This is a genomic window from Pseudomonas sp. LBUM1653 (genome assembly GCF_059716115.1).
In genome coordinates, this window is the sequence record NZ_CP166803.1 from 2,861,364 (window position 1) to 2,918,180 (window position 56,817).

General features: G+C 59.0%; 49 protein-coding genes, 1 tRNA gene and 1 pseudogene (2 of these 51 running past the window's edge). 20 read left to right on the forward strand and 31 right to left on the reverse strand.

What is annotated here, in order from left to right:
* The 5 genes in view from ACA054_RS13045 to ACA054_RS13065 are tightly spaced (at most 50 nt apart) and all read left to right on the forward strand, a layout consistent with a single transcriptional unit that may run on beyond the window.
* Nucleotides 1–628: the end of a nucleobase:cation symporter-2 family protein gene (locus ACA054_RS13045; protein ID WP_497689748.1), read on the forward strand. It extends 746 nt beyond the left edge of the window; only the last 628 of its 1,374 coding nucleotides appear in the window; the start codon falls outside the window, past its left edge; the stop codon is at nt 626–628.
* 41 nt (nt 629–669) lie between these two features.
* Nucleotides 670–2,043: an amidohydrolase family protein gene (locus tag ACA054_RS13050; RefSeq protein ID WP_497689749.1), complete on the forward strand. Its 1,374-nt coding sequence runs from the start codon at nt 670–672 to the stop codon at nt 2,041–2,043.
* Between the two features lie 16 nt (nt 2,044–2,059).
* Nucleotides 2,060–3,568 (forward strand): xanthine dehydrogenase small subunit, encoded by a 1,509-nt coding sequence (gene xdhA / locus ACA054_RS13055; protein WP_497689750.1) that lies wholly within the window; start codon nt 2,060–2,062, stop codon nt 3,566–3,568.
* A complete protein-coding gene (gene xdhB / locus ACA054_RS13060; RefSeq protein ID WP_497689751.1) occupies nt 3,565–5,889 on the forward strand; it encodes a xanthine dehydrogenase molybdopterin binding subunit in 2,325 nt (774 codons plus the stop codon). The genes xdhA and xdhB overlap by 4 nt, the downstream gene beginning before the upstream one ends.
* Before the next feature lie 50 nt (nt 5,890–5,939).
* On the forward strand, nt 5,940–6,449 hold the full coding sequence (locus tag ACA054_RS13065; RefSeq protein ID WP_497689752.1) for a nucleoside deaminase: 510 nt from the start codon (nt 5,940–5,942) through the stop codon (nt 6,447–6,449).
* Nucleotides 6,450–6,676: 227 nt separating this feature from the next.
* Here the strand turns inward: ACA054_RS13065 and ACA054_RS13070 are convergent, their stop codons facing one another.
* A complete protein-coding gene (locus ACA054_RS13070; RefSeq protein WP_497690291.1) occupies nt 6,677–7,687 on the reverse strand; it encodes a zinc-dependent alcohol dehydrogenase family protein in 1,011 nt (336 codons plus the stop codon).
* A 151-nt stretch (nt 7,688–7,838) separates the two neighbouring features.
* On the opposite strand from ACA054_RS13070, the gene ACA054_RS13075 reads away from it, so the two are divergent.
* The 7 genes from ACA054_RS13075 to ACA054_RS13105 all read left to right on the forward strand — a co-directional run bounded on the left by ACA054_RS13075 (nt 7,839) and on the right by ACA054_RS13105 (nt 15,324).
* Nucleotides 7,839–8,762: a LysR family transcriptional regulator gene (locus tag ACA054_RS13075; RefSeq protein ID WP_497689753.1), complete on the forward strand. Its 924-nt coding sequence runs from the start codon at nt 7,839–7,841 to the stop codon at nt 8,760–8,762.
* Nucleotides 8,763–8,891: 129 nt separating this feature from the next.
* Nucleotides 8,892–9,698 carry an alpha/beta fold hydrolase gene (locus ACA054_RS13080; RefSeq protein WP_497689754.1) on the forward strand — a complete coding sequence of 269 codons (807 nt, stop codon included), beginning with the start codon at nt 8,892–8,894 and terminating at the stop codon, nt 9,696–9,698.
* Between the two features lie 368 nt (nt 9,699–10,066).
* A complete protein-coding gene (locus ACA054_RS13085; RefSeq protein WP_497689755.1) occupies nt 10,067–11,494 on the forward strand; it encodes an APC family permease in 1,428 nt (475 codons plus the stop codon).
* Between the two features lie 42 nt (nt 11,495–11,536).
* The gene (locus ACA054_RS13090; protein ID WP_497689756.1) at nt 11,537–12,271 is read left to right on the forward strand and encodes an SDR family NAD(P)-dependent oxidoreductase; all 735 of its coding nucleotides are present in this window, start codon (nt 11,537–11,539) and stop codon (nt 12,269–12,271) included.
* 96 nt (nt 12,272–12,367) lie between these two features.
* Nucleotides 12,368–13,276 (forward strand): NAD-dependent epimerase/dehydratase family protein, encoded by a 909-nt coding sequence (locus ACA054_RS13095; RefSeq protein WP_497689757.1) that lies wholly within the window; start codon nt 12,368–12,370, stop codon nt 13,274–13,276.
* A 62-nt stretch (nt 13,277–13,338) separates the two neighbouring features.
* Nucleotides 13,339–14,232: a polysaccharide deacetylase family protein gene (locus ACA054_RS13100; protein WP_497689758.1), complete on the forward strand. Its 894-nt coding sequence runs from the start codon at nt 13,339–13,341 to the stop codon at nt 14,230–14,232.
* A gap of 189 nt (nt 14,233–14,421) precedes the next feature.
* Nucleotides 14,422–15,324, forward strand: a complete 903-nt coding sequence (locus ACA054_RS13105; RefSeq protein WP_497689759.1) for a universal stress protein — start codon at nt 14,422–14,424, stop codon at nt 15,322–15,324.
* 22 nt (nt 15,325–15,346) lie between these two features.
* Here ACA054_RS13105 and ACA054_RS13110 read toward each other — a convergent pair whose 3' ends face one another.
* Nucleotides 15,347–15,832, reverse strand: coding sequence for an adenosine-specific kinase (locus ACA054_RS13110; protein ID WP_497689760.1), 486 nt, complete (start codon nt 15,830–15,832; stop codon nt 15,347–15,349).
* A 181-nt stretch (nt 15,833–16,013) separates the two neighbouring features.
* Entirely contained in the window at nt 16,014–16,829 is an 816-nt protein-coding gene (locus ACA054_RS13115) for a DUF1206 domain-containing protein (protein ID WP_497689761.1), read from the reverse strand.
* Between the two features lie 255 nt (nt 16,830–17,084).
* Here ACA054_RS13115 and ACA054_RS13120 point away from each other — a divergent pair.
* Nucleotides 17,085–17,183: pseudogene (locus tag ACA054_RS13120) on the forward strand (outer membrane lipoprotein carrier protein LolA); the annotation flags it as partial.
* Nucleotides 17,184–17,796: 613 nt separating this feature from the next.
* On the opposite strand, the gene ACA054_RS13125 reads toward ACA054_RS13120, so the two are convergent.
* Nucleotides 17,797–17,872, reverse strand: a tRNA-Phe gene (locus tag ACA054_RS13125).
* A gap of 105 nt (nt 17,873–17,977) precedes the next feature.
* On the opposite strand from ACA054_RS13125, the gene ACA054_RS13130 reads away from it, so the two are divergent.
* Nucleotides 17,978–18,142 (forward strand): hypothetical protein, encoded by a 165-nt coding sequence (locus ACA054_RS13130; RefSeq protein ID WP_497689762.1) that lies wholly within the window; start codon nt 17,978–17,980, stop codon nt 18,140–18,142.
* 9 nt (nt 18,143–18,151) lie between these two features.
* Here the strand turns inward: ACA054_RS13130 and ACA054_RS13135 are convergent, their stop codons facing one another.
* Nucleotides 18,152–19,033 (reverse strand): alpha/beta fold hydrolase, encoded by an 882-nt coding sequence (locus ACA054_RS13135; protein WP_497689763.1) that lies wholly within the window; start codon nt 19,031–19,033, stop codon nt 18,152–18,154.
* Between the two features lie 129 nt (nt 19,034–19,162).
* Between ACA054_RS13135 and ACA054_RS13140 the strand changes: the two genes are divergently transcribed.
* Nucleotides 19,163–19,753 carry a CGNR zinc finger domain-containing protein gene (locus ACA054_RS13140; protein WP_497689764.1) on the forward strand — a complete coding sequence of 197 codons (591 nt, stop codon included), beginning with the start codon at nt 19,163–19,165 and terminating at the stop codon, nt 19,751–19,753.
* Here the strand turns inward: ACA054_RS13140 and ACA054_RS13145 are convergent.
* From ACA054_RS13145 to ACA054_RS13170, 6 genes are all read right to left on the reverse strand, one after another.
* The gene (locus ACA054_RS13145; protein ID WP_497689765.1) at nt 19,634–20,536 is read right to left on the reverse strand and encodes a L,D-transpeptidase family protein; all 903 of its coding nucleotides are present in this window, start codon (nt 20,534–20,536) and stop codon (nt 19,634–19,636) included. The genes ACA054_RS13140 and ACA054_RS13145 overlap by 120 nt on opposite strands.
* A 291-nt stretch (nt 20,537–20,827) precedes the next feature.
* The gene (locus tag ACA054_RS13150; protein ID WP_497689766.1) at nt 20,828–21,388 is read right to left on the reverse strand and encodes a lipid-binding SYLF domain-containing protein; all 561 of its coding nucleotides are present in this window, start codon (nt 21,386–21,388) and stop codon (nt 20,828–20,830) included.
* Nucleotides 21,389–21,662: 274 nt separating this feature from the next.
* Entirely contained in the window at nt 21,663–22,481 is an 819-nt protein-coding gene (locus ACA054_RS13155; RefSeq protein WP_497690292.1) for an alpha/beta fold hydrolase, read from the reverse strand.
* Between the two features lie 580 nt (nt 22,482–23,061).
* Nucleotides 23,062–23,520, reverse strand: a complete 459-nt coding sequence (locus ACA054_RS13160; RefSeq protein WP_497689767.1) for an REP-associated tyrosine transposase — start codon at nt 23,518–23,520, stop codon at nt 23,062–23,064.
* A gap of 323 nt (nt 23,521–23,843) precedes the next feature.
* Nucleotides 23,844–25,583: a dipeptidase gene (locus tag ACA054_RS13165; RefSeq protein ID WP_497689768.1), complete on the reverse strand. Its 1,740-nt coding sequence runs from the start codon at nt 25,581–25,583 to the stop codon at nt 23,844–23,846.
* Nucleotides 25,584–25,884: 301 nt separating this feature from the next.
* The gene (locus ACA054_RS13170) at nt 25,885–27,837 is read right to left on the reverse strand and encodes a DNA topoisomerase III (RefSeq protein ID WP_497689769.1); all 1,953 of its coding nucleotides are present in this window, start codon (nt 27,835–27,837) and stop codon (nt 25,885–25,887) included.
* Between the two features lie 258 nt (nt 27,838–28,095).
* On the opposite strand from ACA054_RS13170, the gene ACA054_RS13175 reads away from it, so the two are divergent.
* Nucleotides 28,096–28,464: a DUF427 domain-containing protein gene (locus ACA054_RS13175; RefSeq protein ID WP_497689770.1), complete on the forward strand. Its 369-nt coding sequence runs from the start codon at nt 28,096–28,098 to the stop codon at nt 28,462–28,464.
* Nucleotides 28,465–28,676: 212 nt separating this feature from the next.
* Here ACA054_RS13175 and ACA054_RS13180 read toward each other — a convergent pair whose 3' ends face one another.
* The 3 genes from ACA054_RS13180 to ACA054_RS13190 form a co-directional block, all read right to left on the reverse strand.
* Nucleotides 28,677–29,672: an IS110 family RNA-guided transposase gene (locus ACA054_RS13180; protein ID WP_497685826.1), complete on the reverse strand. Its 996-nt coding sequence runs from the start codon at nt 29,670–29,672 to the stop codon at nt 28,677–28,679.
* A 1,031-nt stretch (nt 29,673–30,703) separates the two neighbouring features.
* Nucleotides 30,704–32,326, reverse strand: coding sequence for an MFS transporter (locus ACA054_RS13185; protein ID WP_497689771.1), 1,623 nt, complete (start codon nt 32,324–32,326; stop codon nt 30,704–30,706).
* A 216-nt stretch (nt 32,327–32,542) separates the two neighbouring features.
* Nucleotides 32,543–34,189 carry a GMC family oxidoreductase gene (locus ACA054_RS13190; protein WP_497689772.1) on the reverse strand — a complete coding sequence of 549 codons (1,647 nt, stop codon included), beginning with the start codon at nt 34,187–34,189 and terminating at the stop codon, nt 32,543–32,545.
* Nucleotides 34,190–34,309: 120 nt separating this feature from the next.
* Between ACA054_RS13190 and ACA054_RS13195 the strand changes: the two genes are divergently transcribed.
* Nucleotides 34,310–35,215, forward strand: a complete 906-nt coding sequence (locus ACA054_RS13195) for a LysR family transcriptional regulator (protein ID WP_497689773.1) — start codon at nt 34,310–34,312, stop codon at nt 35,213–35,215.
* 94 nt (nt 35,216–35,309) lie between these two features.
* On the opposite strand, the gene ACA054_RS13200 is transcribed toward ACA054_RS13195, so the two are convergent.
* The 4 genes from ACA054_RS13200 to ACA054_RS13215 all read right to left on the reverse strand — a co-directional run bounded on the left by ACA054_RS13200 (nt 35,310) and on the right by ACA054_RS13215 (nt 39,790).
* Nucleotides 35,310–36,410, reverse strand: a complete 1,101-nt coding sequence (locus ACA054_RS13200) for a DNA alkylation repair protein (RefSeq protein ID WP_497689774.1) — start codon at nt 36,408–36,410, stop codon at nt 35,310–35,312.
* 91 nt (nt 36,411–36,501) lie between these two features.
* Nucleotides 36,502–38,310: a monovalent cation:proton antiporter-2 (CPA2) family protein gene (locus ACA054_RS13205; RefSeq protein WP_497689775.1), complete on the reverse strand. Its 1,809-nt coding sequence runs from the start codon at nt 38,308–38,310 to the stop codon at nt 36,502–36,504.
* 104 nt (nt 38,311–38,414) lie between these two features.
* The gene (locus ACA054_RS13210) at nt 38,415–38,738 is read right to left on the reverse strand and encodes a protealysin inhibitor emfourin (protein ID WP_497689776.1); all 324 of its coding nucleotides are present in this window, start codon (nt 38,736–38,738) and stop codon (nt 38,415–38,417) included.
* Nucleotides 38,735–39,790 carry a M4 family metallopeptidase gene (locus ACA054_RS13215; RefSeq protein ID WP_497689777.1) on the reverse strand — a complete coding sequence of 352 codons (1,056 nt, stop codon included), beginning with the start codon at nt 39,788–39,790 and terminating at the stop codon, nt 38,735–38,737. Before ACA054_RS13215 ends, ACA054_RS13210 begins: the two co-directional genes overlap by 4 nt.
* A gap of 144 nt (nt 39,791–39,934) precedes the next feature.
* Here ACA054_RS13215 and ACA054_RS13220 point away from each other — a divergent pair, with 144 nt between their 5' ends.
* A complete protein-coding gene (locus tag ACA054_RS13220; RefSeq protein ID WP_497689778.1) occupies nt 39,935–40,273 on the forward strand; it encodes an FKBP-type peptidyl-prolyl cis-trans isomerase in 339 nt (112 codons plus the stop codon).
* A 251-nt stretch (nt 40,274–40,524) separates the two neighbouring features.
* Here ACA054_RS13220 and ACA054_RS13225 read toward each other — a convergent pair whose 3' ends face one another.
* From ACA054_RS13225 to ACA054_RS13245, 5 genes are all read right to left on the reverse strand, one after another.
* Nucleotides 40,525–41,544: a branched-chain amino acid aminotransferase gene (locus ACA054_RS13225; protein ID WP_497689779.1), complete on the reverse strand. Its 1,020-nt coding sequence runs from the start codon at nt 41,542–41,544 to the stop codon at nt 40,525–40,527.
* A gap of 234 nt (nt 41,545–41,778) precedes the next feature.
* Nucleotides 41,779–43,161, reverse strand: a complete 1,383-nt coding sequence (gene lpdA, locus ACA054_RS13230; protein WP_497689780.1) for a dihydrolipoyl dehydrogenase — start codon at nt 43,159–43,161, stop codon at nt 41,779–41,781.
* 3 nt (nt 43,162–43,164) lie between these two features.
* Nucleotides 43,165–44,436, reverse strand: coding sequence for a dihydrolipoamide acetyltransferase family protein (locus ACA054_RS13235; protein ID WP_497689781.1), 1,272 nt, complete (start codon nt 44,434–44,436; stop codon nt 43,165–43,167).
* A complete protein-coding gene (locus ACA054_RS13240) occupies nt 44,437–45,495 on the reverse strand; it encodes an alpha-ketoacid dehydrogenase subunit beta (protein ID WP_497639573.1) in 1,059 nt (352 codons plus the stop codon). It abuts the gene before it with no gap.
* A gap of 1 nt (nt 45,496) precedes the next feature.
* Nucleotides 45,497–46,732, reverse strand: a complete 1,236-nt coding sequence (locus tag ACA054_RS13245; protein WP_497689782.1) for a 3-methyl-2-oxobutanoate dehydrogenase (2-methylpropanoyl-transferring) subunit alpha — start codon at nt 46,730–46,732, stop codon at nt 45,497–45,499.
* Between the two features lie 185 nt (nt 46,733–46,917).
* Here ACA054_RS13245 and bkdR point away from each other — a divergent pair, with 185 nt between their 5' ends.
* Entirely contained in the window at nt 46,918–47,406 is a 489-nt protein-coding gene (gene bkdR / locus ACA054_RS13250; protein ID WP_008059350.1) for a Bkd operon transcriptional regulator BkdR, read from the forward strand.
* Nucleotides 47,407–47,535: 129 nt separating this feature from the next.
* On the opposite strand, the gene ACA054_RS13255 is transcribed toward bkdR, so the two are convergent.
* The gene (locus ACA054_RS13255; RefSeq protein WP_497689783.1) at nt 47,536–48,399 is read right to left on the reverse strand and encodes an MBL fold metallo-hydrolase; all 864 of its coding nucleotides are present in this window, start codon (nt 48,397–48,399) and stop codon (nt 47,536–47,538) included.
* 162 nt (nt 48,400–48,561) lie between these two features.
* Between ACA054_RS13255 and ACA054_RS13260 the strand changes: the two genes are divergently transcribed.
* Nucleotides 48,562–49,368, forward strand: coding sequence for a sulfite exporter TauE/SafE family protein (locus tag ACA054_RS13260; protein WP_497690293.1), 807 nt, complete (start codon nt 48,562–48,564; stop codon nt 49,366–49,368).
* 257 nt (nt 49,369–49,625) lie between these two features.
* Here ACA054_RS13260 and ACA054_RS13265 read toward each other — a convergent pair whose 3' ends face one another.
* The 7 genes from ACA054_RS13265 to ACA054_RS13295 form a co-directional block, all read right to left on the reverse strand.
* Nucleotides 49,626–50,495 (reverse strand): aldose 1-epimerase, encoded by an 870-nt coding sequence (locus tag ACA054_RS13265; protein ID WP_497689784.1) that lies wholly within the window; start codon nt 50,493–50,495, stop codon nt 49,626–49,628.
* A 125-nt stretch (nt 50,496–50,620) separates the two neighbouring features.
* Nucleotides 50,621–51,901, reverse strand: a complete 1,281-nt coding sequence (locus tag ACA054_RS13270) for a TRAP transporter large permease (protein ID WP_056852883.1) — start codon at nt 51,899–51,901, stop codon at nt 50,621–50,623.
* Nucleotides 51,902–52,429 (reverse strand): TRAP transporter small permease, encoded by a 528-nt coding sequence (locus ACA054_RS13275; RefSeq protein WP_497689785.1) that lies wholly within the window; start codon nt 52,427–52,429, stop codon nt 51,902–51,904.
* Between the two features lie 78 nt (nt 52,430–52,507).
* The gene (locus ACA054_RS13280) at nt 52,508–53,479 is read right to left on the reverse strand and encodes a TRAP transporter substrate-binding protein (protein WP_497689786.1); all 972 of its coding nucleotides are present in this window, start codon (nt 53,477–53,479) and stop codon (nt 52,508–52,510) included.
* A gap of 67 nt (nt 53,480–53,546) precedes the next feature.
* Complete coding sequence (locus ACA054_RS13285; RefSeq protein WP_497689787.1) at nt 53,547–54,434, reverse strand: SMP-30/gluconolactonase/LRE family protein; 888 nt, start codon at nt 54,432–54,434, stop codon at nt 53,547–53,549.
* Between the two features lie 49 nt (nt 54,435–54,483).
* Nucleotides 54,484–55,308 (reverse strand): NAD-dependent epimerase/dehydratase family protein, encoded by an 825-nt coding sequence (locus tag ACA054_RS13290; protein WP_497689788.1) that lies wholly within the window; start codon nt 55,306–55,308, stop codon nt 54,484–54,486.
* Nucleotides 55,309–55,577: 269 nt separating this feature from the next.
* Nucleotides 55,578–56,817, reverse strand: the 3' portion of a protein-coding gene (locus ACA054_RS13295; protein WP_497689789.1) for an OprD family porin. Its footprint extends 59 nt past the window's final position; the window shows 1,240 of its 1,299 coding nt (coding positions 60–1,299); its start codon lies beyond the right edge, outside the window; the stop codon is at nt 55,578–55,580.

Here is a 56,817-nt window from a genome sequence, read left to right on the forward strand (position 1 = left end):
CATTGTTTCAATGTGTTTGGTCATGCTGGTCACCATGGTCGAGTCGACCGGGATGTTCCTGGCGTTGGGGAAGATGGTCGACCGCCCGACCACTCGCCAAAGGTTAGTGCGAGGCCTTCGTTCGGATGGCCTGGGTGCCATTCTCGGCGGGGTATTCAACGCATTCCCCTATACCTCGTTCTCGCAAAACATTGGGCTAGTGACCATGACTGGGGTCAAGAGCCGCTATGTGTGTATAGCCGGCGCGATGATTCTGATCGGGCTGGGACTTTTTCCCAAGCTGGCCTACATCGTTGCCTCCACGCCTCAGTACGTACTCGGTGCCGCCGGCATGGTCATGTTCGGCATGGTCACGCTGATGGGGGTGCGCATCCTTTCCACCGTCGACTTTGAACGATCGCGCTACAACCTTCTGGTCGTGGCCACGAGTGTGGGCATAGGCATGATCCCGATGGTCTCGCCTCACTACTTCCAGCATTTGCCCGACTGGAGCCGGGTGTTCACCGAAAGCGGGATCGTTCTGAGCGTTTGCAGCGCACTCATCCTCAACATTCTGTTCAACGGGCTCGGCAAGGCCGACGAAGCCGAAGCAGCAGCGGCCCACACCGCCGCCCTCAGCGACAGTTGAACCACCTACAACCACAATAAACAGCACAAAGGTTAAGTACGATGACTAATGAACTCATCAGGGCCGACCTCGTCCTCACCATGGACGCCCACAACACCGTGATCGAAGATGGCGCAGTATTGGTCAAGGACGGCCTGATCGCCGATGTTGGTCCTGCGCAAGAGCTGCTCGCACGCCACCCCGTGGCCCCGGTACGCCGCCTGACCGATCGCCTGTTGATGCCTGGGCTGGTCAATACCCATTGCCATTCCGGCATGCTCCGAGGCACTGCTGAGGGTCTCCCGGTGTGGGATTGGTTGCAGCAGTACATCGATCCCATGCACCGGGTGCTGCTGCCCAGTGAGGCACGTTTGTCTTCCATGCTTTGCTACAGCGAAGCATTGCTGTCCGGCACCACCACGGTGGTCGATATGTGGCGATACATGCATGGCAGTGCAGAGGCCGCCAATGAGTTGGGCATTCGCGCGGTGCTGGTGCCCTATGTTGCCGAGCACCCGGACCATGATTACTTCGAGACCCTCGACGGCAACGAAGCCTTGATCGAACGTTGGCACGGCGGGGCGAATGGCCGCATCAATGTGTGGGTAGGCCTGGAGCATATGTTCTACGCCGTTCCCCAGGCATGGAAGCGCATCGCGGATATCTGCAAGGCCACCCAAGTGGGTTTCCACACCCACAGTAACGAAAGCCGCTTCGACGTGGAAGAAACCATCCGGCGCTACGGAATGCGCCCCGTACAGGCTCTGGAGAAATTCGGTCTGCTCGATGCCAGTAAGGTTCTGCTTGCTCATTGCGTGTGGGTCGACGACCAAGAGATCGCGCTGATGGCGCGACGCAACATCGGTGTGGCACACAATCCCGTCAGCAACATGAAGCTGGCATCCGGTGCCGCGCCGATCGATAAGCTGTTGGCTGCAGGCGTTGCGGTTGGCCTGGGCACCGATGGCGAAAAAGAGAACAACAACCTGGACATGTTCGAGGAGATGAAAGTGTCCTCGCTGCTGGCCAAATTCGCCAACCTCAATGCAGCGGCACTGGATGCATGGTCGGTATGCCGCATGGCCACGATCGACGGTGCACGCGCGTTGGGCATGGACAAGCAGATCGGCTCGCTGGAAGTCGGTAAAGCCGCCGACATCATCGCTGTACGCGTTGACACGCCGAGGATGACGCCGCTGATCACCCGTGGCCCGCTGGCCAACCTTCACCACAACCTGGTGCATGCCGTACAAGGCGGTGACGTTGACATGACAATGGTCGCCGGTCGCGTGCTGGTCGAAAACGGGCAACTCAAAAACGCTGACCTGGACGTGCTGATCACTGAAGTCAATGAAACGGTCCCTGACCTGTTTGCCCGACGAAAAGCCTGGCTGGACCAGGCCGGGGTCTCCATCAACGAGCTTGATCGCGTTTGACCTCGAGGAGACCTTCATGCAAAACACCCGATATGACACCTCCCCCAGGCAGGGGATTATCCAATACGTGCTCAACGGTGAAGTGCAATCGCTTGAGCATGTCGACACCACCCGCAGCCTGCTCAATCACTTGCGCGAAGATCGCTGCCTCACGGGCACCAAGGAAGGTTGTGCCGAAGGAGACTGTGGCGCCTGCACGGTCGTGGTTGGCGAATTGCTGGACGGTGAACTGCGAATGCACACCGTAAACGCATGTATCCAGTTCATGCCGTCGCTGGACGGTAAGGCAGTGTTTACCGTTGAGCACCTGCGCCAGGAAGCAGGGTCATTACACCCAGTGCAGCAAGCGATGGTCGATTGCCATGGATCGCAGTGCGGCTTTTGCACACCCGGATTCGTCATGTCCTTGTGGAGTCTCTACCTCGAACATCAGCAAGGTGAAGAACGTCCGGGGCGAGAGGATATACGTTCCACGTTGACCGGGAACCTGTGCCGTTGCACCGGTTACCGACCGATCCTGGATGCAGGTGAGCAAATGTTCGAGCGGGCGCCCGTAAGGTTCGAACGCGAGGCCTTGCAAGTGAAGCTGGAGGCACTGAAGCGCAACGAGATGCTCGTTTACGAACATGAGGGGCGACGCTTTTTTGCTCCGTGCAATTTGCAAGAACTGCTCCGGCTGCGTGCCGACTATCCCGGCGCGCTCCTGTTGGCGGGATGTACCGATATTGGCTTGTGGACGACCAAGCAGTTTCGCGATATCGGCGACATCATTTTCATCGGCAAGGTGCCGGAACTTAAGCGAATCGAGCGCGACCAGCAGTTTTTACGCGTTGGTTCCGGTGTATCGCTGACCGACAGCTTCGCCGCTATCGTCGCGCTCTATCCGCAACTAAAGGAGCTCTGGGAACGCTTCGCCTCCAAGCCTATCCGCAACGCTGGCACCTTGGGTGGCAACGTCGCCAATGGCTCGCCCATCGGCGATTCGATGCCGGCGCTGGTTGCGTTGGGCGCCAGGGTGGTTATGCATGGCCCTGGTGGAAGTCGGACTCTTGCTCTCGAGGATTTGTACACCGGCTACATGCGCAAAGACATGCACGCCGATGAACTTGTTGAAGCACTCCTGATTCCGCTGCCCGAAGCGGGCTGGCAGATGCGTACCTACAAATTGTCCAAGCGTTTTGACTCGGACATCTCGGCTGTCTGTGCGGCATTTTCCATTCGCCTCGACGCAGGGCGTGTCGTTGATTGCCGTGTGGCATACGGCGGTATGGCAGCAACGGTCAAAAGAGCCGGCCATTGCGAGAAACAGCTGATCGGCAAGCCCTGGACCGAGGATACGCTGGAACAAGCCCAGGCCACGCTTGATGAGGATTACCAGCCACTTTCTGATATGCGTGCCAGCGCCCAATACAGACAGCAGTGCGCGAAAAACCTGCTCTATCGCTTCTATCTTGAAACCCGCCTGCATCAGCCATTGCCCAAGGAACGTATTCGGGTCTTTGATGTGGCCCAGGAGCAACCATGAACAAGCCTGTCAGCCTACCCAACGAACAATTGAGACAAGGCGCCGCCGGGCGCGCCTTCACTCATGAGTCAGCGCATCTGCATGTCAGCGGCGAAGCGACTTACATCGATGACATCCCCGAACTGCAGGGCACGCTTTACGCGGCACTGGGCTTGAGCCAACAGGCCCACGCGCGAATCCTGTCGATGGACTTGGGTGATGTGCTTGCAGCGCCGGGTGTGGTCGCAGTCCTGACTGCAGCGGATATACCGGGAGCCAACGACTGCGGCCCCATCGTCCACGACGATCCGATACTTGCCGATGGTGTGGTGCAGTACATCGGCCAGCCGATCTTTACCGTCATCGCCGATACCTATCACGCCGCGCGCCGTGCGGCTCGACTGGGCAAGATAGAGTACGAGGCGTTGCCCGCAATACTCACCCCTGAGCAAGCGAAGCAACAGGGCGCCTTTCTGTTCCCGCCGTTGCACCTGCGCCGTGGCGAAGCCGAGCAAGCAATAGGAGGTGCAAGGCACAGACTCAAGGGCGAATTCTCCATCGGCGGCCAGGAGCAGTTTTATCTGGAGGGGCAAATATCCTATGCCATGCCAAAAGAAGACAACGGCATGCATGTGCTGTGCTCCACTCAGCACCCGACAGAGATGCAAAACCTGATTTCCCACTGCCTGAATCTGCCAAACCACCAGGTTAAAGTGGAGATTCGTCGGATGGGCGGGGCATTCGGCGGCAAGGAGTCGCAATCCGGTCTTTTTGCCTGCGTAGCAGCCTTGGCCGCCGCGCGGCTGAAGCGCCCGGTCAAGGTACGCCTGGACCGTGACGACGATATGATGATCACTGGCAAGCGTCACTGTTTCAACTACGAATACGAGGCAGGTTTCGAGCCCGACGGCTTGATTCGAGGCGTTACAGTAGAAATGTGCTCGCGGGGAGGTTTTTCGACTGACTTGTCCGGCCCGGTGGCGACCCGCGCCTTGTGTCACTTCGACAATGCCTACTTCCTAAGTGACGTGGACATTCGATCCATGGCAGGCAAAACCAACACCCAGTCCAACACCGCCTTTCGCGGGTTTGGCGGACCACAGGGTGCGATCGCCATCGAGTACATCATCGATGACATCGCTCGCGAATTGGGTCTGGACCCGCTGGACGTTCGCAAGCGCAACTTCTATGGCAAGCTCGAGCGCAACGTTACCCCCTACGGCATGACGGTGGAAGACAACGTCATCCATGAGCTGGTGGCTGAGTTGGAGCAGACAAGCGACTACCGGGCTCGACGCCAGGCTGTCCTGGCCTTCAATCGAGACAATGAAGTGCTCAAGAAAGGCCTTGCACTGACGCCGCTGAAATTCGGCATCTCTTTCAACGTCGTCCACTTCAATCAGGCCGGAGCCCTGGTTCACATCTACACGGACGGTTCGGTGCTTGTGAACCATGGCGGCACGGAGATGGGGCAAGGCCTCAATACCAAGATCGCCCAGATAGTCGCCAATGAGCTGGGTATCGATATGAGTTGGGTGCGCTCCACCGCAACGGACACCAGCAAGGTACCCAACACCTCAGCCACTGCAGCCTCAAGCGGGACTGACCTGAATGGCAAGGCCGCCCAGGATGCGGCGCGCCAAATCAAAGTCCGCTTGTCACAAATGTTGGTGGATCGATACGGCGGAACGCTCGATGACGTGGGCTATGCCAACAATCAGGTGAGCTTGCATGAGCATCGGCTCAGTTGGCCTGACCTGGTGAGGGCGGCGTATGAGAGTCGCGTGCAGCTCTGGTCAGATGGTTTCTACGCCACTCCTAAATTGAACTGGGACCGAGAGACACTAAAAGGCAGGCCGTTCTTCTACTTCAGCTATGGCGCTGCCGTATCCGAGGTTCAGATCGACAGCCTGACCGGTGAGTGGAAGTTACTGCGCGTGGACTTGCTGCATGACGCTGGCAAATCCATCAATCCGGCGCTCGATATTGGCCAGGTGGAAGGTGCCTTCATCCAGGCCATGGGCTGGCTCACGATGGAGGAACTGTGGTGGAACAAAGCCGGAAAACTCATGACCCACGCTCCTTCGACCTACAAGATCCCGGCGGTCAATGATTGCCCTGATGACTTTCGCGTCAACCTGTTCAACAACCGCAACACCGAGGACACCATCTTCCGTTCGAAGGCGGTAGGCGAGCCGCCTATGTTACTGGCTTTCTCGGTGTTCTTTGCGCTTCGCGACGCAATTGCCAGTGTGGCGCAGTACAAACTGAACCCGCCATTGAACGGCCCTGCGACCAGCGAGCGGATCCTGCAGGCGATCACCGCAATTCGAGGCACGTAGCGCGTCATCCCACCCTTTTGCTTCTGATCCCAAATGCCCAAGGACTTTGAATGACTGACTTGACCAACACGACCCCACCCGGCATTTCTGCCCTTGACGTGGAATTGCTGCGCCAAACCATCCAGCTCTCTTCAGCGGCGAAGGAGCGTGGCCGCCACCCGTTTGCCGCTTTAGTGGCGGACCAAAACGGCAAGTTGATATCGCAGGCTGGCAACAATTCCATGCCCCCCGAAGGCGATCCCACACAACATGCAGAATTGGTCGCAGCCGCCAAAGCTGCCACGTTGCTGAGCCCGGAGGCATTGGCCAAATGCACCCTGTACACCAGTGCCGAGCCTTGCTGTATGTGCGCCGGGGCAATTTACTGGACCGGCATCGGCCGGGTGGTCTATGCGCTATCCGAGCATGCACTGCTGAGCTTGACCGGCGACCATCCAGAAAACCCGACGTTCTCGCTGCCGTGCCGTGAAGTGTTCGCCCGTGGGCAACGACAGATCCCGGTGTTCGGGCCGATGTTGGAAATCGAAGCGGCTGAGCCCCACGTTGGTTTCTGGAAGTGAACGGCGGCGTTTTCGTTCATGTCTCGAAGTCGCCGCGCTCTATCGCGAGCAAGCTGCCGCGCTGCCAGAGGTGCCGTTCCTCGATGTACTGATTTACCGCTTCGGCCTGGACGACGTCTGCCAGCACTACCACGGACGTTCGAGTCAGAGCCTCGCTCGGCTCAGACTACGCAATTGGATCTACTGAGACAGGCGAAAAAAGGCGCCATATTGGCGCCTTAAAGGTATCAAGCGATTTTGATTACAACCTTTCCAAATGCTCCCTTCGCAAGATGCTCGTAAGCTTCTCGTGCTTTCTCGAACGGATACACCTGATCGATCACCGGACGAATCTTGTGTTCGTTGAGGAATGCATTCATCCGGTCGAACGATGAGCGCGGCGCCACGGCAATACCGCGTAGGGTCGTCTGGCGAAAAATGAGTGGCATCAGATTGAGTTCAACGGTCTGCCCGGTCAAAAAGCCGATCTGCGCAATACGCCCGGATGCCTTGGTCGCTGCGACCGATTGATTGATGCCGCTGCCACCGGCCACATCGAGCAGCAGATCCACGCCTTTGCCTTCGGTCAGCCTCAGCACTTCGGCTGCCCAGTTCGGAGTAGTTCTGTAGTTGACGCCCGCTACGGCTCCCAGCCCCTTCACGGCTTGCAGGTTTTCGTCGCTGCTCGACGTTGCGATCACTTTCGCGCCAAGCGCAGTAGCGATCTGCACGGCAAATATGGACACACCACCAGTGCCTTGAACCAACACGGTTTGCCCGGGCTGAATTTGTCCAAAGTCTACCAGCGAGTACCACGCCGTGAGCGCGGCAATCGGCAGCGTCGCCGCCTCTTCATCGCTCATGTTGTCTGGCGCACCCACGGCGCTGTCTTCGTGGATGATCATGTATTCGGCCAAACCGCCAGGCAACGGCGAACCGAAACAGTAATCCGGTTCATTCGGCCCAGGCTCGCCATCCAGCCAACGGGAGTACAGATGCGAGTTGACCCGATCACCGATTTTGAAGCGCGTGACGCCGTCACCAACCGCGATCACTGTGCCGGCTGCATCACTAACCGGGATGAGGGGTTTGGGCACCCTATGCGGCTCATAGATGCCGTCAACGATCGCCTTGTCGCGAAAGTTGAGCGAGACAGCGCCGACCTTTACGAGCAACTCGCCGGCCTTGGGTTGCGGGGTCGCTGTCTCTCCCAGTTGCAGGTTGTCGAGTCCGAAATCTTTCAATAACCAGGCTTTCATTGCGAATCTCCAAAACGAGTCAATGGCTGCAAACCGCAACGGGTTCGCCTTGGGCACATCTTTCGCTTTCGAGGGCGCGCAATAAATACGTAAAAGAGGACATGATTGTTCTATCCTCAGGCAACAATTGTATCCGGCCAGGTAAGACATCATGGAATTGCTGCAATCAATGCGCCTGTTCGCCAGACTTGCTGAACTCGGCAGCTTCACTAAAGCCGCCGAGTCGCTGGAGATTGGGCGGCCTCAGGTCACCCGTTACATCCAGGAGCTGGAGACGTCATTGGGCGTGCGCCTATTCCAACGCACAACGAGAAAGGTGGCGCTCACCGCCGAGGGCGAACGTTTCTATGAGCGAGTGCAGGACATTCTCGCGGATATTTCTGCCGCGACCTCGATGTTTGACCGCACCGGAGCAACGCTGGTGGGCCGACTTCGCGTCGATATCCCGACCGCTTTTGCGCAAATGGAATTCATCAAAAGCCTGAAAGAATTCACTAGCACCTTCCCCGGAATCAACATGGTACTGGGCGTGACCGATCGAGCCGTTGACCTGATAGGTGAAGGCATCGACTGTGCGTTGCGTATAGGCGATTTACCGGACTCGACATTGATCGCTCGCCCCATCGCAATGGCAACCATGGTGACGTGTGCAGCGCCCGAGTATCTGAACGAGCACGGCGAACCCGAGGCACTCGACGATCTAGTCGCCCATCGAGGCGTCAACTTCTTGTCCGGTCAGAGCAACAGAACATTGCCTTGGCACTTCTGTGTAAAAGGTCAGGATCGAGCGTTTGTGAGTAACGCCGGCATCACAGTCACCGAGTCGAATGCGTACGTTCAGTGCGGCGTGTCGGGCTTCGGAATAATCCAGGCGCCAGGCATCACCGTGGCCGAGTATCTGGACAGCGGCGTTTTGGTGGAGATTCTAAGGCCCTATCGGCCAGCCCCTCGTCCTGTGTCGCTGCTGTACCCAAGTCGGACGCACCTGGCACCGCAGGTGCAAGTTTTCGTCGAATGGCTGCAAGAGCGCTTTGCGCAGATTCATTCTGACTGGCTGGACAATAGCGATCACTGAATCGGTGCCGTCAACGGCCGCAATGGGTCGAATCAGGGGGCGATGTTGAATATTTTTCCTCGTCTAAGTGGCCTGGGATCATATGCACGCCAGACGCTGTCTTAACAGCGGGTAGGCGAGGGGGAAATCATGACAACGCACAAATTAACCATTAAAGACTTGCAGTTGAACGTTTCAATCCGCGGCCAAGGCTCACCGCTGCTCTTGCTCAACGGCCTGGGTGGTTTGATCCGTACCTTCGATCCCCTGCGCGATGAACTGGCGGACTACAGAACCATTACGTTGGACGTGCCCGGGGTCGGCAAATCGCAAATGCCCCGCTGGCCGATGCGTCTGCCGCGCCATGCCGACCTGATCGCCGAGATGCTCAAGCAATTGGGAATCGACCAGGTCGATGTGTTCGGCGTGAGTTGGGGCGGTGCATTGGCGCAAGAATTCGCCTTGCGTTACCCGAGCATGGTACGCCGGCTGATCCTCGCGGCGACCTCGGCCGGCCCGGCGATGCTGGTGAAGCCCGCCGACATCCTGGATTTTTTTGCCAGGCGCAAAAGCACCAAACTGCGCAAGCAAGAAGGCTCGCGCAATTCGATACAGACGCTGCTGCGCTTCGGTGTGGTGAACGGCATGCTCACGGTCAACCCGCGAACCTATTACCACCAGCTCACCGCCTTGGTCGGCTGGACCAGCCTGCTGCGGCTGTTTCGTCTGCGCCAGCGCACACTGATCCTCACCGGCGAATGCGACACCCTGGTGCGGCTGTACAACGCGCACATCCTGCACCGCACCATTCGCCGTGCCGAACTGCACGTCCTGCAGGGCGAGGGGCATTTTTTCGTGGTGACCAGCGCCAGGCGAACCGCCGAAGCGATACGCGAATTCCTCTCCCAGCAGCACGGCGATGAAGAGCCCGCGCCGATGATCGCCAACGGCCGATAAGTACACAGGTTACTGACCGGGACTTACTTCGCCAAATCAGATCCAAATATCGGAAATTTCTGATGGTAGGTTTTTTTTGCCTGTTTCTATACTGGACCCCCATTCAAAGGTTTAAGCCCCGCAACTGGTCACGCACGTATATATGCAGTTGAAGTGACTGCGGGCGGGTGAAAAATATTCTTGGCTGGAGGATTTTCCTGGAGGGCGATAAAAACCATAAAGCTGTAAGTCAATCCTGAATAGGCTATTGGTGTTTGTTCGGGTTAGAAGTATCTGCATTTTGCTTAGTTGAATAATAAGAGCGGCGTTCAAATCACTACGGTTTGGCGCTACAACATCTTCTATAGCTATTAATCAGAGCCTGAAAAATGAACTTCTATGACATCATCGGTTATGACCGTGACGGAACTGTTCGTGAACTTGATACGGCGCTAAACAAGGGGACTCTCACCACAAGGGATGTGACGTTTTCAGCACTTGGTTTTAATGCACCCGGCTGGATTGCAGCCTCTTCGATGTCAATTCTTTACTCAATATCGGGCCACCATGCGCCGCTGGCCATTTTGATTGCGTACTTCTTCCCAATGTTGGTCATGGCTTTCTGCATGATCTCCCTCACTCGCCAGGCACCGTCGGCAGGCGGAGTGTTTACCTTCACCTCGCGATTTCTCCATACCAGCGTCGGGACCATTCTCGGCTGGGCGTACTCTGTTGCCTGCACGGCAGTGATGGCCATGTGCGCAATCATCGGAACCGAATATATCCAGGCGCTGTTCCCGGCCCTGGCGGGTGCGCTTAACGCCAAACTGATCGGGACGGGTATGGTGCTGATCTTCCTGGCCGTTTCCTGCAAAGGTGTTAATGCCACAGCGAAAATCGCCAGTATCTTCCTGATTTTCGAGATCTCTGTCGTTGCCGGGCTCGGGTTGATGGGCATCATCGACCCTCAGGTTCCGGACCTGTCGGTTCTTTCCATGTATACGCCACAGGGGATGGATGGTTGGTCAGCAATCGGGCCAGGGGTGCTGTTCGGTGTCTGGATGCTTGCCAACTTCGATTCGGCGATCAACTACATCGAGGAGTCGCGTATTCCGGTTCGAACCGTGCAACGCTCCATGTTGCTCGTTCTGACTAGCGCCTTTGTCATTTACACCCTCGCGGCTATCGGCTGGCAGTACGCCGTGCCTGTGGAGAAACTGGCGGCAATTATCGAGGACGGCAACGGTGGGCCAATCGCCGCTGTCGCCAACGTCTACTTGCCACCGGCCATGGCCTGGATAGCCTTGTTCGTGGTGATCACGTCGGCATGTGCCGGTTTGCAAATCTCTTCGAGTGCGGCTGCGCGGACGCTCTATCGAATGAGTGAAGAAGGGCATCTGCCGTTGGCGCTTAGCAGCGTTAACAAAACAAAGTCGCCATGGCTTGCCAGCGTCATTGTCTCGGCCGTCGCCATTGCATTGCTCTGGTGGAAACCGCTGGACAAGATTGTCTGGTACTACGACGTCGTGACTATCACGCTGGTGATGTCCTACATGGCCGCTATTGCAGCCTTTATTGTCATGACTTTCCGACGTCAGCGTTTCGGCATCGCGTTGGCACTGTCCATCCCTGCGGCTCTGGCCATTCTGGTTCTGGGATACATCGGTTATACCGCCGGAGCAAATCCGGTTTCACCAGAAGATAAATACACGGCCTGGTACCTCGGCGCACTGACGATACTGTCTGGCGCACTGATTCTGGTATGGCAATCGCGTGTTTCCAGAAAACCCGTACTTTCCAAAGTTCAAGAGTCCTGACTTTCACACTCGGTGTTCATTTAAAAAATCATCGGAGAACTTATGAAACGTGTTGTCGTTATCACTGGCGCTGGAAAGGGCATAGGGCTGGCAATCGCCAAGCGTTTTGCGGCAAGTGGCGATCATCTGGTACTCAATTACTTCGATAACAAGGATCAACTGGACGCAGTTTTACGAATTGCCGAAGACAACGGTGGCGACGGGTTCACCGTTCAAGCGGATATCAGCAATCCCGAAGCTGCAGCCGGAATCATCCACGAGGCGCAGAGCCGCTACGGAAGGGTTGATGTTCTCGTCAACAATGCCGGGAGACTGGTGTCGGCGACAGTAGAGCAAACGACTTGGGCGCAGTGGGAGCAGATGATCAGCACCAATCTTGGCGGCACCTGGGCCTGCATGCAGGCCGTGTTGCCGGGCATGCTGGCACGCGGGCAGGGGCGGATCATCAACATCAGCTCGGAACTGGGGCTGATTGGATTTCCGACCTACGCCGCGTACTGCGCTTCCAAGGGCGGGGTGATCGCACTGACAAAAGCGGTTGCCAAGGAAGTTGCTCCCAAAGGTGTATTGGTCAATTCGGTGGCGCCGGGGCCGATTGAAACAGACATGCTGATCTACGACACCATCGAGTACAACGACGAGACTCGCGCGACCCTCCCTTTAAGGCGCTTCGGCAAACCGGACGAAATCGCGGCGATGGTCGAAGCCCTGGCCGGTCCCGCAGGTGATTATATGGTTGGACAGATCATCAGCCCCAATGGCGGCGCTGCGATCTAGTTGGGTGTCTCGTCTCGATGTTTTAACTTCAGCGAGTCATGAATTTACCCGTCAAATATGTGGCTCTTATTCTGCTAATAACAAGAAGGATCCAAAATGAGCGCTGTAATGATTACCGGTGGTTTGGGCTATGTGGGCAGATACCTGACGAAAAAGCTCAGCGAACAAGGCGTCAAGGTAGTGAGTTACAATCGTGACTACTCCGAAGCCAAGTCTGAATTCATGACCCCTGTGCAGGGGGAACTATTCGACATACCGAGGATTGTCAGAACTATCCAGGAATATGGCGTTGATCGTGTCATTCACACGGCGGCCATGTCCCATCCCGACTTGTCCATAGACCTGCCCATTACGACAGTAACGGCGAATATCGATGGCACCATCCATTTGCTTGAAGCAATGCGATTGGCGGGCATCAAAAAATTGGTAAACTTTTCTTCCGAAACGGTGTATGGGCATTTCGAAGGTACGATTAATGAGCAAACACCCACGTATCCAACGACACCCTATGGTGTAACCAAGATTGCCACCGAGCACTTTGGCCGAGTCTACAATGATCTTTATGGCATGGAGGTGATTTCACTGCGAATTGCGGAAGTGTATGGCCCGGAAAATAAAATGCCGCAAGTGCTCCGGGACATTCTTAAAAGCGTTCATCGTGGTGAAGCATTTACCTTGCCTTCCGGCGGAGATCATCGGTTCCACTATATTCATGTGGAAGACGTGGTGCATGCGGTACTGCTGGCGGCTGAAACCAGAGATCTGAAAGGCGGTGTCTTTAACATTGCCGGTGATCGCTCCTGGACGCTGCATCAGGCCGTTGAAATCATCAAAAAAATTATTCCTGATGCGCGCATCGAAGTTGGCGACGGTTATTGGCATCTCGATCGTCATGGGGAATGGGATCTAAGTGCGGCCGAGCGGGAGCTGGGGTATCGAGCGCAATGGTCACTTGAAAAAGGACTCACTCATTATTCCAACTGGTTGATTGATCACGAGTATTGATAGAGGGCTGGGTCGCTGTTGTTGGTGATTCGATAACGTTCAGTATCCACTGGTGATCAAGCATGATTGAAAATCCGATTGTCTGGCCAAACGGTGCACGCTGCGCCGTAGCCTTTACCTTTGACATGGATGCAGACAGCATCCTGCATGTGGCGCACCCCAAGGATTCCGCGACACGGGTTGCCAGTATTTCGATGCTGCACTATGGACCCAAGGTGGCGATTCCAAGGATTCTGGAAACCTATAGACGCTTCGAGATCAAACAGACGTTTTTCATTCCGGCCTGGTGCATCGAACAATATCCGCAGGCCATTGAGGCGATCGTCGAAGGTGGACACGAAATTGCCCATCACGGCTTTATACATGAGCATCCAAACGAGCTGAGCCGGGAAGAAGAAGCTTATTGGCTCGATCGCGGTTGCGACATCATCAAGCGATTCACCGGCCAGGCACCGCGGGGCTGGCGGGCTCCCCTCTACAACATGTCAGAGCACTCGGCTGACTTGTTGATCGAGCGAGGCTTCAGTTATGACGCCTCTTTGATGGGGGATGATGTGCCTTATCTGTTGCGCACGGGGGCAGGAGAACTGGTGGAGCTTCCATCCAGCTGGGCGCTGGATGACTGGCCTCAGTACATGCACAGCATCGACCTTGATTTCCAGATGCCTATTCAGTCGCCACAACGCGCCGTCGAGGTTTTCAAGGCCGAGTTCGATGCTGCCTGGGAGTATGGCGCGCTCTTCGTACCCGTCTGGCATCCGTTCCTTTCCGGTCGTTTGTCGCGATGGCATGAAGTGTCGAAGTTGATCGAATACATGATGGCCAAAGGTGATGTCTGGTTTGCACGGATGGACGAGATCGCAGCGCATGTCCAGCGCAGTGTAGCCACGGAGACCTATAAGCCACGGATAGACAGGCTGCCGTATTATCAGGGACCGGTTAAAGCGCATAAGTAGCCGTTATGATGCTGCTTATCGGGTTTTGTTGTAATTGATGTCGGGGAGGCGACCATTGCTGGATGGTCGCTACTCTATTAATCGAATCCAGGCGTATATTGACAGTTGAGGCGATAGTAAATCGTCGCAGGTGTGACACGCGAGAGCGCTGGGGGGAGCTAGATATCCCGGAACGTCTGGAGGTGTTACATGAGCCAATATCAACGACTCTTTCTGATAGCCGGTCCAGCCATGCGTCATACCCCGGCATTGGAGCGAGCTGTCGCCATTGCCGAAGCCACTGACGCAGCGCTGCACATCACGGTGTTTATCGAAGACTCCAATCTCTTGGGTTTGAAGAGCGCTGGTGCGCGTTTTCGTGAAGCCTGTCAGCAAGAGAACGAAAAATGGTTGAAGGATGAGGCCGATCTATTCCGCGGGCGCGGGGTCAAGGTGAGCACCGAAGTGCTGGTTACGCGAACCGCGTTGCAAGAGATACTTCTGCACGTGGCAGATATGCAGCCGGATCTGGTTATCAAGGATGTGCAACACGAGTCAGCGCTCAAACGCGTTTTCATTACGCCTCTGGATTGGCACCTGTTGCGCGAATGTCCGGTGGCTGTGCATCTGGTCAGCGAAGTCAGGTGTCCACTTCCGCGGGTGGTAGTGGCGGCGGTCGATCCGTCACAACCTGAGACTCAGATCACTGGTATCAACGACCGCATCATCCAGGCGGCGAACGGATTGGCAATTCAATGCAGCGCGGAACTGCATCTGCTGCATGCCTACGATCTATCGTTGACACATATATCCGACGCTGGCGCTGGCGCAGTGACGATGCCAGGTTTCAGCAGCGAAGTGCGCAAGTCACTGCAAAAGACGTTTATCGCGTTGGCCGACCACTATGGTGTGCCCACTGAGCGACAACACTTCGTTGAGGGGCCACCCGGTAAAGCGCTGGCCGACTTTGCGGCGCATCACCGGGCCGATGTGATCGTCATGGGAAATACGCATCGCAAGGGACTGGGCAAATGGGTGGGCAGTACGACGGAGCATGTCCTGTATCGAGTGCCCTGCAACATTCTCGCCGTTACGGGGGCTGCGGATCAGTGAATGGATTGGCTATCAAAGGACTTCACAGCTTGTAGCCAATCTGCCGCAACAGGTTCTTGCGCCACAGGATGTCGTCGTCGCCTTCAATGTCAGTGGCGCACAAGCCATCCACTACGCCCAGGATTGCTCGCCCTTGTTCCGTCTCGGCGAGAACTACTTCTGTCGGATTGGCTGTAGCACAAAAAATCCGGCATACCTCTGGCACCATCTTGATGGTGTTCAACACGTTCAGCGGATAGAAACCGTCGCCCAGGAAAATGATGAAGCTATGGCCTGCGGCGATGGCTTTGGCATTTTTCTGTGCAAGTTCGATCATTGCACTATCGGTGCCAGACCATCGCACCAGGCAAAAGCCTGAGGCTTCACAAAAGGCCACACCAAACTGGATGCCTGGCACGGCATTGACCAACGCTTCGTGGATGTCCTCGACGGACTTGATGAAGTGCGTCTGACCCAAAATGAAGTTCGTATCATCCGGCTTTTCGATTTTCAACGTAATGAGTTGCATCTCAAACGCCTCCTTTCACGATGTTGCCAGTAGAGACTGGCAACAGAGAAAGCATAGCTACTCATTTGTCATTGCTTCGTCCACTGACTGCTTTTGGCCGATTGCTACCCATTCAGGGCGCCCGGATTTTCAGCTGGCCTGAACTCAAGCACGAGCAACCTTCACCAGCATCACGCAGCGACTATGATGTTGATACCCCAGGCACATCCATGTTTATTTTTCGCCAGGCTGCTTCGGCAAAGCTGTATGCCGAAAAGGCAATCAACCCCAAAGCCATCACCATCAGAACCAAACCTCCAACTGGCAGATTCTGCAGAGCGTCAAGGGCCTCCTTCATGCCGGGTGGATCCGTGGCTTGATAGCGGGAGCCGCTGATCGCCAGCAGCAGCGCTATTTCGATAAACACCACTCCTCGGGCTATGAGTCCGAAACGAGCCACCGGACGTATGTATCGCATCACGTCCTCATCTGCCTCAAAATACTTCTCGAACGACGCCTTCCATCCCTTGATGATATGAGCAATACCTACGCCTAATGGTACGAGCGCCACGAGGTAGACCACCACGTTTGAGTGATCCCAGGACAAAAGATGTGCCAGTAAATCCTTTGTTTCTCCACCTGCGGAATTGCCTGAGCTTCTGACGCCGCTAATGAGTAGTCCCAATGCAAAAAACGCAAGCGCACCGTTGATCAAACCACCCACCAACAAACCTGCACGAATCACCAACCCCTTGAGTTTCGTACCGTGATGATCGACGTCGCGAATCGCTTGCACCAGACGCCACCCTGCGAAGGCGAATAGACCCGCCACGACTAGCCCAACCAGGACATATCCGAATGGCTGGCTTAACAGCGCCTCTAGGCTTTTGTGACTGTCCTTCGGTTTTGTCGAGTCTTGAGCCGCCAGCAGAGCGAAGATACCTATGATCAGGTACAGAACACCTCGAGCGGCATATCCGCCCCGAGCGAGTACGACAAGGGTGTGTTGAGCGGACATAGGATTTATTTCCGAGAAGTTATACAGAAGCAGACCTATCGCCAGGGGAGGGGTTCGATAAAGGTCGAAGTCTTCAGTAACTCAGAATGTTTATTAAACGAGATTGAACGCGATGGAGGCCAACGATGACGCGGGGAAACTGACGCCCCGCGGTGCTCTCAGGTTTTTCGCGAGCAGGCTCGCTCCTACAGTAATCGTCGCAAACGTATTCATCGCGATATTGCCCGAAACCCTGTAGGAGCAAGCTTGCTCGCGATGGTCGTTAACGATAACGCGGGAAACCTGACACCCCGCGGTGCTCTCAGGTTTTTCGCGAGCAGGCTCGCTCCTACAGCAATCGCGGCAAACGCATTCATGACGATCTTGCCCGAAACCCTGTAGGAGCAAGCTTGCTCGCGATGGAGGTCAACGATGACGCGGGAAACCTGATGCCCCGCGGTGCTCTCAGGTTTTTCGCGAGCAGGCTCGCTCCTACAGTAGTCGCGGCAAACGCATTCATCGCGATTTTGCCCGGAACCCTGTAGGAGCAAGCTTGCTCGCGATGGAGGTCAACGATGACGCGGGAAACCTGATGCCCCGCGGTGCTCTCAGGTTTTTCGCGAGCAGGCTCGCTCCTACAGTAGTCGCGGCAAACGCATTCATCGCGATTTTGCCCGGAACCCTGTAGGAGCAAGCTTGCTCGCGATGGAGGTCAACGATGACGCGGGAAACCTGATGCCCCGCGGTGCTCTCGGGTTTTTCGCGAGCAGGCTCGCTCCTACAGTAGTCGTGGCAAACGCATTCATCGCGATCTTGCCCAGAACCGCCAACCCATTAAAAGCAAAGGGTGGCATTCGCTTCTGTGATCGATGAGCTGGAATCAAAGAGGGTTAGCGGTGCTGCTTTTGAAGGCGCGACGCTAAAGGTGATCACGGTGCCCAAAAAAGAAAACCCCTGATGCCGTTAGGCGTCAGGGGTTTAGAAGTAATGGTGCCCAGAGACGGAATCGAACCGCCGACACGGGGATTTTCAATCCCCTGCTCTACCGACTGAGCTATCTGGGCCGCGGCGCAATTAAACGTTTTTTACGGCTGAGGCGTCAAGCACGAAATCAAAAAAAATCAATAAATACCTATGCTTACGATTGTACGTCATCTGGTGAAGTGAGCATGCGGGTGCTGAGCGTGCCGTTGATTGATCGGGAAGGGCAGTTGCAGGCTACCTTGACGCTGACGACTCATGCGTCGCGAATGACCGTCGAGCAAATGCGCGAACGGTATCTGTCCGCATTGTATGAGGGTCAGGCATTGCTACGGCCAATCATGACGCTGTAGGCACAGGTCTCAGTTAATGTCGTTGCCCACTACTTCGACAATTCGCTGAGCAATATGCTCGACGTGGGTCTCCAGCGCGAAGTGGCCGGTATCCAGCAACTCGACCACCGCATTCCGGTTGTCACGCTTATAGGCCTCGGCGCCTGGCGGAATGAAGAATGGATCGCCTTTGCCCCAGATCGCCAGTGTTGGCACTTGGCTATCGCGAAAAAACTGTTGGAACGCCGGATACAGCTTCAGGTTGTTCTGATAATCAAGGAACAGATCAAGCTGGATGTCCTTGTTACCTGGCCGCTCCAGCAGAAGCGCGTCCAGATGGTAAGCCTCAGGTGCGATGACCTCGGGATTGCTCACGCCTTCCACGTACTGCCAGCGCGTGCCTTCCAGATGCAGGATGGCATCGTTGATCACCTGGCGATTGGCGAGCGACGGGTCGGCCCAATACTGGCGGATCGGCGCCCACGCATTCCCAAGACCTTCGAGATACGCATTGCCGTTCTGCGAAACAATCGCGCTCACCCGATCCGGGTAGGCCAGCGCCAGGCGCAAGCCTGTGGGCGCGCCGTAGTCGAAGAAATACATCGCGTAACGCTTGAGTTCGAGCACATCGACAAATTGCTTAATTGTCTCGCCGATGGCATCGAAGGTGTAGACGTAGTTACGTTCGGTGGGAACTTCGGTGAAACCGAATCCGGGCAGATCCGGCGCGATGAGGCGGTATTTGTCCGCCAGCAGCGGGATCAGGTCACGGAACTGGTGCGACGAGCTGGGGAAACCGTGCAGCAGCAACAGTACCGGCGCGTCGGCAGCGCCGGCTTCGCGGTAGAAAACCTTGACGCCGTCGGTTTCGACGAATTTGCAGGCAACGTGGGTGTGCCGGGATGGGGTCATGGTTCATTTCTCCTGTAACTGTATAAACACATTTTTACGGGTTACTGGAATCCATTGTGCACAGATTATGTAACTGGTCAAATTATCTTTATGGGTTACAATCTGCCTATCGATTCCCTGGAGATTCCCATGACTGTCGCCGTCACCACCCTTGAACGGCCTGCGCCGTTGGTACTGGCCGATCACCCGGCACTGGATCTGCTCAACACCCGCATGATGGTCGAAGGCCAGCGACGAGACCTGCTCGGCACCGAGGCCGACGCGGCGTTGTGGCTGCGGCAGATCGGTTTCGGTTCGGCGACGGAGGTGGAGGGGGGCGACGGGCATCTGCTCGCCCGATTGCGCAAGCTGCGCGACAGCATCGAAGGCCTGCTCGCAGCTCGCCGGGAAAATCGCGTGGCGGATCCGGTCGCGCTTAACGCCTTTCTATTGCGGGCGGTGCCGCAACTGGTTTGGGAGGAGGGCGCCGCGCCGGTACTGGATCGCTTCCGTCAAGGTGATGCCGCCAGCCAATGCCTGGGCCGGCTGGCTTATGCGGCTGCCGAGTTGTTGGCTGAAGGCGACTTCAATCTTGTGCGCAAATGCGAAAGCCCGGAATGTTCATTGATGTTTTATGACCGCACCAAGTCGCACAAACGGCGCTGGTGCAGCATGGCGCTGTGCGGAAACCGGCATAAGGTCGCCGAGTTCCGCAAGCGGCGTCAGGGTACTGCGGACTGACATCGGCTCCCGTGCTAATCCGGTTTTGGTGGTCATTACTTCATTGATGATTCGAACTTTAGTGCCCACGGGTATTATCGAAAACAACTCCGCTATATCCTGATTGTACATTCGAAAACAACCATGACTGGTACGCGTGCCAATCCCGAATTTTTTATTTGAACCATGAATAAGATACGCCGGCAGTCCCAAACGTATTTTATAGGGACCGAGTGGATTGTCCGGCCCAGGTGGCACGCGATTTGGCAACGGATCACCATCCGCTGCATGTTCGGCACGAATAGAGGGTGTAGGAAACCATGATGGGTTGGCGACTTTTTCTGTGATGCGGGTCACTGCCACAGGCGACGCCCACCCTTCACGGCCAATACCCAGCGGATAGGTATAAACGAGCCGGGTTCCGGCAGGAAAGTAGTAAAGACGAAGTTCAGCCAGATTGATCACTACCCCTTCTCTAGGACCATCAGGTAAGGAAAATTGACTGGGGATCTGAATCTGCGTACCGACCTTTGGCAACCAGGCATCCACGCCGGGATTTGCGTCGAGCATTTCTTGATATCCGAGACCGTAGCGCTCAGCCAAATCGGCAAAGGTGTCTTCATAACGCGCGATGACGGTTTGTCTGACACCCACCAGTGAACTTCCATCGGAAGGTAATTCGAAGCGCGCAGCCATGCTCGGCTGAAATACAAAACTGGCTACAACTACGAACGCCAGTCGAAATTTATTATTTTTAGTAAAGCCGGTTTTATTGAGTGGAAGAAGTCGTACCGCTTTAATCATGAGTTCTCTACTAATCCATATTCATCATGAGTAAACTCTTGCAGATCTGCTTGAGCTGGAGGCACGATGCTCGGAGTTTACTAATTAGAATGCAAACGCATAATTTTAATAGAATCTAGTTGAAAAACGAATTCATCTCGAAGGCTGGAGATGGAGTTGAAATCAACCAAAAAACCAGTTGAAGCCTCTACGGTCACGTCCAGCCCGAGTGGCAGCCTTGCCTGTTGGGAGCTCAACCCACATTGGCACAGGCTGCCATCATTCGCTCGACGATCAATTGAACTGCCGGTATTAGCGTTTGATCAACGAAATCTTCGTGCCTTCGATGCTGATCCCGGCCATCAATCCTTGCTGGTCGAAGATGAACGCGTATGCGTCGTCTTTCAGCGTCGAGCTGGACAGGTTCTTGGCAACCCCTTCATCCACCACGACAACGGTTGGCCCTACGCCGATTTCCCAACCTTTGGTTTCAGTGATGTATTTCACCGCTTTGTCGGTCATCAGAAAAACCACATAGCCATAGGACTGCGCGCCTGCCTGTAATCCCCAGGAGCCGCTGACGGAGTTGTAATAGTCTTCGACTTTCGTGCCCTTCATCAAAACGCCTTCGCCGTAGCTGCCGCCGAATACCAGGCCCGCCTTGATGATTTTCGGGAAGACCAGCACGGCCTTGGCTTTTTTCGAGATGGTTTCGGAGAATGGATTGGTCTTGTACAGCGTTTGCAACGCTTGCCGGGAGTCGGTATTCAGATCCTCGGCGGTGGCCGCTCCGGCAGTGTTCAGGAGACTGGCCGATGCCATTGCTGCAACCGCGAGCAAGACCGTCAGGAAGAACCGTATTGATTGAGTCATTTGCGTACTCCGATAAGGGAGCATTGGATGGCAGCAGCAGTCAGCGCCTGTGTCAGACAGGACCTGAACCCACTGAACGTTATCCGGCGCACCCTGAAATGTGTGAATCGCAAGCTTCGCTGCTGAAGGAAGCAGGCCCGAGGCCAGTGTTCAGTTGCGATGCCATCACTTGTTGTGACCACTGAGTGATCGACAGAGTTCGCTTGTGCCCGATTGCTGATTATCGCGGTGCCGAATATGACGCTCATTGCGATTCGGCACGGCGACGCGAGCATCAGCTTTTGATGAACGACAGAAGATCCGCGTTGATGACGTCGGCATGGGTGGTGCACATGCCATGGGGCAGGCCAGGGTAGGTTTTCAGCGTGCCATGTTTGAGCAGCTTGATTGACAGGTGTGCCGAATCGGCGATCGGCACGATCTGGTCGTCTTCGCCGTGGAGCACCAGTGTCGGCACGTCGATGTTCTTCAAGTCATCGGTAAAGTCGGTTTCCGAGAAGGCTTGAATGCAGTCGTACTGCGCCTTGACCCCACCGTTCATGCCCTGGCGCCACCAGTTGTCGATGATCGCTTCGGAGACTTTCGCGCCCGGGCGATTGAAGCCATAGAACGGACCTGTCGGAAAATCACGATAAAACTGTACGCGATTGTCGGCCAGGGCTTTGCGCAAACCATCGAAGACTTCCAGGGGAAGGCCGCCCGGGTTTTTCGCGGTACGCAGCATGATCGGTGGCACGGCACCGATCAGCACCGCTTTGGCAACGCGACCGCGGCCATGACGCGCCACATAGCGTGCTACTTCACCACCACCGGTGGAATGACCGATATGCACGGCGTTTCTGATGTCGAGATGCGCCATCAGTTCAGCAACGTCGGCGGCATAGGTTTCCATCTCGTTGCCGACAGCGGTCTGAGACGAACGACCATGGCCGCGGCGATCGTGAGCAATGACGCGATAGCCCTTGCTGAGGAAAAACAGCATCTGTGCATCCCAGTCGTCACTGGACAGGGGCCAGCCATGATGGAACACGAGCGGCTGCCCGGTGCCCCAATCCTTGTAGAAAATCTGCGTGCCGTCCTTGACTGTGATCATCCCCGAGCCACTGGCATTGCCGTCGCCTTTGCTGCCCGCCGGCACACGTGCCTGGGTTGGCTGCGCCGCAAGCGCAGGAATCGTCACGGCCAGGGCTGCGGCCATGACACCGGTTGTCATCAATGCTCTACGGCTGGTTCCGCTTGTCTCATCAGTCATGATCGACACTCATGTGTGTGTTAAAGGTAGCGCCTGCGGGACCAGGGACAGGCCATCCGGCGACGCCTCGGCAGCTGGGAATTTATGGGCAAACCAAAGCACTGAACACTGGACATGGGTGTGTGGAATTAATGCTTTGGTATGGGCATCAGGAAAGCGTGCAAGGGATGCTCAACTCCTGTAGGAGCGAACGGTGCGGCGATCCGACTTGCCCGCGAAGAACGGTAACGCGGTGCATCAGGTACAACGTGGCGCTTGGTTCGCCTGTAGGAGCGAGGCTTGCCCGCGAAGAACGATTACGCGGTGCATCAGGTACACCATGGCCCTGGTTCGCCGGCAAGCCTGGCTTCCTACACGCGAAGAGCGATAACGCGGTGTAGCAGGTACACCGCGGGGTCTGGTTCGCCGGCAAGCCTGGCTCCTACAGCCACACGGCATCCCACAACGGATAGTCGCCAATTTTCTCGACCAGTCCTGCCCGCAACGGATTGGCCACGATATAGCGCGCCACCGTCTGCAGGTCTTCGTCCCTGCGAATCGCTCGGTCATGAAAGCCATGTTGCCAGAGTGATCCATCGCGCTTGATCGAACGAATCAACGCGAGCGCAATGCGTGATTTTGTCCTCGCCATTACGTAAGTAAGCGTGCGGTCTTTGAGCTCGAACAGCCAATGGAGATGGTCCGGCATGACAACCCAGGCCAGAGAAAGCACCAGCTCCTCTTCCTGAGCCTTCCTCAACGCATCGACCACGAGCCGGCCCTGCATGAAGTCTTTGAAAACGGGGTCCCGGTTCTGAACGGCAGTTGTGACCAGATAGATCTGCCCCGGCGCTGAATAGCGCCCGGTGCGCAATCGACGCGCATGGCGAATGGTTGGCATGGTTCATCTTCCTTGATCATGGCGTTGTCAGTTCAGGCTAGAACGCCGGAGGAAGAGCGAGGGTGAACAGTTATTCCTGATGTGTCTGTGGGAGCGAGCGGGCGGCGATCCGACTTGCCCGCGAAGAACGATAACGCGGTGCAGCAGATGTACGTCAGCGCCTGGTTCGCCGGCAAGCCTGGCTCCTACAAAGCGAAGAACGGTAACGCGGTGTGGCAGATGTACCGCAGCGCCTGCTTCGCCGGCAAGCCTGGCTCCTACAAGGGTGGGGGTGCCAATTGCGACGCAGCGACCCCGCCAGAACGACGAGGTCGCCAGGTGGATCAGAGCTTCGGCAATTGCCCGATGCGGCCCATCATCTCGGTCACGATCTGCAGGTCGAGCAGGAACTGCTCGGTGGTCTTGAACTCATTGTCGTTGTGACCGGTGTATTTGACGTCCGGCATGGCCAAGCCGAATTGCACGCCGTTGGGCAGTTCGTGCACCGAAGTGGCGCCGGCGGAGGTGCCGAACTTGTGCTCCATGCCGAGGTTTTCGCTGGCCACGGCGAGCAGGGCCTTGACCCATTCACCCTCGGGGTTGCGGTACATCGGTTCGGCGATGGAGTAGTCGAAGGTCGTTGCGATTTTGCTGTTCTTGCTCCAGGCATCCAGTTTTGTGGCGATTTGGGTCTTGAGCGTTTCCGGGGACTTGCCCTTCGGCACGCGCAGGTTGACCGCGAGCTTGAAGGCTTTTTCATCCATCCCGACATAGGTCAGCGACGTGGTCAGCGGGCCCATGAACTCATCGGAGAACCCCACCTTCAATTTGCCACCCAGGTAGTCCAATCCCCAGTTGTCGGCGGCGTAGCGGGCGGCGTCGGTGATGTGGTTGTGCTTGAGCGCGACCTTGCCGTCGAGGCTGTTGATGAAGTCCAGCATCCTGGCCACCGGGTTGACGCCGGATTCAGGCTCGGAGGAGTGGGCGGACACGCCGGTGACGGTCAGTTTGACGTCCTTGCCGACCACCTTGGTGGCGACGTCGAAGTTGCCGCCATTGCGCATGGCATATTCGATGCCGGCCTTTTGCAGGCTGGCGGCCAGTTCCTCGGGCTTGTCTGTCACCAGGGTGGCGACCGAGGTCGACGGAATCTGGTTGGTGGCCAGGCCGCCGGTCATCGAGGTGATTTCAGCGCCCTTGCCTTGACCCTTGCGTTTGGCGAAGCTGGCCATGACGGTGCCGTAGCCTTTCTCGGCGATCACCACCGGGTAGCCGCCATCCAGTGCCAGGTTGTAGTTGGGCGTCGGGTTACGTTCGAAATAGTAGGGGATGGCGTCGCCCGTGGTTTCCTCGGTGGTGTCTACCAGCAGCTTGAAGTTCCTGGCCAGCGGCAGCTTTTCTTCCTTGATGACCTTCATGGCGTAGAGCGCGACCACGATGCCGTTCTTGTCATCCTCGGTGCCCCGGCCATACATGCGATCGCCCACCAGGGTGACCTTGAACGGATCGAGCCGGGTGCCATCCTGCAGCACCCAGTTCTCTGGCGTCACCGGCACCACGTCGGCATGGGCGTGAATGCCCACGACTTCGTCGCCAGTGCCTTCCAGGGAGATTTCATAGACGCGGTTGTCGATGTTACGGAAGTTCAGTTTGAACCCCTGGGCCAGGCTCTTGATCTTCTCGGCGATCTTGATGAACTCGGGATTGTCGTGCTGGGCAACGCCGTCCACGCGCATGGTGGGTATGGCCACCAGTTCACGCAGGGTTTCGGTGGCCGCGCTGCCGTACTTCACCCGTGTGTAGAGGCCAAGCAGGCGATGGATTTCGTTTTGCTGCTCAGGAGTAAGCGTCTTGTTATCGAGGAAGGCACTGATGGCCGGGCCGAGGTCGTCGGTCTTGGCAACGTCGCTCTTGGCCAGGCTTGCCAGGAACTGCCTGAAGTCCGTGACCGAGGCATCACTGAACGTCTTGAGGATGATCGCGCTCTGTTGCGGGGTGATGTTGGCATGTGCCGCGCTGGTGAACGACGACAGGCTGGCGAGCATCAGGGTGGCTGCGGCCAGGTGCTTGAGTGAAAAGTCCATTGCTGGGGGCATTCCTTTGCAGGCGGTTTGTAGGAAATATCTGATCGTTTAATCAGAAACGTCTGCAAACTAACACCGCAAGGGTGGGGTGGGGAGCCCCTGAAGTGGGATCTGTCGCACAGAAATGCGAAAGCGGCGCAGAAATGAAAACCTAGAACTATCAATGTTTGACTTCAATCAACAACGTACGGGCGCACGGGTTGCCAGCGATGACGGCCGCAAGATCGCCATCGCCAGCAAGCCGGCTCCTACAGTCCTCGATCGTCGGAACGCCGCCCGCAGCAAGCCGGCTCCTACAGGTCTAGCTCGCCGGTTTGGCCGTTTTCGTCCCTCGTTTGCTGGTGCCCGCCGGCTTGCGCTGGGCCGGCTTGCGTTTGTTTTTCCACGGCGTTGCACCGCGCCCGGCAGGGCTGGCCGGACCGCTGATGGTCAGGCTCAGGCCGGCGCAACGGCTGACTTGCTTGCTCATCCAGGCAGCCTGCTTGGTGACGAACTCGTCCAGGCTCATTTCCCCGCTCTGCACCATGTCCAGGGCCTGCTCCCAGATGGCCGTGGTGCCCGGATCGGCAATGGCGCGCGGTACCGCATCGATCAGGCTGAAAGCGGCCGGGGTTGCAGCTAGCGCCTTGCCGTTCTTGATCAGGTAGCCACGGTCGAGCAGCCCCTGGATGATCGAGGCACGGGTCGCTTCGGTGCCGATGCCGGTGGTGTCCTTGAGCTTTTGCTTGAGCAATGGATCCTCCACCAGTTTGGCGACGTTCTTCATGGCCTTGATCAGGTCGCCCTCGGTGAAGGGTTTGGGCGGTTGCGTCCAGAGGTCCTTGAGTTGCACGTCGGCAACCGCGCAATCAATTCCTTCCCTGAGGTTGGGCAGGGTTTGCGGGGCGGGTGCTTCGCGGCCCTTGGCGGGTGCGAGGGCTTCGGGCAGGGCGCGTTTCCAGCCGGGCTCGACGATTTGCTTGCCAACGGCACGCAAGGCCTCGCCGGCGCAATCGAAGTCGGCCTGGGTGCGGTCGAACTCGTGATTGGGCAGGAACTGCGCCAGGTACCGGGCGCGGATCAAGGTGTAGACCGCGCGCTGCTTGCCCACCAGTCGATCGAGATTTTTCGCTGCGGCGGTGGGGATGATGCCGTGGTGCGCGCTGACCTTGGCATCGTTCCAGGCCCGTGAGCGACGCTGGGGCTCCAGGTAGTCATGCAGGGCGTTGAGTGCCGGGTCGGCCTGGCGTAGCGCCGCCAGAATGCCCGGTGCTTCGCTGTGCTGGCTGACGGGCAGGTAGCCGCAGTCGCTGCGCGGGTAGGTGATGACCTTGTGGGTTTCGTAGAGCGCCTGGGCGATGTCGAGGGTTTCCTGGGCGCCGAGCCCGAGCTTTTTCGAGCAGACCTCCTGCAAGGTGCCGAGGTCGAAGGGCAGCGGCGCCACTTCGCGCATCCGTTCGGTGCGCAGCTTGATGACCCTGGCGCTTGCGGCGGTGCGCATGGCCGCAGCTGCTCGTTGGGCCAGCGCCTGATTCAGGCAGCGGTCCTGGTCGTCGCACACCTCCGATGCAGCCCGCCATTGTGCCGTGAAGGCGGTGCCGTCGTGCAGTAACTGCACCTCGACAGCCCAGTAGGGCACGGGCACGAAGTCGGCGATGCTGCGGTCGCGATCCACGACCAGGCGCAAGGTAGGGGTCTGCACCCGGCCGACCGGCAACACGCCCTGATAACCGGATTGGCGGCCCAGCAGCGTGAACAGCCGGCTCATGTTCATGCCGATCAGCCAGTCGGCCCGGGAGCGCCCCAGTGCCGAATGATAGAGGCTGAAGGTCTGCGCGCCGGGCCTGAGTGCGGCGAGGGCCTTGCGGATCGAGGCATCGTCCAGCGCCGACAGCCACAACCGCTGGATCGGACCGCGATAGCGGCAATGTTCCACCAGTTCCCTCGCGATCATTTCGCCCTCACGGTCAGCGTCCGTGGCAATGACCAGCTCGGACGCTTCGCCGAGCAGGCGCTTGACCACCTTGTATTGGCTGGCCGTGCGCGGCTTGACGGTCATTTTCCATTTGTCGGGAATGATCGGCAGGTCCGCCAGTACCCAGCGCTTGTAGCGCGCGTCATAGGCATCCGGGGGAGCGGTTTCCAGCAGGTGGCCGATGCACCAGGTCACCGTGACGTCCGTTCCCAGCCAGCAGCCATCACTGCGCCGCCGCGCGCCGAGCACGGCCGCAATGTCTTTGGCCTGGGAGGGTTTTTCACAGAGGTACAACCGCATAACCACCATCGTCGATCAATGTCCGCAAGTTGCACAGGATGGCGTGAGTCAGGCGTGAGAGCAATCATTATCTGTATGGATGTACAGTCAAAGCGTTGCACGTGTTTGCGCAACCCGGTGAATCCGTTCGGCTGCGAACCCGTCGCAGGCCTGCAACTTGGGTTATACCTGATAAACCAAGATTTCCGGGGCGTTGTGCAGCCCTTGCCGGCAATCCCTGCTGTTACAGGTCCATCACCGTCATGAGGTGGCAATTCCATGAAAAGCTCCGGTCCCAGTCCTGTCATCACCATCGCCGAGCAGCCCGGCTGCCTGCTGGTGAAGTTTCACGGATTTCAGGTGGCAGCGTCCGCTCGTGCGCTGGTTCTGCTGGAGGCCAATTACCCTCCGGTGTACTACGTGCCGCGCGAAGACATCGACGAAAAGTATTACGCCCGCACCGACCACACCAGCTATTGCCCGTACAAGGGCGATGCCAGTTATTTCAGTTTGCAGGCTCCGGGACATGAGGGTGCCAATGCAGTCTGGAGCTACGAAAATCCCAAAGTGTCTGTCGAGCAGATTAGGGGCTACGTGGCGTTCTATCCTGATCAGGTGACGTTCGAGTTGATCGATATTGATGAGTGATGGACAGGGTTGTGCGGGGATACCATTCGCTCTTGGATGTACCCGATCTACTGTGGGAGCGAGCTTGCTCCGGGCGGCGTTCCGACGATGGCGGCCTGACAGCCGACGCTATTCCTTCAGGTGTACATATCCATTCCTGCGGTAACGGCCTCCTATGGTTTCGCTTTTACAGCGAGTCACTTGGAAGAGACCTGTAGATACTCTGTTCACGGTCAAGCTTTCGCGAGATGTTTTTTGCTAAAAAGCTTGGCCGTATTAAATTCTTCTCCGGAGCGCATGCATGCCCATAACCCGGTTAGGTATTTGCGCATGACCGCGCCGATGGCTTGCATTTTCTTCTTGCCGCGCGCTACCAGTGCCTCGTAGAAGGCCTTCACATTCTCATCACAACGGATTGCCGTCATCGCCGGCATGAACATCGCTGCACGCAAGTAAGCATTACCGCACTTGGACATTCGTCCTGGCCGGTTCACGCTGGTGCCTGACTGGGTCAGTCTGACATCCAGGCCTGCATAGCGGCTTACCTGTGCCGATTTAAGCGTCACTGGAAGGGTCGTCAGCTCAGCCAGTGCGGCGATGGCCGAGGCCTCTCCAACGCCGGGCGCCGCCATCATGCAGCGAAACTGCAAACTCAGATCCGGGCATTTGGCGATGGCCTCACGTGCGGCTTTCTTCAAGCGATCAATCCGGGAGTCCAGTCCTGCAATCGCCTCCTTCTCATCCTCGATCAGCAGCTCCACACTCGTTTCTGTTGCTTGTAGGGCGTGTAATTCGTTTTTGGCTCGTGTTCGATGGCCAATCAGTCGGTTGATGTGGCGACCAATCGCACGCAGCATCATCTGTTCCGCAGTGGGCGGGACCCACAGCCTAGGCCCCATACGCTCGCCGTATTCGGCCAGCAGTTGGGCATCGATCTGGTCAGTCTTGCTGTTTTGCAACATCAGCTTGGCAAAGTTGTGGAAGCTTTTGGGATTGATCACCGAGACCGGCAAGCCGGCGGCGTGCAACTCCATCGCAAGATCCAGGTAGTAAATACCGGTGGCCTCCATGACAACGCTTAGCGGCTTGAGACGTAGCAGCTTTTCCACAGCGGCCTTGCGACCTTTGGGTGTGTGCTGAATGTCTCCATTGCCTGCTGCTTTGCCGTTCTGCCGCCATCCCATGGCTGAACTGCGAGCACTGATATCTATGCCGACATGCGCATTCATTGCTTTTCACTTCCTTGGCTTTAGGTAAGATTGCACCTGGTTCCCCCGACCTCGAACTTCATGCCACTGCAACCTTGTAATGCGAAGTCCGACTTGTCGGCTTCTCGATACTCTTCGTGGTGGGCAATGAGGCGGGGGGGCCTCTCTACAGACAAGGTCAGGAGCAAATCCTGCCTTCAGGAGCGATCGGCCTCCCCCAGAAACGCACTTACTTGTGTGTACGCTGCCGAGCTTAACCTCTCTCGCTGGGTACAGGGACAACATACAAGGAGCGAGCATGCTCGCGATGGAGATCAACGATGACGCGGGGAGCCTGACACCCCGCGGTGCTCTCAGGTTTTTCGCGAGCATGCTCGCTCCTACAGGGCCCGCCGCGATGGGCCATCCTTGGCCCAGCGCGGCTAAACCGGCATCCATGCCGGTTTACCCACTGCGCAGAACCTCCACTCGGCCTCTCGATGGGGCAAGAAAATCAAAAGCCAAAGCAAGGCGAGGCGGCCTTAAAGCCGACCTGATTGCAGGTCTGTCCGCGATCCAACTGTGGGAGCGAGCTTGCTCCGGGCGGCGTTCCGACGATGGTCTTCCAAACAACGCGCCCATCCAGACAGGACGCGTTATCGTTGACGTCCATCGCGAGCAAGCTCGCTCCCACAGGGGATCAGGTACATCCGTAAAAGTCAGGTCGGCTTTAAGGCCGCCTCGTTTTGGCTTTAGATTTGGGCGCCCCGTTAAACCACGATGGCCGAACGCAGGCATTGCGCAGTGGGTAAACCGGCAGGACGCCGGTTTAGCCGCGCTGGGCCATGGATGGCCCATCGCGGCGACCCACGGAGCAATGCCGGAGTGAGGGCATGCCGAGCTCTAGCGAGGCACCGAGTGGTGGGGCAAAGCCTTTTGCTTACTTTTCGGCGTTTGGAAAAGTGAGTCGCTGTAAGAGCGAAACCATAAGTAGCCGTTACCGCAGCAATGGATATGTACCCGGCGAACCACGACCATGCCCCGCACTGCAGGGCATGGTCATTAGGTTCGCGTCAGTTTTTATCCAGGTCGACGTTACGTGTCTCACGCAGACACAGCATCCCCACCACCAGGCTCACCCCGGTGATCAAGACCGGGTACCACAGCCCGTAGAAGATGTCGCCGGTGTAGACCACCAAAGCAAATGACACCGTCGGCAGGAACCCGCCGAACCAGCCATTGCCGATGTGGTAGGGCAGGGACATCGAGGTGTAGCGGATGCGGGTAGGGAACAGTTCGACCATCAGCGCCGCCAGCGGGCCGTAGCACATGGCGGAGATGATGATCAGCGCGACGATCAGGGCCACGATCATCGGCTTGTTGATCTGCTGCATGTCGGCTTGTTGCGGGTAACCTGCCAGGGTCACCGCGCCACGCAGGGCCGCTTCGTCGAAACCGTCGATCTTCACGTCACCGATGCTGACCTGAACACCGCTGCCGGCCGGGGCCGCTGCGCTCTGGTAGGGCAGGCCCTGCTTGACCAGGAAGGTCTTGACCTTGTCGCATGGGCTGTCGAATTTCGCCTTGCCCACCGGGTCGAACTGGAAGGTGCAGGTGGCCGGGTCCGCGAGCACGGTAATCGGGGCCTGGCGGCTGGCCAGGTCAATGGCTGGGTTGGCGTAGTGGGCCAAGGTCTTGAAGATCGGGAAGTACAACGCAGTGGCAAGCAGCAGGCCAAGCATCAGCACGGGTTTGCGCCCGACCTTGTCCGACAGCCAGCCGAAGAAAATGAAGAAGGGGGCACCGATGGTCACACTGACGATCAGCAAGCCGTTGGCCACCGCGGGATCCATTTTCAGGAACTGGGTGAGGAAGAACAACACATAGAACTGCGCAGCGTAGAAGGTCACCGCTTGCCCGGCGTTGATGCTGAACAGGGCGATCAGTACCACCTTGAGGTTTTCCCACTTGCCGAAGGAATCGCGGATCGGCGACTTGCTGAGTTTGCCTTCCTCTTTCATCTTCACGAACGCAGGCGACTCGTGCAGGCTCAGGCGAATCCAGGTCGAGATGCCCAGCAGAATGATCGAAAACAGGAACGGAATGCGCCAGCCCCAGACTTCGAACTGATCACCCGTGAAGTAGCGGCAACCGAGGACCACCAGCAGCGACAGCAACAGGCCAAGGGTGGCGGTGGACTGGATCCAGCTGGTGTGGAAACCGCGCTTGCCGATCGGCGCGTGCTCTGCCACGTAGGTCGCGGCGCCGCCGTATTCCCCACCCAGCGCCAGGCCCTGGAGCATGCGCAGCACTACGAGGATGATCGGCGCGGCAATGCCGATGCTCGCGTAATTCGGAAGCAACCCGACGCAGAAGGTTGCCACGCCCATGAGCACGATGGTGGCGAGGAAGGTGTATTTGCGCCCGATCATGTCTCCCAACCGGCCGAACACCAGAGCGCCGAACGGCCTGACAATGAAGCCGGCGGCAAACGCCATCAAGGCAAAGATGAACGCCGTGGTGTCGTTGACCCCGGCGAAAAATTGTTTGCTGATCACCGCCGCGAGGGCGCCGTAGAGGAAAAAGTCATACCACTCGAAGACCGTCCCGAGCGACGAGGCGAAGATGACTTTCTGGGTTTCCTGGCTGGTGCCCGCGCTGCGCACGGCTTCCAGGGGCTGAACGTGTTCTGACATATCGGTATCCCTCACAGTGATTGTTTTTGTTGTTCCACTGTCGGCACAGGCCTTGTGGGCTGGTGCCGCGTTTATCCATAAAACGGGTGTACCCGTTACCTTGTAGGAGCGAGCATGCTCGCGATGGTCGTCAACGATAACGCTGGAAACCTGACACCACGCGGCGCTCTCAGGTCCATCGCGAGCAGGCTCGCTCCTACAGTGTCCGTGTAGGGTTCACGGATGCGTGGCCAGTTCCTTTGTCAGGGTGATGCTCCTTGTGTCAGGGTCAAGAATGAGTTCCGCAGCTTTCTCCGCGATCATCAGCGTAGGCGAGCAAGTATTACCCGAGGTGATGCGCGGCATGATCGAGGCATCAGCAATGCGCAGGCCGGGGATGCCGTGCACACGCAGTTCGGCATCGACCACCGCGTCCGCGTCGTTGCCCATCCGGCAGGTGCCGACGGGATGAAAGATGGTGGTGCCGATCCGCGCGGCGGCTTCGTGCAGTTGTTCTTCGCTTTGCAGGCTGTCGCCGGGCAGGTATTCGACCGGCTTGAACGCTTGCAGGGCCGGCGCGGCAACGATGCGCCGGGTCAGGCGAATGGCATCGGCGGCGACTCGCAAATCTTCCGGGTGGCTCAGGTAATTGGGTTGAATCAGCGGCGCTTGCTGTGGATCGGCCGAGCGGATCTCCACCTTGCCCCGGCTTTGCGGACGCAGATCGCAAACCGATGCGGTGAAGGCAGGGAAGGCATGCAACGGCTCACCAAAGCGCTCCAGCGACAGCGGTTGCACGTGGTACTCCAGATTCGCCGACGTCTGCTCCGGCCCGGAGCGGGCAAAGGCCCCCAGTTGACTCGGCGCCATCGACAACGGACCACTGCGGTCATACAGATAACGCAGGCCCATGCCCATCTTGCCCCACAGGCTGCCGGCGATCTGGTTCAGTGTGCGGGCATTTTCCAGTTTGTAGATCAGCCGTAGTTGCAGGTGGTCCTGCAGATTGCCGCCGACGCCGGCCAGTTCATGGACGACGCCAATGCCCAGGCGTTGCAGTAGCGGGCGAGGGCCGATGCCGGAACGCTGGAGGATGCTCGGTGAGCCGACGGAACCGGCGCACAGGATGATTTCCTTGCGCGCCTTGAAGGTCTTGGCCTGGCCTTGCCAGCGGGCGCTGACCGCCGACGCGCGCGCGTTTTCCAGCAGCACGCGGTCGACCTCGACACCAGTCAGCACCGTCAGGTTGGGGCGCTGGCGGATCGGCTTGAGGAACGCCTTGGCCGCATTCCAGCGGATACCAGCCTTCTGGTTGACCTGGAAATAGCCACAGCCTTCGTTGTCGCCCTGGTTGAAGTCATCGATGCTGGCGATGCCGCTCTGCTCGGCTGCGCTGCGGAAGGCATCGAGAATCGGCCAGGACAAGCGCTGGCGTTCAACCCGCCAGTCGCCGCTGGCGCCGTGAAAGGTTGATTCGCCGGCAAAATGGTTTTCGCTCTTCTTGAACAACGGCAGCACGTCCTGCCAGCGCCAGCCGGGGTTGCCGTCGGCCGCCCAGCCATCGTAATCGCCGGCCTGGCCGCGCATGTAGATCATGCCGTTGATCGACGAGCAGCCGCCCAGGACTTTGCCGCGCGGGTAACTCAGGGTACGACCCTGCAGGCCCGGTTGCGCCTCGGTCTTGAAGCACCAGTCGGTACGCGGGTTGCCGATGCAGAACAGGTAGCCCACCGGGATGTGAATCCAGGCGTAGTTGTCGCGACCGCCGGCTTCGAGCAGCAGCACGCGGTGTTGTGGGTTGGCCGACAGTCGATTGGCCAGCAAACAACCGGCCGGACCGGCACCGACCACGATGTAGTCGTATTCATCAAGGGAAGCGTGCATCCCTGACCTCGCTTGTTGTTCTTGTTGGGGATCATCCTAGTTGTTAGCTTTCGTTAAAAGAATGTTAGTTTTTACCCAGCTGCTGTTCGTTTTTAAACAACGCTGACCTAAGGATGGACGATGTTCGACTGGAATGACCTGCGGTTCTTTCTCGAGCTACAGCGTAGCGGGCGTTTGCTCACCGCCGCGCGCCGTTTGAACACCACCCATGCGACCGTGGCGCGGCATATCGAGGCCGTTGAAAAGAGCCTGGGCACCGCACTGTTCGTGCAGCATGCCCAGGGTTACGAGCTGACCCCGGCCGGCGAAGCATTGCTCAAGCACGCCGAGGCTATGGAGAACGTCGCGCTGCTGGCGCAGGAAGAAATCACTCAATCCACCGCACCGCTGGGCAAGATCCGCGTGGGGGTGACGGAAGGGCTGGGCATCATGTTCCTCGCCAGCCGCATGAACGGCCTGTTCGAGCGTTACCCAGGGCTGGAGGTGGAGCTGGTGGCGGTGCCGCGCTTCGTCAGCATCCTCAACCGCGAGGCGGAAATCAGCATCCACCTGGAGCGCCCGGCTGCCGACATGCTGGTCACGCGCAAGCTGACGGACTATCGCCTGGCGCTCTACGCCAGCCAGGACTATCTCGACCGTTCGCCGGCGCTGCGCAATCGTGAAGATCTGGGGCGGCATGCCTGGATCGGCTACGTTGACGACTTGCTGTTCAGCCAGGAACTGATGTTCCTCAACAGCTTCTGCCGCAACCCGCAGGTGGTGTTCCACAGCACCAGCGTCATCGCCCAGCAACAGGCCGCGCGGGCTGGACTGGGTATCGCCGTGCTGCCGTGCTACATGGCCAGTGCCGATCCCGCGCTGGTGCCGCTGTTCCCGCAAGAGAGCATCCTGCGCAGCTACTGGATCAGCACCCGGCGCGAGCTGCACAAATCGGTGCGGCTGCGGGTGATGTGGGATTACGTGGTGGAGTTGTGTGAGCGTGAGCAGGACCTGCTGCTGGGCCCCAATCCCCCTCAGATCCTGTAGGAGCCAGGCTTGCCGGCGAAGAACGATAACGCGGTGTTACAGATACATCGCGGCGCCTGGTTCGCCGGCAAGCCTGGCTCCTACAAAGCGTATTTCAGGGGAGGATTTCGAACGCCGTGCTGGCCAGTAGCTCCCCATTCACCAGCACATGCACTGCATGCTTGCCCGCGTAATGCCGGCGGGTAGTCAGTTCCTTGATGTGCTGGCCGCGGGCGATGGAGTGCGTGGCGTTGCCTGGCAGCGTCAGGGCCTTGAGCTTGAAGACCTTGGCCGAGGTGTTGCCGTTGGCCTTGACGTAATCGATGGCGTAATCGATCACCAGGCGCTGGCTGTCATGTACCGTGGATTTGACCACAAAGGACAGGGTGATTTTTTCGCCGAGCCCGATCACCGGCGGATTGACCTGTACATCTATGATCTGGACCTCAGGCTTGTCGCCCGCGCCAATGATCGCCAGGGCACGCATGTTGCCCTGTTTGATCAGGCTGCGCAGGGCGTGCCTGGCGATCCATGCGGTGTGTGGGTTGTCCAGCGACCAGCCCTCGATGAGGTCCAGCACCCACTCGGGATGGTCCTTGGTGATGTCGTTGAGGTGGTTGGCCACGGACTTGCGCACGTAAAGGCTGGTGTCGGCCTTGAGGTTGTCGAGAATCCCGGCGGCCAGTCGCGGGTCGGCCTGGACCTGCTCCAGGCGAAACGACCACGGCAGGCGCGGCCGGCAACCTTCGCTGGCGAGGCGCCGGACATGCTCGTTGGCGTCCAGCGACCAGGCATGCATCAGCTGCAGCGAGCGTTGCATATCGCCACGCAGGAAATGGCGGACGGCGAATTCCGAGGAGCCGAACGCGGTGAAGTACTTGAGCGCGTCCATCGACAGTTCGAACCGGTCAGCACCATAAGTCGCCACGTAATGCGGCAGGCACATACTGACAAAGCCGCTGTTGAGGCGAGGGGCGAGGGCGCGCAATACCTCCAGCGACGCTTCATAACCCAGCGGCAGTACCGCGTGCAGGCATTCGCTGACGCGGGCCAGGCGCTGCATCACCGACAACTCGGCCAAGCCGTTGTTGGCCAGTTTCAGGAAACCCTTCGCATCGAAGCCGGGATACACCGCCGTCATCTCGGTGGCGATGTGCCGCAGGCGTTCGGCGTTGAAAATTTCCTTGAGAGCAGGGAAAGATGTGTCGCCAGCCATGGAGGGCTCCAGTGCGCGTTATCGTTCTTCGCGGGCAAGTCGGATCGCCGCATCGCACGCTCCTACAAGCGAAGAGGCCGGCAAATTCACCTCAACCGTTCTTCGCTTGCTCTTCCAACTGGTCCGACTCGAACAACCGTGCCAGTTCCGCCCGCGCTTCCTGCGCCGTCTGCTTGACCTTCACCGCGTCGTCGTAAATCGCATGCTGGGCTTCAAGCACCTGCTCGTCGTGATGTTTGAAACGCTTGATCCGTGCATCGGCCTGGGCCGGGGTCAGTCCCAGGCCGATCAAGGTCTGCCGGCTCATTTCCAGGCTGGAGTAAAAGGTTTCGCGCACCGCATGGGCACCCAGGTCCACCAGTCGATGCACATGCTGGCGGTTGCGCGCCCGGGCAATGATCTTGATGTGCGGATAGAGCTTGTGCACCAGTTCGGCGGTCTTGATGTTGGTGTCCGGGTCGTCGGTGGCGATGACGAAGAATTCGGCGTCTCCAACCTTGGCCGCACTGAGGATTTCCGGACGCATCGGGTCGCCGTAGTACACCGGCACGCCGCCGAAGCTGCGCGACAGTTCGATGGTTTCCACCGAGGTGTCTAGGGCCACGAACTTGATGTTCTGTGCCCGCAGGATGCGCGCGACGATCTGCCCCATACGGCCCATGCCGGCGATCACCACACGGGGTTCATCGGCGTCGATTTCGCGGAATTGCTCCGGCACCGTCACCGGTTGCACCTTCGGGCTGACCAGACGGGCGCACAACAGCAGCAACAGGGGCGTCAACGCCATCGACAGGGTGATCGCCAGCACCAGCAAGTCGTACAGGCGCGGATCGAACAAGTCATGATCACGGCCGATCTTGAACACCACAAAGGCAAACTCACCACCGGCCGCCAGCACGATGCCCAGGCGAATGGCACTGATCTTGTTCAAACCGCCGGCCAGTCGGCCCACGACAAACAGCAACGGCAGCTTGACGGCGATCAGCAGCACGGTCAGCCCCAGCACCACGATGGGCTCGCTCAGCAGCAGACTCAGGTTGGCGCCCATGCCGACGCTCATGAAAAACAGCCCCAGCAGCAGGCCCTTGAAGGGTTCGATCTGCGCTTCCAGTTCATGCCGATATTCGGAGTCCGCCAGCAGCAGGCCGGCAAGAAATGCGCCGAGGGCCATTGAAATACCGGCCAGGTCCATCAGCCAGGCGGTGCCCATCACCACCAGCAACGCGGTCGCGGTGGACACTTCCGGCAAGCCGCTCTTGGCGACCACGCGGAACACCGGGCGCAGCAGGTAGCGCCCGCCGACCACCACAATGGCGATGCTGATCAGCACGCGCAGACCCTGGTTCACATCGTCGGCCGCGCTGAGGTTTTCACTGCTGCCAGCCAGCAGCGGCACCATGGCGATCAGCGGAATCGCGGCGATGTCCTGGAACAGCAGGATCGCGAACGCCAGGCGCCCGTGGGGGCTGGTCAGCTCCTTGCGTTCGGCCAGGCTTTGCAGACCGAACGCGGTGGACGACAGGGCCAGTCCCAGGCCCAGCACGATCGAGGTGTTCAGGGGTTGCCCGAAGACATACAGCGCCAACACGCCCAGCAGCGCCCCGGTCAGCAGCACCTGCGCCAGGCCCACGCCAAACACCGCTTTGCGCATCACCCACAACCGTCGTGGCGACAACTCCAGACCGATGATGAACAGCAGCAGCACCACGCCGAGTTCCGAGATGTGCGCGACACTTTCCGTATTGCCGATCAGGCCCAGCCCCGAGGGGCCGATGATCACTCCGGCAAACAGATAACCCAGCACCGCACCCAGTTGCAGGCGCTTGGCCAGGGGAACGGTGAGTACGGCCGCGAGCAGAAACACGACTGCGGCTTGCAACAGACTGCCTTCATGGGGCATGAAAAAAACTCCATCAACTCGGTACGGCGGGTCGACAAGGATAAAGGCAGGTCTTGGTTCAAGGCTATCGCGGGAAACAGTAACGAGCGGTCAATGCCGCGACGCTACAACAATTCACCTATGTCCCAGAGCCGTACAAGCTCATCGGGGGCCTGGTTTTCCGGCACTTTCAATACCATCTGGTCGTCCTGCTCGCCTTCGCGGTAGCGCAGCTCGATCTGGTAAAAACGCTGATCGCCACCGCCTGTGGCCGAGTTGGCCAGCGGCAGGCAACCTTCAAGCAGTACACAAATGCGCGAGCGCTGCTCGATATTGCATTGAGCGAATTCGATCTCCCGGGGGCGCGTCAAGGCCTGGATCGCTGCGAAGCCGCCCTGGCGTGAGAGGCGCACAACCGCCCGGTCGTCCAGGGTTGGCAGGGTTTTCATGGTGCCTCCCGCGTCGAATCGACGCCCACTTCCGACCAGCCACGCTGCACCGCCCGGGCTTCATTGGCGGTGAAGCGCCGGCGCGCATGCTCGACGGTCAGTTTTGCAAAGGCACTGAATGACGTTTCGCGGCTCAAGCGCTTGTCGCACAGTGCGTCGTACCAGATCAGCCCGGCTTTTTCCCAGGCAAATCCGCCCAAGGCCTTGGCGGCCAGATAAAACGCCCGGTTGGGAATGCCTGAGTTGATGTGCACGCCGCCATTGTCCTCCTGGGTGATCACGAATTTGCGCATGTGATCCGGTTGCGGGTCCTTGCCCAGCAGCGGGTCGTCATAGGCGGTGCCCGGGTGGGCCATCGAGCGCAAACCGATGCCCTTGATGCGCGGTGTCAGCAAATCCGCGCCGATCAGCCAGTCCGCCTGGTCGGCGGTGTGCCCCAGTAGATATTGCTTGGTCAGGACGCCAAATACATCCGACAGCGATTCATTCAACGCCCCGGACTGGTCGGCATACACCAGGCCCGCTTCGCTCTCGACCACACCGTGGGTCAGTTCGTGCCCGACCACGTCCAGCGAGCGGGTGAAGCGCTGGAAGATTTCGCCATCGCCGTCCCCGAAGACCATCTGCGAGCCGTTCCAGAAGGCGTTTTCGTAGTCCTGGCCATAATGCACGCTGCCGATCAGGGCGAAACCTTTATTGTCGATGGAGTCGCGGGCCAACACCTTCCAGAAGAAATCGTAGCTGGCCCCCAGTGCGTCGTAGGCTTCATCGACCGCCGGGTCACCGCTCGGTGCCTGCCCTTCAAGGCGCACCGGCATGCCGGGCAAGAGCATTTTGCCCTGGGCATCATGCACGCTGCGCTGAGCCTGGCCAGGTTTGCCGGGGGGGGGCAGGATCGCGGCGGCAGCAGAGCGTACCGGTGGGCCAGGCGGGTGCCACAGGGTACGCACATGGACCAGCGTGCTCATCGCGCTGGAACGCTGGCGTTCAGAACCATGCGCGACGATACGATGCAGAATGTACGGCGGAATGAAACTGCGCAGGTCGGTCATCAGAGCATCCTTTCTTATCGCGAAGACGATACTTTTGTGAGCGGCGCAGGGGCATTCGGTTCCGCGGGTTGCCATCGGCAGCGGATTCTGCGAAAACCTCCGTCCGCGCCCGCAAGTCCAGGGCACTGTAGATGAGTTAAGAACATGAACGACGAACTGCAAATCATTGATCTTGAGCCGGGTGACGGCAAGGCCGCCGTCAAAGGCGCGCTGATCACCACCCAATACCGCGGCTGGCTGGAAGACGGTAGCGAATTCGACTCTTCCTACAGTCGAGGCAAACCCTTCCAGTGCGTGATCGGCTCAGGGCGGGTGATCAAGGGTTGGGACCAGGGCCTGATGGGCATGCGGGTCGGTGGCAAGCGCAAATTGCTGGTCCCGGCGCACCTCGCCTATGGCGAGCGCACGATGGGCAAGATCACGCCGAATTCGAACCTGATATTCGAGATCGAGTTGCTGGAAGTGCTGACGCGGGATGATTGAAGTGGCAAAAAAAGTTCTTCACGCAATCCTGAGAAACATAGAAACAAGAACGCCGATCCGTTGAGACCGTTTGTATCCCTGTAGGAGCGAGCATGCTCGCGATGGACGTCAACGATGACGCGGGGATACTGGATACACGCGGTGCATTTGAGATCATCGCGAGCGTGCTCGCTCCTACAGGGGAAAAGCCCAAAAAAAATCGCCGCCTTCGAATTCGAGGGCGGCGATTTTTATTGCAGGGGGGCGTCAGGTCAAACCTTGACGATCCAGCCCGCTGGCGCTTCGACGTCGCCGGTTTGCACGCCGGTCAGCTCTTTGTAGAGCTTCTGGGTGATCGGGCCGACTTCGGTTTCGCTGTGGAACACGTGCAGGTGGTCGTTGTAGTCGATGCCGCCGATTGGCGTGATCACGGCTGCAGTACCACAAGCGCCGGCTTCCTTGAAGTCCGCCAGCTTGTCGATGAACACGTCACCTTCGATCACTTCCAGGCCCAGACGCGATTTCGCCAGCTCGATCAGCGACAGGCGGGTGATGCCCGGCAACACCGACGGCGAGTTCGGGGTGACGAACTTGTTGTCGTGGGTGATCCCGAAGAAGTTGGCCGAACCGACTTCCTCGATCTTGGTGTGGGTCATCGGATCCAGGTAGATGGCGTCGGCGAAGTGGGCTTTCTTGGCCTTGGAACCCGGCATCAGGCTGGCCGCATAGTTGCCGCCGACCTTGGCTGCGCCGGTGCCTTGCGGGGCCGCGCGGTCGTAGCTGGAGATCTGGAAATTGTGCGGGGTGAGGCCGCCCTTGAAGTAGGCGCCGACCGGGATGCAGAAGATCGAGAAGATGAACTCGGGTGCGGTACGCACGCCGATGTTGTCACCCACGCCGATCACGAACGGACGCAGGTACAGCGCGCCGCCGGTGCCGTAAGGCGGGATGAAACGCTCGTTGGCGCGGACCACTTCCTTGCACGCTTCGATGAACTGCTCGGTGGACACCTGTGGCATCAGCAGGCGCGCGCAGCTGCGTTGCATGCGTGCGGCGTTCTGGTCCGGGCGAAACAGGTTGATCGAACCGTCCTTGCAACGGTAGGCCTTCAGGCCCTCGAAGCATTGCTGGCCATAGTGAAGGGCCGTGGAGCCTTCGCTGATGTGCAGCACATTGTCTTCGGTCAGGGTGCCTGTGTCCCACTCGCCATTACGCCAGTGCGACAGATAGCGCTTGTCGGTCTTGATGTAGTCAAAACCCAGCTTGTCCCAATTGATGCTTTCGTTACCCATGACACCCTCTATCACTTAACAACCGCCGAAACGGTTCAATGTTTCTGACGTTTTCTGGATGGGGACAACAATACTTCATTCCGGGCCGAAATCGCAGCCTGGATTGCGTTCCTTTGATCGTTCCCACGCTCTGCGTGGGAATGCAGCCCGGGACGCTCCGCGTCCCAAGAGCGGACGCGGAGCGTCCGTTGAGGCATTCCCACGCAGAGCGTGGGAACGATCAGGGTGAGTTAGTTACAGATGCAACGCGTGGCCGAGAGCACGCAACGCCGCTTCCTGCACCGCCTCACCCAAGGTCGGATGCGCATGGATGGTGCCGCCGATGTCTTCCAGCCGCGCGCCCATTTCCAGGCTTTGCGCGAACGCCGTGGACAATTCGGATACTCCGACCCCCACCGCCTGCCAGCCAACGATCACATGATTATCCCGACGGGCGACCACCCGTACGAAGCCGCTTTTGGACTCCAGCGTCATCGCCCGGCCATTGGCGGCGAACGGAAAGTTCGACACGATGCAGTCAAGGCCTGCTGCCTTGGCTTCGTCCGGGGTCTTGCCGACCACCACCAGTTCCGGGTCGGTAAAGCATACGGCGGCGATCGCGGTGGGGTTGAACTCGCGGCTCTTGCCGCTGATCAGCTCGGCCACCATCTCCCCCTGGGCCATGGCCCGGTGGGCGAGCATCGGTTCGCCACTGAGGTCGCCGATGGCATACACGTTGCGCATGCTGGTCTGGCAGCGGTTGTCGATCTTGATCGACGCGCCGTTCATCGCAAGGTTCAGCGCTTCGAGGTTCCAGCCCTGGGTGTTCGGCTTACGGCCCACGGCGACCAACACCTGGTCGGTCTCCAGATTCAATGTGTGACCATCTGGCGTACTGACTTGAAGCGTATTTGCATTTGAATCAAAGCCTTGAACGCGGTGGTTCAAGTAAAGCCTTACACCAAGCTTCTTCAGTTCTTCATGCACCGGCTGGGTCAATTCCGCGTCGTAGGCGGGCAGGATGCGTTCCTGAGCCTCGACGACGCTGACGTCGGTACCGAGCTTGCGATAGGCAATCCCCAGCTCCAGACCGATGTAGCCGCCACCGACCACGATCAACCGCTTCGGCACGGACGTCGGCGTCAGGGCTTCGGTGGAGGAAATGATCGGCCCGCCAATCGGCAGTATCGGCAGGTCCACGCTTTTGGACCCAGTGGCCAGCACCAGGTGTTCACAAATAATGCGCGTTTCGCCGACGTCGACGGTTTTACCGTCAACCACTTTGGCCCAGCCTTGAATGACCTGGACCTTGTTCTTTTTCAGTAGCGCCGCGACGCCGGTGGTCAGGCGATCGACAATGCCGTCCTTCCACTCGACGCTTTTGCCGATGTCCAGCGTGGGTGCCGACACGGTGATGCCCAACGCCGACTGCTGGCTATGCTGCCGGGTCTGATGGAACTGCTCGGCGACGTGAATCAGCGCCTTGGACGGGATGCAGCCGATGTTCAGGCAGGTGCCGCCCAACGATTCGCCTTCCACCAGAATGGTTGGAATGCCCAGCTGGCCGGCACGGATCGCGGTCACATAACCGCCAGGGCCGCCGCCGATGATCAGCAGCGTAGTGTGCAAAGTTTGCATGACTTACTCCACAAACAAGGTGGCGGGTTGTTCGAGCAGGCCGCGCACGGCCTGGATGAAGAGCGCCGCGTCCATGCCGTCGACCACGCGGTGATCGAAGGAGCTGGAGAGGTTCATCATCTTGCGGATTACGATCTGGCCTTTGACGACCATCGGGCGTTCGACGATTTTGTTCACGCCGACGATCGCCACTTCCGGCAGGTTCAGCACCGGGGTGCTGACGATGCCGCCCAACGCGCCGAGGCTGGTCAGGGTGATGGACGAGCCGGACAGTTCATCGCGGCTGGCCTTGCCGTTACGGGCGGCAGTGGCCAGACGGGAGATTTCCTGAGCGCTGTCCCACAAGCTGCGGGCTTCAGCGTGGCGTACCACTGGCACCATCAAACCGATATCCGCCTGGGTGGCGATGCCGACATGCACCGCGCCTAAGCGGGTGATGACCTGGGCTTCGTCGTCGTAGCGGGCGTTGATCTGCGGGAAATCACGCAGGGCGACGACCAGGGCACGGACCAGGAACGGCAGCAAGGTCAGCTTGCCGCGGGTGGCACCGTGTTTTTCGTTGAGGTGCGCACGCAGTTCTTCCACGGCAGTGACGTCGATTTCTTCGACATAGCTGAAGTGCGCGGCACGCTGGGTGGCGTCTTGCATGCGCTGGGCGATCTTGCGGCGCATGCCGATCACCGGGATCTGTTCTTCGTCGTTGCGCTGGGCGTAAGCGCTGCTGACGATCGAGGCATTCGACTGACCCTGGGCCAGATAGGCGTCGAGGTCTTCGTGCAGCACCCGACCGGCAGGGCCGCTGCCGCGCACCAGGCGCAACTGGATACCGAGGTCCAGCGCATGCTTGCGCACGGCCGGGGAGGCCAGGGGACGCTCATCGGCTTCGCGGGCGACCATCGGGCCCTGGCATACGGCAGCTTTCGGCGCTGCGGCAGCGACCGTTTTGGTTTCCATTACGGTTTCGGCTTTCGGCGCTGCGACTGGCGCCGCTTTAACAGGTGCCGGTTGCGCCGACTCCTTAACGTTGCCCGCGCCTTCGACTTCAATACTGATCAGCACACTGCCGACCGCCATCACTTCACCTGGCTGGCCGCCAAGGGCAATGACCTTGCCATGCACGGGCGATGGAATATCCACCATTGCCTTATCGGTCATGACATCGGCCAGCACCTGATCCTCGACGACCATGTCGCCGACCTTGACGTGCCACTGTGACAATTCTACTTCTGCAATGCCTTCGCCAATGTCCGGCATTTTAATGACGTGCGTGCCCATTCAGACCTCCATGACCCGTTTCAGCGCCGCGCCCACACGGGACGGCCCAGGGAAATACGCCCACTCTTGCGCGTGCGGGTAGGGGGTGTCCCAGCCGGTGACGCGTTCGATTGGCGCTTCCAGGTGGTGGAAGCAGTGTTCTTGCACCAGCGACACCAGTTCGGCACCGAAACCGCAGGTGCGGGTAGCTTCGTGAACCACGACGCAACGGCCGGTTTTCTTCACCGACTTGACGATGGTCTCCAGGTCCAGAGGCCACAGGCTGCGCAGGTCGATCACCTCGGCGTCGATGCCGGTTTCTTCAGCGGCGACTTGCGACACATACACGGTGGTGCCGTAGGTCAGGATGGTCACGTCCTTGCCCGGACGGGTGATGGCGGCGACGTCCAGCGGCACGGTGTAGTAGCCGTCCGGCACTTGCGCGGCCGGGTGTTTCGACCACGGGGTCACCGGGCGGTCGTGGTGGCCGTCGAACGGGCCGTTGTACAGGCGCTTGGGCTCGAGGAAGATCACCGGGTCATCGTTTTCGATGGAGGCGATCAGCAGGCCCTTGGCGTCGTAGGGGTTGGACGGCATGACGGTGCGCAGGCCGCATACCTGGGTGAACATCGCCTCGATGCTCTGGCTGTGGGTCTGGCCACCGTAGATGCCACCGCCGCACGGCATGCGCAGGGTCATCGGTGCGGTAAATTCTCCGGCCGAGCGATAACGCAGGCGCGCAGCTTCGGAAATGATCTGGTCGGACGCCGGGTATACATAGTCGGCGAACTGGATCTCGGCCACCGGACGCAGGCCGTAGGCGCCCATGCCCACGGCCACGCCGACGATGCCGCTTTCGGAGATCGGTGCGTCGAATACGCGGGACGTGCCGTACTTGGTCTGCAGGCCTTCGGTGCAGCGGAACACGCCGCCGAAGTAGCCGACGTCCTGGCCGAATACCACGACGTTGTCGTCACGCTCAAGCATCACATCCATGGCCGAGCGCAGGGCCTGGATCATGGTCATGGTGGTCGTGGTCATGGCGGTTTCCAACTCGATTTTGTTGTTGTGATCGTTCATGTCAGATCCCCAACTCTTGACGCTGGCGCTTCAAGTGCTCCGGCATCTCTTTGTAGACGTCTTCGAACATGGTCGCGGCGCTTGGAATCTGGCCACCGGCGAGAGTGCCGTACTGTTCGGCTTCTTTCTGCGCGGCGATCACTTGGGCTTCCAGTTCGGCGCTGACGGCGGTGTGTTCCTCTTCGGACCACTGGCCGATCTTGATCAGGTGCTGCTTGAGGCGCGCGATCGGATCGCCCAACGGGAAGTGGCTCCAGTCGTCGGCAGGACGGTATTTCGATGGATCGTCCGAGGTGGAGTGCGGGCCGGCGCGGTAGGTGACCCACTCGATCATGGTCGGGCCGAGGTTGCGGCGCGCGCGTTCAGCGGCCCAGGCGGAAGCGGCGTAGACCGCGAAGAAATCGTTGCCGTCGACCCGCAGGGAGGCAATGCCGCAACCGACGCCACGCCCGGCGAAGGTGGTGGCTTCACCACCGGCAATCGCCTGGAAGGTGGAGATGGCCCACTGGTTGTTGACCACGTTGAGGATCACCGGCGCGCGGTACACGTGGGCGAACGTCAGGGCGGTGTGGAAGTCCGATTCAGCGGTAGCGCCGTCGCCAATCCAGGCCGAGGCGATTTTGGTGTCGCCCTTGATCGCCGAGGCCATGGCCCAGCCCACAGCCTGGACGAATTGAGTGGCGAGGTTGCCGGAAATGGTAAAGAAACCGGCCTCTTTCACCGAGTACATGATCGGCAACTGACGTCCCTTGAGCGGATCGCGCTCGTTGGACAGCAGTTGGCAGATCAGGTCAACGAGCGGCACTTCGCGGGCCATCAGGATGCTTTGCTGGCGGTAGGTCGGGAAGCACATGTCGTCAATGTTCAAGGCCAAGGCCTGGGCGCTGCCGATGGCTTCTTCGCCAAGGCTCTGCATGTAGAACGACATTTTTTTCTGACGCTGGGCGACCACCATGCGGTTGTCGTAGATCCGCGTCTTGAGCATGGCGCGCATGCCTTTACGCAGGATCTCCACCGGCACGCCTTCGGCCCACGGGCCCAGAGCATTGCCCTGGTCGTCGAGCACACGAATCAGGCCACGGGCCAGGTCGGCCGTGTCAGCCGGTTCAACGTCGATAGGAGGTTTGCGCACCGTGCCGGCGTCGGTCAGATGCAGGTAGGAGAAGTCGGTTTTGCAGCCGGGGCGGCCCGAGGGTTCGGGAACGTGCAGGCGAAGCGGTTCATACGCTTGGGTCATGGCTTCTACGCTCGATCTTGTGAATTTCTTGTAGTGAGCTGACAGATTTCGTTCTGTGGAAGAAATCTTGTCCTACAACAATCATAGGCCCGGCCAAGAAGAATATTTCTCTCTGTTTCGTTGCGCTCAAGATCATTTGCAGATAAAAAAACTGCATAAACATAAAAAACAGGTGTTTTTGTCTCATGCGCAAACTGGACCGTACCGATATCGGCATTCTCAACAGTCTTCAGGAGAATGCACGCATCACCAACGCCGACCTGGCACGCTCGGTCAACCTGTCGCCCACGCCGTGCTTTAACCGGGTTAAGGCGATGGAGGAACTGGGCTTGATTCGTGAGCAGGTGACCCTGCTGGATGCCGATTTGCTGGGGCTGCACGTCAATGTGTTCATTCATGTCAGCCTGGAGAAACAGGTGGAGGAGGCGTTGCAGCATTTCGAAGAGGCCATCTCCGATCGCCCGGAGGTGATGGAGTGTTATCTGATGGCGGGCGATCCGGATTACCTGATTCGGGTGCTGGTGCCGACCATTCAGTCGCTGGAACGTTTCATGATGGACTTTCTGACCAAAGTGCCGGGGGTGGCGAATATTCGGTCGAGTTTTGCGCTCAAGCAGGTGAGGTACAAGACGGCGCTGCCATTACCGGCGAACGGCCTGACGCTAGGCACCTGACTGATCGTTCCCACGCTCTGCGTGGGAATGCATCCCGTGACGCTCTGCGTCACACCCGAAGCGGAACGCGGAGCGTCCCTGGCGGCATTCCCACGCAGAGCGTGGGAACGATCAGCAGGAAGGCCGTGTTTAGAATTTATTCAGGGGGATCTTCAGGTAGGTCACGCCATTGTCCTCTGCCGGCGGCAAATTCCCCGCCCGCACATTGACCTGTATCGCCGGCAGCAGCAGCGTCGGCATGCCCAACCCGGCATCGCGTCGGGTGCGCATGTCGACGAACGCGGCTTCGTCGATGCCGTCGCGCACGTGGATGTTGCTTTTGCGTTGTTCGCCGACGCTGGTCATGCAGTGCGGTTCGCGGCCCTCGGGCGGGTAGTCGTGGCAGACGTAGAGGCGCACGCCGGCGGGGAAAGCCAGCAGCTTGTGGATCGAGGCGAACATCTGATGCGCGTCGCCGCCGGGAAAGTCGCAGCGGGCGGTGCCGACGTCCGGCATGAACAGGGTATCGCCGACCAGGATCACGTCACTGTCGATCAGGTAAGCCATGTCCGCCGGGGTATGACCCGGCACATGCAGGGCGGTGGCCTTGAGGTTGCCGATGCGGAATGACTCATTCGGGGCGAACAAGTGATCGAACTGCGAACCGTCGATGCAGAATTCCGGCTCAAGGTTGAACAGGGTCTTGAACACGCCCTGGACCTTGCAGATCGACTGGCCGATGGCGATCTTGCCGCCCAGTTCCCGCCGCAGGTAGGGGGCGGCGGACAAGTGATCGGCGTGGGCGTGGGTTTCCAGAAGCCATTGCACCTGCAAGCGGTGCTCGTGCACGAAAGCGATGATCCGGTCGGCCTGCAGGGTGCCGGTGCGTCCGGCAGCCGGCGTGTAGTCCAGTACCGGATCGACGATGGCGCACTGTCCGCCATCGGTTTCGTAGATGACGTAACTGTAGGTTGAAGAGGCATCGTCAAAAAAAGCTTCGATCAGGGCAGGCATGTGGGCTGTTTCTTCATGGGCAAGTCATGAGGTTAGTTTCATTTTCCCTGCGCTGACCAGCCCGTGACACATTCAGTTGATGAAAAAAACGCTGCGGGCTCTATCCTGTCACTCTATCGATACCGGGCGTTCCCGGCCTTTGTCATGGATTACGAGCGTTATATGTTGCTGGCGAGTTTTTTTGGTGTGGTCATGGGGTTGGTGCTCGGTTTGACCGGGGCCGGGGGCGGCATTCTTGCGGTGCCGGCGCTGGTGTTGGGGCTGGGCTGGAGCATGACCACGGCGGCGCCCGTCGCACTGTTCGCGGTGGGCAGCGCGGCGGCGGTGGGTGCCATCGATGGATTGCGCCATGGCCTGGTGCGCTATCGCGCGGCGCTGTTGATCGCCTTGCTGGGCGCGATTTTTTCCCCGCTGGGTATCTACTTCGCCCATCGGCTGCCGGAAAAAGTCCTGATGATTCTGTTCAGCCTACTGATGGTCATGGTAGCTGCGCGGATGTTGCGTCGTGAGCGCAAGGACGAGGGGCCCAGCGATCATGGTCACGCCAACTGGGGCCAGAAGAACTGCATGCTCGATCAGCAGACCGGGCGCTTTTCCTGGACCGCCAAATGCACCGCGACCCTCGCGGCCCTCGGTGCGGTGACCGGTGTGGTCTCGGGGTTGCTGGGGGTGGGTGGCGGCTTTCTGATCGTGCCGGCCTTCAAGCAGCTAACCGATGTGCAGATGCGCGGCATCATCGCCACGTCCCTGATGGTCATCAGCCTGATCTCGGCCATCGGCGTGATCGGCGCATTGCATGCCGGGGTGCGCATCGACGGCTTGGGTGTTGCTTTCATCGTCGCCAGCATCGTCGGCATGATCATTGGTCGAAAGCTTTGCGCGCGAGTACCGGCGCGGGCATTGCAAGTCGGATTTGCGAGCATCTGCCTGGTAGTCTCCGCCTACATGCTATTGCGGGCCGGCATCTGAATCTGTAATACCGCGTCATCGTTCTTCGCCTGTAGGAGCCAGGCTTGCCGGCGAACCGAGCGCCGCGGTGTATCTGATATACCGCGTCATCGTTCTTCGCCTGTAGGAGCCAGGCTTGCCGGCGAACCAAGCGCCGCGGTGTATCTGATATACCGCGTCATCGTTCTTCGCCTGTAGGAGCCAGGCTTGCCGGCGAACCAAGCGCCGCGGTGTATCTGATATACCGCGTCATCGTTCTTCGCCGGCAAGCCTGGCTCCTACAGAGGGCGAAATTGCAGGCTGAACGTCAATTCTGCCGATTGACCTTGCTCCAGCAAACGCAACCCTGGCCGACCGGGCAAGTGGTGCGCATTGACCGGGTGGCTGACCGGTTCTATGCAGAAAAACGCCAGGCCTACCGGGCAGTAGAGCAGGTAGTAATCGCTGCCGGTGGCCTGGCACTCCAGCTCGTAACCGAGGTCGGGTTGCTGGATCAGGCAGTGGCCATCCCAGTTGCAGAAGCCGTTATCGACCAGCGTTTCGGGCAGCGCCGTTGTCTGCCGGAAATCCCATTCGGCAGGTAATGCACTCAGCTGCGTCGGCAGTTTTTTCTCATCGCAGAACCATACCTGTCGGGCCGCGGCCTGCAATCGTGTGTTGGCGCTGCGCGGCAAATACGGGTGCAGCCCCAGCCCATGCCAGGCCGCCTGTTCGGCCAGATGGGTGACGCTCAATTCGATGCTCAGCTTGCCTTCGCTCAGATGGAAACGTTGCCGGGCGCAATAGGCAAAGGGCTCGCTGCTATCGAGTTGCAGCACTACTTCGTCAGCCGTTGTGGAAACCACCTGCCAAGGTTGCTGCCAAGCGCTGCCGTGAATCGGTAACGGATCGCTGAGGCTGTTGGGCGCCAAGGCTAGCCACCCGTCCGGGCAGTCGAAACCCCCTTCGGCAATGCGGTTGGACCACGGGATCAAAGGAAAGCAGCCAAGTTTGCCGGGAAGTCCCGTGTTCAAGGCGTGCACATCGGCGTGTCGCAACAAGGGCTGGCCAGTGTTGCGCACGGTCCAGTTGACGATGCTGCCGCCGAGTTCGGGGGCTAGGGTGAGGCAGGTGAATTGGTCTTCAAGTTCGAGCAGTGTCGGTTTCATGTTCACCAGCGATAAGAGGGAATACGCGGATTACCTCTGTAGGAGCCGGCTTGCTGGCGATGGCGATCTCAAATACGCCATCGTCGGAACGCCGCCCGCAGCAAGCCGGCTCCTACAGGGAAGGGTTACAACACCAAATGCGGCAACCATAGCGACAGCGCAGGAATGTAGGTCACGGCCATCAGCACCAGGAACAGCACGCCGTAGAACGGCAGCAGGGCCTTGACGGTTGATTCGATGCTGACTTTACCCACGGCCGACCCCACAAAAAGTACCGCGCCCACCGGCGGTGTGATCAAACCGATCCCCAGGTTCACCAGCATGATCATGCCGAACTGCACCGGATCCACGCCAATGCCGAGAATCACCGGCATCAGGATCGGCGTGAGGATCAGGATCAGCGGCGCCATGTCCATCACGGTGCCGAGCAACAGCAGCATGACGTTGATGCACATCAGGATCACGTAACGGTTGTCCGACAGGGTCAGGAACATCGTGGTGATTTTCGCCGGGATCTGCATCAGGGTCATGATGTAGCCGAAGCTGGCAGCGAAGCCGATCAGGATCATCACGATCGAAATCGTGCGCACCGTGCGGTGCATCAGTTTCGGCAGCTCGCTCCACTTGTAGTCGCGGTAGATGAACATGGTCACGAAGAACGACCACAGCACCGCAATGGCTGCCGACTCGGTCGCCGTGAAGATCCCGCTCAGGATCCCGCCAAGGATGATGACCATCGCCATCAAGCCCCACAACGCTTCGCCGCAGATCTTCAGCGCTTCGCGCATCGGAATGACTTCACCCTTGGGGTAGTCACGCTTTTTCGCGAAGATCAGGCACAACACCATCAGGCACGCGCTCATCAACAGGCCCGGTACCACGCCGGCCATGAACAGCGAGGCAATCGACACCGTACCGCCTGCCGCCAGCGAGTAGAGCACCGAGTTGTGGCTCGGCGGGGTCAACAAGGCTTGCACCGACCCGCTGACGGTCACGGCAGTGGCGAACTCACGGGGATAGCCGCGACGTTCCATTTCCGGGATCAGCACCGAACCGACCGAGGCGGTGTCCGCTACCGAGGAGCCGGAGATCGCGCCAAAGAAGGTCGAAGCCATGATGTTGACCAGCGACAAGCCACCGCGCACGAACCCGACCAGCACCCCGGCGAACGCCACCAGGCGCCGGGACATCCCGCCTTCGGCCATGATCGCACCGGCGAGGACGAAGAACGGAATCGCCAGCAGGGAAAATTTGTTCACGCCGCCGGCGACCTGAATCATCAGCGCCTGGAACGGAATGTCGATCCAGAACGCGCCGATCAGCGCGGATAGCCCCAGCGCGTAGGCGACGGGCATACCGATCAGGATCAACGCGATAAAACTGCCCAACAGAATAAAAGCGTCCATTCAGGCAGCCCCTTCGTTTTCTTCAACGTGGTCGAAACGCACGACCCGACGGTTGCTCTGGTCACCGAGCAAGAGTTTTTCCAGGACAAAGATCAACGTCAGCAGACCGCCCACGGGAATCGGCATGTAGGTGATGCCCACGCGCAGGGTCGGCAGGGCGCTCATGAACTGGTTCCAGGTCGACAGGCACAGCTTGCTGCCCCAGACGGTCATGAACAGGCAAATGGTCGCCATCAGCAATTGTGAAAACACACTCATGGCCTGGCGCAGTTGCGGCGACATGCGGTCGGTGAGCATCGCCACCGCCATGTGCGAACCGGAACGATAGCTGGCGGCGGCGCCGATGAAGGTGAAGACCATCATCAGCAGAATCGCCGTGGGCTCAGGCCAGCTTGAGCCGGTGCCGAGGACATAACGGGCAAACACGCCCCAGGGAATGATCAACGCAATGGCCAGAACGGACAGCCCCGCGACCCAGATACAGGTCATGTAGAGCTTGTCATTGAAACGTAGCAGTAGATTCTTCATCGGGTTCCACCGTAACCGGGCGCGCACTGACCTACACCCAGGTCAGTGGCGCCGGGCCTTTCTTGAATGCAGGGAGGGTTACTGAACGGCTTCGATGCGCTTGATCAGGTCAGCGTAGGGCGCACCGTATTTCTCGCGGATCGAGGCGGTCGCTTCATAGAAAGGTTTCTTGTCGACGGTGATGAACTCGACGCCGGCAGCCTTGAGTTTTTCTTCGCTGCTGGCCGATTTGGCATCCCACAGGGTGCGCTCCTGCGCTTGCGCAGCCTTGGCGGTCTTCCTCACCAGAACCTGCTGCTCGGGGGTGAGTTTGTTCCAGGTGATCTTCGACATCACGATCGGCTCGGGCAGGATCAGGTGTCCGGTCAAGCTATAGAACTTGGCGTTCTGGTAGTGATTGTGTTCGAGCAGGGTCGGCGGGTTGTTCTCCGCACCGTCGATCACACCGGTCTGCAGGGCACTGAAGATTTCGCCGGTGTCCATGGCGATGCCGTTGCCGCCCATGGCGTTGATGGTTTCGATGAACATCGGGTTGCCTTGCACGCGGATCTTCATGCCCTTGAGATCTTCGAGGCTGCGCACCGGTTTCTTGGTGTAGATGTTGCGCGTGCCGCCATCCATCCAGGCCAGGGCGACCAGGTTGAATTCGGAATTGGTGATCTTGTCGAGGATCTCGTCGCCAACTTCGCCATCGATGACCTTGCGCATGTGCGCCTGATCGCGGAACACGAACGGCATGTTGAACACGTTCACGTCCGGTACCACCGGCCCGACGATGCCGAGGCTGACCCGGGCCATCTGGATGGCGCCGACCTGGGCCTGCTCGACCACTTCTTTTTCAGAGCCGAGCACACCGCCGGCGAACATCTTGAAGGTCAGCTTGCCATCGCTGTCGGCGACCAGGGTTTTGCCCAGCTGTTCTTCAGCGACCACGGTCGGGTAGCCCGCAGGGTGTATGTCGGCAAACTTGATTTCCAGCGCGTGGGCGGCGCTGCTGAGGGTGAAAGCCAGAGGGAGTGCTGCGGCGAGCAAGGTGCGTTTGAAGTCCATTGGGGGTGTCTCCAGTTTTGTTGTTGTTTTTATTCAAGGCACAGCGGTGTAGTACCAACAGTTGCATTCATTGCTTGAAGTGCGGCTCCGGCAGACCCTTGACGCCGGGGTCCAGGGCGAACACGCCACCGGCCAGCGAATGTTCATCCTGGTCGTCTCCTGGGCGAATCGAGGTCACGAACAAGGTGTCCAGGCGACTGCCACCGAAGGCGCACATGCTCGGTTTTTTCACCGGTACGCAGAGCGTGCGGTCCAGTCGACCGTCGGGGGTAAAGCGGTGAATCAGCCCGGCATCGTTGCCGCAGATCCAGTAACAGCCCTCGGCATCGACCGCCGCGCCATCAGGACGACCGCCGTGCTGATGCATGTCGATGAACACGCGGCGGTTGGAAGGGGTGCCACTGTCGATGTCGTAATCGAAGGCCCAGACCTGCTGCACCAGCGGATGGGAGTCGGATAGGTACATCGTTCGACCGTCGGGGCTGAAGGCCAGGCCGTTGGGAACGATCAGGCCGTTCAACTGCGCCTGGAGTGGCCCGTGTTGTCCGGCGCCGTAGCGATAGAGCGTGCCCACGGCGGCATTGGCGCCCATGTCCAGCACCATGCTGCCGGCCCAGAAGCGGCCCTGACGGTCACAGCGACCGTCGTTGAGGCGCATGCCCGGACGGGCGTGATCGACGTGGGCCAGGGGTTCGCTGTCGAGGCTGCCATCGGCATGCGCATGCAGATGGAAGAATCCGGTCTCCATGCCGGCGACCCAGCCGCCGTCGGGGTGACGGGCGATGCAGGCGAGCATCTGCGGGGTTTTCCAGGCGTCCACATGACCGGTTTGCGCGCTCCAGCGTTGCAGGCCCCCGGCGGGAATATCGACCCAGTACAGGGCGTTTTCCTCGGGGACCCAGACCGGGCTTTCACCTACGGTGTTGCGGGCATCGACAATCAATTCGGCTTGCATGGCAACTCATTCCCTGGGTTGTTTGTGGTTGTAATCAAGGCCGAGGCGCTCAGTCGCCGAACGGGCCGGCAACGCAAAAGGCACCGCCCTGGTAGATCCGCGCCGGGTCATCAGCGGCCGGCAATGGCTGGGCTTCGACTTTTTCACGGAATACTTCGGAAGTGTCCTGCGGGACGAAACCCAGCGAGGTGGCGTAACGGTTGTCCCACCAGACGTTCTTGTTGTCGGAGGCGCCGTAGACCACGGTGTGGCCGACATTCGGGGTGTAGAGCGCTCGTTCCAGCAGCTGGGTGAGGTCGCCGAAGCTCAGCCAGGTGCTCATCATCCGGCGGTTTTGCGGCTCGGGGAACGAAGAGCCGATGCGCACGCTGACAGTCTCGATTCCGTAGCGATCGAAGTAGAACGTGGCCATGTCTTCGCCGTAGGACTTGGACAAACCGTAGTAGCTGTCGGGGCGGCGAGGGGAGTGGGCGTCGATCACTTCATCCTGCTTGTAGAAGCCGATTACATGGTTGGAACTGGCGAAGATCACGCGCTTGACGCCGTGCCGGCGTGCCGCTTCGTAGATATGGAATACACCGCAGATATTGGCGCCGAGGATTTCTTCGAACGAGCGCTCAACCGACACGCCGCCAAAATGCAGGATCGCGTCTACGCCTTCGACCAATTGGTGCACGGCTTGTTTGTCGGCCAAGTCGCACGGCACGACTTCTTCGCGATCATCGATGGCGGGGGCGATGTCGGCGATGTCCGACAGGCGAATGACATTGGCGTACGGGCGCAGGCTCTCGCGCAGGACTTTGCCCAGGCCACCAGCGGCACCGGTCAGCAGCAGGCGATTGAAGGGCGTTTGGGCGGTTGCGGTGGTCGTCATGGGAATCCCTGGACAAACAGTTGTTGTTATTGGGTCGTTGTAGGTTGTCGTACGACTTTGCTGAAGTATCGGTAGGCTTTCCGGGTTTTGTCAACGCGACATTGGTGGAAATTGACGGAGGGTCACCTCCTTCCTGTCGGCATTGAATCTATGGGCTGGCCTGGTACCTGTAGGAGCGAGCCTGCTCGCGATAGCGTCCTTCCAGGCAACGATTGTGCTGGCTGATCCACCGCTATCGCGAGCAGGCTCGCTCCCACAAGGTTTTGTGTTTACAGCAGGCTGATCGGATAGCTGATGAAAATCCGGTTTTCATCAAACTCGTTGGTGCTGAAATTCTTGCGGATGCTCGCGTTGCGCCATTTGACGTTGAGGTTTTTCAGCGCGCCGCTCTGCACGGTGTAAGCGAGTTCCGATTCACGGCCCCATTCCTTGCCGTCGGTGATGGTGCCGGTGTGCACGTTGTCGCCGCTGATGTAGCGGTTCATCAGCGTCAGGCCGGGAATGCCCAATGCCACGAAGTTGTAGTCGTGACGCACCTGCCAGGACTTCTCCCTGGCGTTGTCGTAGCTGGAGTTGTAGCTGTCGTTGGCCAGGGTCCCGCCGCTGGTGCCGTTGACCCGCATCCACACGTCGTCGCCGCTGAGTTTTTGCAGGCCGACGTAGAAGGTGTTGCCGCCGTACTTGGCCGAGAGCAGGGCAAACGCGGTCTTATTGTCGAGGTCGCCGGCCAGGGCGCTGCCATCTTCCTTGCCGATGAAATAGCCGAGGTTGGCGCCGAGGGTCCAATCGCCGATGGGCTGGCTGTGGCTGAGGTTGAAGTATTGCTGTTGGTAGATGTCGCTGAGCTCCGCGTACCAGACGCCGACCTGGGTGCGCTTTTCGTTAAAGGCGTATTCGCCGCCGCCGAAGTTGAAACGGTCCGATGCAAAGGCAGCAGATTTTCCGTTCATGAACATGTCTTCCATGCTCGCATCGTTGCGCGGACTGTTCTGGCGGAACTGCCCGCCGTATAGCGTCAGGCCGCTGATCTCGGTGGAGGTGACCTGTCCGCCGCGGAAGGTTTGCGGCAGCGAGCGACCGTCGTCGGAACGCAGGATCGGCAGTACCGGCATCCATTCGCCGACCTTCAGTTCGGTTTTCGAGATCTTGCCTTTCAGCGCCACGCCCAGGCGCCCGAAGTTGTCGGCCGGGCGGCCGTCACCGTGGATCGGCAGCAGCTGCGTCCCCCCGGTGCCTTTGCCGCCGTCGAGCTTCTGCGAGTACAAGCCCAGCACATCCACACCGAAGCCGACCGGGCCCTGGGTGTAGCCCGACTTCGCATCGAGGATGAAGTTCTGTGTCCACTCCTCAGCCTTGCCCTGGGGGTAGGCCGGGTTGGTGTAGTTGCGATTGATGTAGGCGTTGCGCAGGTTCAGCGTGGCTTTGGCGTCATCGGTGAAGCCTTCGGCGTGGCTTGTCATCGGCAGGACGAGGGCCAGACTGCCGCAGCCGAGCAGGCTTAATGTCTGC

What these genes read in the sequence shown, in the direction of transcription:
- ACA054_RS13050 (WP_497689749.1), top strand. Translation starts at nt 670, where the DNA reads ATGACTAATGAACTCATCAGGGCCGACCTCGTCCTCACCATGGACGCC.
- xdhA (WP_497689750.1), top strand. Translation starts at nt 2,060, where the DNA reads ATGCAAAACACCCGATATGACACCTCCCCCAGGCAGGGGATTATCCAA.
- xdhB (WP_497689751.1), top strand. Translation starts at nt 3,565, where the DNA reads ATGAACAAGCCTGTCAGCCTACCCAACGAACAATTGAGACAAGGCGCC.
- ACA054_RS13065 (WP_497689752.1), top strand. Translation starts at nt 5,940, where the DNA reads ATGACTGACTTGACCAACACGACCCCACCCGGCATTTCTGCCCTTGAC.
- ACA054_RS13070 (WP_497690291.1), bottom strand. Translation starts at nt 7,687, where the DNA reads ATGAAAGCCTGGTTATTGAAAGATTTCGGACTCGACAACCTGCAACTG.
- ACA054_RS13075 (WP_497689753.1), top strand. Translation starts at nt 7,839, where the DNA reads ATGGAATTGCTGCAATCAATGCGCCTGTTCGCCAGACTTGCTGAACTC.
- ACA054_RS13080 (WP_497689754.1), top strand. Translation starts at nt 8,892, where the DNA reads ATGACAACGCACAAATTAACCATTAAAGACTTGCAGTTGAACGTTTCA.
- ACA054_RS13085 (WP_497689755.1), top strand. Translation starts at nt 10,067, where the DNA reads ATGAACTTCTATGACATCATCGGTTATGACCGTGACGGAACTGTTCGT.
- ACA054_RS13090 (WP_497689756.1), top strand. Translation starts at nt 11,537, where the DNA reads ATGAAACGTGTTGTCGTTATCACTGGCGCTGGAAAGGGCATAGGGCTG.
- ACA054_RS13095 (WP_497689757.1), top strand. Translation starts at nt 12,368, where the DNA reads ATGAGCGCTGTAATGATTACCGGTGGTTTGGGCTATGTGGGCAGATAC.
- ACA054_RS13100 (WP_497689758.1), top strand. Translation starts at nt 13,339, where the DNA reads ATGATTGAAAATCCGATTGTCTGGCCAAACGGTGCACGCTGCGCCGTA.
- ACA054_RS13105 (WP_497689759.1), top strand. Translation starts at nt 14,422, where the DNA reads ATGAGCCAATATCAACGACTCTTTCTGATAGCCGGTCCAGCCATGCGT.
- ACA054_RS13110 (WP_497689760.1), bottom strand. Translation starts at nt 15,832, where the DNA reads ATGCAACTCATTACGTTGAAAATCGAAAAGCCGGATGATACGAACTTC.
- ACA054_RS13115 (WP_497689761.1), bottom strand. Translation starts at nt 16,829, where the DNA reads ATGTCCGCTCAACACACCCTTGTCGTACTCGCTCGGGGCGGATATGCC.
- ACA054_RS13130 (WP_497689762.1), top strand. Translation starts at nt 17,978, where the DNA reads ATGCGGGTGCTGAGCGTGCCGTTGATTGATCGGGAAGGGCAGTTGCAG.
- ACA054_RS13135 (WP_497689763.1), bottom strand. Translation starts at nt 19,033, where the DNA reads ATGACCCCATCCCGGCACACCCACGTTGCCTGCAAATTCGTCGAAACC.
- ACA054_RS13140 (WP_497689764.1), top strand. Translation starts at nt 19,163, where the DNA reads ATGACTGTCGCCGTCACCACCCTTGAACGGCCTGCGCCGTTGGTACTG.
- ACA054_RS13145 (WP_497689765.1), bottom strand. Translation starts at nt 20,536, where the DNA reads ATGATTAAAGCGGTACGACTTCTTCCACTCAATAAAACCGGCTTTACT.
- ACA054_RS13150 (WP_497689766.1), bottom strand. Translation starts at nt 21,388, where the DNA reads ATGACTCAATCAATACGGTTCTTCCTGACGGTCTTGCTCGCGGTTGCA.
- ACA054_RS13155 (WP_497690292.1), bottom strand. Translation starts at nt 22,481, where the DNA reads ATGATCACAGTCAAGGACGGCACGCAGATTTTCTACAAGGATTGGGGC.
- ACA054_RS13160 (WP_497689767.1), bottom strand. Translation starts at nt 23,520, where the DNA reads ATGCCAACCATTCGCCATGCGCGTCGATTGCGCACCGGGCGCTATTCA.
- ACA054_RS13165 (WP_497689768.1), bottom strand. Translation starts at nt 25,583, where the DNA reads ATGGACTTTTCACTCAAGCACCTGGCCGCAGCCACCCTGATGCTCGCC.
- ACA054_RS13170 (WP_497689769.1), bottom strand. Translation starts at nt 27,837, where the DNA reads ATGCGGTTGTACCTCTGTGAAAAACCCTCCCAGGCCAAAGACATTGCG.
- ACA054_RS13175 (WP_497689770.1), top strand. Translation starts at nt 28,096, where the DNA reads ATGAAAAGCTCCGGTCCCAGTCCTGTCATCACCATCGCCGAGCAGCCC.
- ACA054_RS13180 (WP_497685826.1), bottom strand. Translation starts at nt 29,672, where the DNA reads ATGAATGCGCATGTCGGCATAGATATCAGTGCTCGCAGTTCAGCCATG.
- ACA054_RS13185 (WP_497689771.1), bottom strand. Translation starts at nt 32,326, where the DNA reads ATGTCAGAACACGTTCAGCCCCTGGAAGCCGTGCGCAGCGCGGGCACC.
- ACA054_RS13190 (WP_497689772.1), bottom strand. Translation starts at nt 34,189, where the DNA reads ATGCACGCTTCCCTTGATGAATACGACTACATCGTGGTCGGTGCCGGT.
- ACA054_RS13195 (WP_497689773.1), top strand. Translation starts at nt 34,310, where the DNA reads ATGTTCGACTGGAATGACCTGCGGTTCTTTCTCGAGCTACAGCGTAGC.
- ACA054_RS13200 (WP_497689774.1), bottom strand. Translation starts at nt 36,410, where the DNA reads ATGGCTGGCGACACATCTTTCCCTGCTCTCAAGGAAATTTTCAACGCC.
- ACA054_RS13205 (WP_497689775.1), bottom strand. Translation starts at nt 38,310, where the DNA reads ATGCCCCATGAAGGCAGTCTGTTGCAAGCCGCAGTCGTGTTTCTGCTC.
- ACA054_RS13210 (WP_497689776.1), bottom strand. Translation starts at nt 38,738, where the DNA reads ATGAAAACCCTGCCAACCCTGGACGACCGGGCGGTTGTGCGCCTCTCA.
- ACA054_RS13215 (WP_497689777.1), bottom strand. Translation starts at nt 39,790, where the DNA reads ATGACCGACCTGCGCAGTTTCATTCCGCCGTACATTCTGCATCGTATC.
- ACA054_RS13220 (WP_497689778.1), top strand. Translation starts at nt 39,935, where the DNA reads ATGAACGACGAACTGCAAATCATTGATCTTGAGCCGGGTGACGGCAAG.
- ACA054_RS13225 (WP_497689779.1), bottom strand. Translation starts at nt 41,544, where the DNA reads ATGGGTAACGAAAGCATCAATTGGGACAAGCTGGGTTTTGACTACATC.
- lpdA (WP_497689780.1), bottom strand. Translation starts at nt 43,161, where the DNA reads ATGCAAACTTTGCACACTACGCTGCTGATCATCGGCGGCGGCCCTGGC.
- ACA054_RS13235 (WP_497689781.1), bottom strand. Translation starts at nt 44,436, where the DNA reads ATGGGCACGCACGTCATTAAAATGCCGGACATTGGCGAAGGCATTGCA.
- ACA054_RS13240 (WP_497639573.1), bottom strand. Translation starts at nt 45,495, where the DNA reads ATGAACGATCACAACAACAAAATCGAGTTGGAAACCGCCATGACCACG.
- ACA054_RS13245 (WP_497689782.1), bottom strand. Translation starts at nt 46,732, where the DNA reads ATGACCCAAGCGTATGAACCGCTTCGCCTGCACGTTCCCGAACCCTCG.
- bkdR (WP_008059350.1), top strand. Translation starts at nt 46,918, where the DNA reads ATGCGCAAACTGGACCGTACCGATATCGGCATTCTCAACAGTCTTCAG.
- ACA054_RS13255 (WP_497689783.1), bottom strand. Translation starts at nt 48,399, where the DNA reads ATGCCTGCCCTGATCGAAGCTTTTTTTGACGATGCCTCTTCAACCTAC.
- ACA054_RS13260 (WP_497690293.1), top strand. Translation starts at nt 48,562, where the DNA reads ATGTTGCTGGCGAGTTTTTTTGGTGTGGTCATGGGGTTGGTGCTCGGT.
- ACA054_RS13265 (WP_497689784.1), bottom strand. Translation starts at nt 50,495, where the DNA reads ATGAAACCGACACTGCTCGAACTTGAAGACCAATTCACCTGCCTCACC.
- ACA054_RS13270 (WP_056852883.1), bottom strand. Translation starts at nt 51,901, where the DNA reads ATGGACGCTTTTATTCTGTTGGGCAGTTTTATCGCGTTGATCCTGATC.
- ACA054_RS13275 (WP_497689785.1), bottom strand. Translation starts at nt 52,429, where the DNA reads ATGAAGAATCTACTGCTACGTTTCAATGACAAGCTCTACATGACCTGT.
- ACA054_RS13280 (WP_497689786.1), bottom strand. Translation starts at nt 53,479, where the DNA reads ATGGACTTCAAACGCACCTTGCTCGCCGCAGCACTCCCTCTGGCTTTC.
- ACA054_RS13285 (WP_497689787.1), bottom strand. Translation starts at nt 54,434, where the DNA reads ATGCAAGCCGAATTGATTGTCGATGCCCGCAACACCGTAGGTGAAAGC.
- ACA054_RS13290 (WP_497689788.1), bottom strand. Translation starts at nt 55,308, where the DNA reads ATGACGACCACCGCAACCGCCCAAACGCCCTTCAATCGCCTGCTGCTG.